The organism is Mycobacterium montefiorense, from assembly GCF_003112775.1.
Classification (GTDB): domain Bacteria; phylum Actinomycetota; class Actinomycetes; order Mycobacteriales; family Mycobacteriaceae; genus Mycobacterium; species Mycobacterium montefiorense.
Map to the genome: position 1 here is coordinate 225709 of NZ_BFCH01000036.1, position 56533 is coordinate 282241.

The following is a 56533-nucleotide window of genomic DNA, read 5'->3' on the forward strand; positions in this document are numbered from 1 at the left end:
CGCGGAATCGCCGTCCGCGGCGACCAGCTGTTCGGTGACATCGGGGCGGGCGACCAGCGTCCACTCCATGCCGGCCCGGCGGCAGTCCTCGTCGAACGTGTACAGCAGCGAGAAGCCCGCCCCGGCGAAGTGGCTCACGTCGCTGATGTCGAGCACCACGGGAGTGTCACCGACGATGAAACGGCGAAGGCAATCGCGGACCCGGTCGACATTGACGGCATCGATCTCCCCGCGGATGGTCACCACCGTCGCGAGGTGGCGGCAGTGGGCCCGAACCTCGGCCCCACCGCAGTCGATGCTGCCATTTCCCTGCCGAGTGGTCATCGCGATCGTCATGACGCCCCAATTCCGGTACTGATGCAAGGCCGACACGACGCCGACCGAAGCTAGCTATAACGTTGCCCGCCAAACCTAAGGAGACCGGAAGCCGCGTCTAACTGTTTGCTAAAAAGCTGATCCGAAGCGCCCTCTGGAGGTAAAGAGGCGGCCACACCGCCGCCGTGGCGCGATCCGGGCTATCGCGCTGTTAGGCTGCTCTGGCTACCGGTTGTGAGTCTGGGGGCTTGTGATAGGGCGATATCGCCCGGTCAGCCGGGTGAGAAGGCAAACGAAACTGCATGAGTCCAGACCGAAAGAGCGTCGTGCGCACCGCAGAGATCAAGGGTGAGATCAAAGCCCTGACGGGACTGCGCATCGTCGCCGCGGTGTGGGTGGTGCTGTTCCACTTCCGGCCGATGCTCAGCGATATCTCGCCTGATTTCCGCGAGAACCTCGCGCCGGTACTCAACTGCGGCGCCCAAGGCGTCGATCTGTTCTTCATCCTCAGCGGATTCGTGCTGGCCTGGAACTATCTCGACCGGATGGGCCGGTCCTGGTCGACGCGCGAGACCCTGCACTTCCTGTGGCTGCGGCTGGCCCGGGTGTGGCCGGTTTACCTGGTCACCTTGCACCTGGCCGCGCTGTTGGTGATCCTGTCGCTGCACGTCGGTCATGTCCCGTTGCCCGAGGCCAATGACCTCACCGCGATCAGCTATGTGCGCCAGGTGCTGCTCGTGCAGCTGTGGTTCGAGCCGTTCTTCGATGGGACAAGCTGGGACGGGCCCGCCTGGTCGATCAGTGCGGAATGGCTCGCCTACCTGCTGTTCGGTCTGCTCGCGCTGGTGGTCTTCCGGATGAAGCTGGCCACCCGGGCCCGGACCCTGATGTTTCTGGCCGTGGCGGCCTCGCTGCCGCCGGTGGTGCTGCTGTTGGCCAGCGGCCATTTCTACATGCCGTGGAGCTGGCTACCGCGGATCGTGACGCAGTTCGCCGCGGGGGCGCTGGCGTGCGCCGCCGTGCGCCGATTGCGGCTGACCGAGCGCGGCCGCCACGTCGCCGGATACCTCTCCCTGCTACTGCTGGCTGCGGTGGTGGGGGTCCTCTACTGGTTCAACGCGCATCCGATCACCGGAGTCGTGGAAAACGACAGTGGTGGGGTGGTCGACGCGCTGTTCATTCCGCTGGTGATCACGCTGGCGGTCGGCCTGGGCAGCCTGCCGAGACTGCTGTCTACCCGGGTGCTGGTGTACGGCGGACAGATCTCGTTCTGCCTGTACATGGTGCACGAGCTGGTGCATACGTCCTGGGGATGGGCGGTCGAGCAATTCAAGCTCACGCCGTGGGAATCCGATTCGCCCTGGAAATGGAACGTCCTTGGCCTATTTGTCATCGCCCTGGCGCTTTCGAGCCTGCTCTATCACTTCGTGGAGGAGCCGGCCCGCCGCTGGATGCGCAGGATGGTCGACGTCCGGCCCGCGGCCCAGCGACCCGAGTTCAGTGAGTCGGGTCCGGCCAAGGTACACCCGATCGACGGCGGGCCGGCATCGGTTACCGCCCGCGCGGTATGACGAGTGCCCGCGAATCATGCTGTGCCCCAAAATCTCTCGGATTCGGATTCGCCCACGATAGGCGCGCCGCACTGGTAGCTTGAACTTTGCCAACCGGCTCGGACATGGATCACATAGGAGTGACAGCGCGTTGACGGTCCGTTCGCGCCGGTTCTTCGTACGATTTCCGTTGAATGGGTGCAGCACACCGCCATGCCGTGCACAGGGGGAGGTAGAAGTGAGTCGCCTGGCCGCGTTCGTCGTTAATCTCGCTCTGCTGGTAGGCCTGATCGTCGAGGTCGTGGGGCTGCCGGCTCCGATGCGGGCCCGCGGCATATCGACGCTGAGCTCCCGGCTCACCCACATCGCGGTGATCGGCGACTCCTATACGACCGGCACCGACGAGGGCGGCCTGGGCCCCAAAGCATGGACCGCTCTTACCTGGCAGACGCTGACCAAGCGAGGTATGCAGATCGCCCCCGACGTGGCGGCTGAGGGCCGAGCCGGGTATGTGGTGCCCGGCGACCACGGCAGCATCTTTCAAGACCTGACGTCCAGGGTGGCCAAGCCGGACGACGTGCTGGTGGTGTTCTACGGCTCTCGCAACGATCAGGGCTCAGATCTGGGTCTGTTGGCCGGACGGGCTCGCGACGCCTTCACTCTCGCGCGCATCCTCGCGCCGTCGGCGAGATTCCTGGTGATCGGGCCGCCCTGGCCGACCGCCGATGTGCCCGGGGACATACTGCAGATTCGCGACGTGCTGAACTCTGAGGCGCGTGCCGCGGGCGCCGCGTTCGTCGACCCGATCGGCGCGCGTTGGTTCGTCGACAGGCCCGACCTGATCGGCCCGGATGGCGTGCACCCCAACGACGCTGGGCATCGATACATGGCCGACAAGATTGCACCGCTGATTCGTACGCAATTGCTCACGTAACGAGGCATCGGTATTTTCAACGGGCTGGCCCCCCGTCAAAATGCCAGCCGCGCAAGGCATTAACGCGCCAACGGTTGGCGCTTAGTCTTCTGCGTGCCGCTCGTAGTCCCACTGCTCCAGGCGTGCCTGCAGCTGCATCAACCCAATCCCGACGACTGGCGTAGCAGCCGCGATGCAGACCAACAACAGCGGGGACATTTCAAACCTCCAAAACCCTTACATTCGTAACACGTTCGGGATTGTGGCGGGGTTCATTTGCAAAGAAAGTCATCGCAACGTCATCCGTCCGTTATGGCACGATCCGCCAGCGCACCCAGCACCGGTGCCAACAGTTGTGCATATTCGGTTGTGACGTGGTTGTCGTCGCGGAAGACCAGGGTGTTACCGACGATCATTGGGCAGCGCTCGGCCGTGCAGAACAAGTCGGTGAGATCGGCATAGTGACCGCCGTTTCCGGTGGTGGCCGCGCGCTCCTTGGAGATGCCATCGTCGTTGACCGCAGCCGACCGGCTCGGCGCGCAGGCGGTGGCGTCGTCCAGATGTCCGGACAGGCAGGTGGGTACCGGGGATTGCGGATCCGGGGCAGGGCCTAGGACCAGGACCGTCGCGCCGGTACGGCGCAGCTGTGCGACGGTGCGGCCCAGGGTCTCGATCCACGCCGGGTCGTAGGACACGAAGCCGAAGTCGCTGCCGTAGCGCCGGCTCATGTCCAGCACCACCAGACGCGGGTGTTCGGCCGCCACGCGGGCGATGACCTGGCCGCGCCACTGTTCGCACTCGGTGTACTCGCGGCCGAGATAGGGGCTGTCGATGGGCAGGTCCTGTACCGGGCAGGTCACTTTGGCCAGCGTCTCCAGCCGCCAGTGTCGCTGCTCGGCAACCTGCTGAAAGGCCGGGTTCCACATCGCCGCGTGCGAGTCGCCGATCAGGGCGACCGTTGTCGGCGAGCCGGTGTCGCCTGTCGCGCACTCGCTTTGGCCGACGTCGCGCCAGGAGCGCACGCAGCCGTTGACGAAGACGGCGGCCTTGTCGGCCGGCGCCTGGGCAAGTGGCGGGTCCAGATTCGACGGGACGGCCCGCAGGCCCGCGGCGGCCGCGATGGCGGCGCGCACCTGTGTGAGGGCCTGCTGGACGGCCGCTTCCCGGGGATCGGTGGCGTTCGGGCCGCCGGGGGTGGCCGTCGGCAGCGCCATGATGTTGGCCTTCGCCGCGGCCGGTCCGTGGCCGACCGGCACCGGTATCACCGTCAGCAACAGCACGCATGCGGACGCGGTGGCCGCGCTGGCGATCCCGGCCACCGCCAGGCTGGCCTTGGCCGACCGGCGCAGGGCCGCGGCGAATCGGCCGGGATTCTCCACCAGGTGGAAGGTGATCACCGCGAGCCCGGCCGAGACAGCGGTGGCGGCCAGCCGGGCCGCCAGGCCGGCGGGCTCACCGAGCACCCGCGGCAACAGCAACAACACCGGCCAGTGCCAGAGGTACCAGGAGTAGGACACCCGCCCGATCGCGCGCATCGCCGGGCGGCACAGCAGGCGACCGACGCCCAGGCTGCGGGTGGCACAGCCGCCGCCGATCACCAGCGCGGTGCCCAGCACGGGCAGCAGCGCCGCGGTGCCGGGGTAAGGCGTGGCGGGCCCCAGCTGTGTGCAGGTCAGCAGGATCAGGGCCAGGCCGCCCCATCCGGCGATCGCCGCGGGCAGCAGCGGCAGCCGGCGCCACTGCTCGATCGACAGTGCGACCAGACCCCCGACGGCCAGTTCCCAGGCGCGGGTGGGCAGCGAGAAGAATGCCCACGGCGGCGAGGCTCGGGTCCACACCACCGCCGCCGTCAACGAGGCCGCGGCGACCAACGCCAGCACCACTGCGTATGGCATGGCCTTGGCCTTGGAATTGGGCTGGGCTTCGCGGCGCACGCGTCCGACCAGCCACGCGGTGCCGATGATCAACACCGGCCACACCACGTAGAACTGTTCCTCGACACCCAGTGACCAGTAGTGCTGAAATGGCGACGGCACGTCGGCGTTCAGGTAGTCGGTGCCTTGGCTGGCGAACCGGTAGTTGCCGACGTAGAGCGCGCTGGCGATGCCGTCGAGGAAGACGTTTCGCGCCTGCAGCGGCGGCAGCACGATGGCCGCTCCGATCGCGGTAACGACGGCGACGGTAGCCGCGGCCGGCAACAGCCGGCGGGCCCGCGCGCCGTAAAAGCGGCCCAGTGCAACGGTATTGGCGCCGCTGACCTCCCGCCAGAGCAGTCCGGTGATCAGGAATCCGGAGATGACGAAGAAGACGTCCACGCCGATGAATCCGCCGGCGGTACCGGGGATGCCCGCGTGGTAGAGCACGACGGCGACGACCGCGACGGCCCGCAGGCCTTCGATGTCCGGTCGGAATCCGCGTCGCTGTATTTGCCGGGTGGGGCTATCGCCCGCTGGTGAGGGCGGGCTGGCGGGGGTTTCCTGCCGGACTGTCATACCTTTTTCGGGTGCCCCCGCTACGTCGCGAGCCAGGAGATTTCGCCGGGTAACTGCAGGCGCCACCAGGTGATGTCGTGGCCGCCGACCGTGAAGCTGACAGCCGGCGGAGTTTGCAGTTGGCCGACGAATTGGCGGGTGGCGGGATAGAAGCGGTCGAAGGTGCCGCAGTCCACCCGCAGCGGGATCTGTGACAACGCCGGCAGGCCCATCACACTGTTCGCCATCCAGTCGTCGTTGCTGTCGAACGCCCCGGGCGCGCAATCGGCGTAGGACGAGTACAGCGCCGGGCTGATCGCGCAGATTCCCGCGGTCCGCGACGGCCCCAGCTTGGCGCCCAGACGCAGCGCCCCGTAGCCGCCCATCGACCAGCCCATGAAGCCGACCCGGGACGTATCGAGGCCCATCGAACCCAGCATCGGCAGCAGCTCGTCGAGGACCATCGCACCCGAGTCGCTGCCGTCGGCCCGTTTGTGCCAGTAGGAATCGGAACCGCCGTCGACTCCCACCACGGCGAACGGCGGCTTGCCCTCCTTGACCAACCGGGCAAGCGCGTCAGGCACACCGCAGTCGAGCATCATGTTCGCGTCGCCGTCCTTGCCGTGCAACGCGATCACCGGGCGCAGCAGGCCGCTCTGCGGAGTCTGCCCGGGCGGCAACGCGATCACCCAATTGGTCTTGACGCCGCCGCGCGCCTTTGAGATGAACGAGCCGGTGAGTTTGGTGGGCAGGTTGCTACTCGCAGTGGAGGGCTCGAACGGGGAGGGTGACATCGGCTGGGGCGCCGCCTGTGGTTCCAGCGGGTCCAGCCAGGCGCTCAAAGCCCACGCGCCCGCGGCCGCAACGCTGGCACTGGCGCCCATTCGCAGCACCGCGCGGCGGTTCAGATCAGGCACGAGCGTCATAATGCCGGGCCCGCTGGGTTTTTCCGACCCTGCCACGCCGTTTGGAAGGGCATTGTGATGCGGCAGTCATCGACCAGTGACGTGCGACACCACCCGGCCCGTCCGGCCCAATTGAATCTGGCAGGTTACAACCCTCGCGTGCCGCGGCCGGCTTGGGGACGCTGGAACTTTCGTGCCGGCTTTGCACCGCCGGCCTAATGCTGATCAAGAGCGGAAGAGGATTGAATGAGCCTGGCATTTCACTGGTTTTTGCCGACGTACGGGGATTCGCGCAACCTAGTCGCCGGCGGGCACGGCACGTCGATGCACGGCGACCGAACCGCGACTTTGCGCTATTTGCACCAGATTTGTGCCGCCGCCGAAGACAACGGCTTTGAAGCGGTGCTGACACCGACCGGATTGTGGTGTGAGGACGCCTGGTTGACGACGGCGATGCTGATCGAACGCACCGAGACGCTGAAGTTCCTGGTGGCATTCCGCCCGGGTCTGCTCAGTCCCACGCTGGCCGCACAGATGGCCGGCACGTTTCAGCGGCACTCGGATGGCCGGCTGCTGCTCAATGTCGTCACCGGCGGCGAAGCGCACGAGCAGCGGGCCTACGGGGACTACCTGGACAAGCAAGCGCGCTACACGCGTACCGCCGAATTCTTGAATGTGGTGCGTCAACTGTGGACTTCGACAGAACCGGTGACGTTCGCCGGCGAGCACCTTGCGATCGAGGGCGCGCAGCTCAACAACCGGCCCGACCCGGTGCCCGCGGTGTTCTTCGGCGGATCGTCGGGATCGGCGGGCCCCGTTGCCGCCAAATACGCCGACGTCTACCTCACCTGGGGCGAACCGCTGGCGGCCGTCGGCGAGAAATTGGACTGGGTGCGCGGGCTGGCCGCCGATGCCGGCCGGACATTGCAATTCGGTTTACGGATCCACGTGATCAGCCGCCCCACCGCCGAGCAAGCGTGGGCTGAAGCCGACCGGCTGCTGTCGGCGATCGATCCTGCAGATATCGAGCGAATGCAGGCCAGCCTGGCACGCAGCGAATCCGAGGGCCAGCGCCGGATGCTGAAGTTGCACGGCGGCAACAACAATCGGCTGCTGATCGCGCCCAACCTGTGGGCAGGTGTCGGCCTGGTGCGCGGCGGTGCGGGCACCGCGCTGGTCGGGTCGCATGAAGAGGTCGCCGAGCGGCTGCTCGAATACGCCGACCTCGGCATCGACCACTTCATCCTGTCGGGCTACCCGCACCTCGAAGAGGCCTACTGGTTCGGCGAGGGCGTGCTGCCATTGCTGGAGCGCCGGGGCGTGTGGAAACACCCCAACCGCAAGACCCAACCGGCCTCCGCGACGCCGTTCGCCGTGGCCTCGGCGCAATAGCGGTGGTGACGACGCTGCCCGCCGCGTCGATAGCGGTGCCGGACATTCCCGGCGAATCCGACGCCGACCGCCGCCGGCGGCTGCGGACCGTCGTCGCCGCGAGCCTGCTCGGCACCACGGTGGAGTGGTACGACTTCTTCCTCTACGCGACCGCGGCCGGACTGGTTTTCAGCCAGGTGTTCTTCCCGAACGCGAGCTCCCTGGTGGGCACGCTGCTGGCATTCGCGACCTTCGCCGTCGGGTTTGTGATGCGGCCCATCGGCGGTCTGGTGTTCGGCCACATCGGAGATCGCATCGGACGCAAGCGCAGCTTGGCGTTGACGATGCTGATCACGGGCGTCGCGACCGCGCTGATCGGGGCGCTGCCGACCGCGGCTCAGATCGGGGCGTGGGCGCCGGTGCTGCTGCTGGTGTTGCGCGTGCTGCAGGGTTTTGCGCTCGGCGGCGAATGGGGCGGCGCGGTGCTGCTGGCCGTCGAACACAGCCCCGGCGACCGGCGCGGCCGCTACGGGGCCATCCCGCAGATCGGCTTGGCGCTGGGACTGGCGCTGGGCACCGGCGTCTTCGCGTTCCTACAGGTTGTGTTGGGCCCCACGCGATTTCTCGCGTACGGCTGGCGCATCGGCTTCCTGCTGAGTGTGGTGCTGGTGGTGATCGGCGTCGTGGTGCGGCTTCGGGTCGAAGAAACCCCGGCGTTCCGGCAGCTACGCGACCTCGAGGCATCGTCCACCGTGCCGATCCGGGAAGTCCTGCGCGAACCTCGGTCCCGGCGAAACACGTTGCTGGGACTGCTGTCTCGTTGGGCCGAAGGCTCGGCCTTCAACACCTGGGGCGTGTTCGCGATCAGCTATGCCACCGGCGCGTTGGGCTTAAACAGGGTGTCGGTGCTGATAGTGGTGACCATCGCCGCGCTGTTGATGGCGGTGCTGCTGCCCGTTTCCGGAGCGTTGACCGATCGGTACGGCGCGCGCCGGGTGTACCTGATCGGCGTGGCGCTCTACGGGCTGGCGGCCTTTCCGGCGTTCGCCTTGTTCGGTACCAGGAACCTGATCTGGTTCGGGTTGGCGATGATCCTGGTGTTCGGTGTCGTGCACGCGTTGTTCTACGGCGCGCAAGGCACGCTGTACTCGTCGCTGTATCCGACCGGCACGCGCTACACCGGTTTGTCGTTCGTCTACCAGTTCTCGGGCGTGTACGCATCCGGGGTGACGCCGATGATCCTCACCGCGCTGATTGCCGCCGTCGGTGGCGCGCCCTGGCTGGCGTGCGGGTATCTGGTTGCGACCGCGGCGATTAGCGTGTTCGCCACGGCGCTGATCCGCGACCAAGACCTGTACCTGTGATCGGTGGTTGCCGTCGACGGTGAAGCCCGCTAGCATTCCCCCGGATGCGGCCGTCTGCGGGTAACGAATTCGATGAGCCCGAAGATGGTACCAATACTCAACTACGCCAAGGGCTTTCGCTGCGACAGCTGAGTATGATCTCGCTCGGCGGCGTGATCGGCGCCGGATTGTTCGTCGGCTCGGGCGTGGTGATCTGCAATACCGGGCCCGCCGCATTCCTGACGTATGCGCTTTGCGGAGTGCTGGTTGTGCTGGTGATGCGGATGCTGGGCGAGATGGCGGCTGCCAACCCGTCAACTGGATCGTTCGCCGATTACGCGGCCAAGGCGCTGGGCGGGTGGGCCGGGTTTTCGGTGGGCTGGCTGTATTGGTACTTCTGGGTGATCGTCGTCGGATTCGAGGCGGTCGCCGGCGGCAAAGTCCTCAACTACTGGTTCCATGCCCCGCTATGGGTGCTGTCGCTGTGCCTGATGGTGCTGATGACCGCGACGAACCTGTTCTCGGTGGCATCGTTCGGCGAATTCGAATTCTGGTTCGCCGGAATCAAAGTCGCTACGATCGTGATCTTTCTGGGGATCGGCGCGGTGTTCGTGCTCGGCCTGTGGCCGGGTCACCACGTCGGCTTGGAGAACCTGACCGCGCACGGTGGGTTCTTCCCGAAAGGCGTCGGCGCGGTGTTCGCCGCGATCGTGGTGGTGATCTTCTCGATGGTGGGCGCCGAAATCGTCACGATCGCCGCCGCCGAAAGTCGCGACCCCGCACTTGCGGTCCAGCGGGCGACGAGATCGGTTGTCGCGCGCATCGCAGTCTTCTTCGTGGGTTCGATCTTTTTGGTCGTCGTCATCCTGCCGTGGAATTCGGTGGAGCTCGAAGCATCGCCCTATGTCGCGGTGTTCAAGCAGATGGGCCTGGCCGGCGCGGATCAGGTGATGAACGCGGTGGTGCTCACCGCGGTGCTGTCCTGCCTGAACTCCGGGCTCTACACGGCGTCGCGCATGCTGTTCGTGCTCGCCGCCCGCAACGAATCGCCGATGCGACTGGTCCAACTCAGCCGGCGCGGCGTCCCGCACTTCGCCATCTTGTTCTCGTCGGCGATCGGTTTCGGGTGTGTCATCGTGTCGTGGCTGGCGCCGCACACGGTATTTCTTTTCCTGCTCAACTCGTCGGGCGCGATCATCCTGTTCGTCTACTGGCTGATCGCGCTCTCGCAGATCGTGCTGCGCCGCCGGACACCCGCGGAGAAACTGCGGGTGAAGATGTGGTTCTTCCCGGTGCTGTCGATCCTCACGCTGGCCGGGATCACCGCCGTGCTGGTGCAGATGGCGTTCGACGGCTCTGCCCGCAGTCAGCTCTTGCTCAGCCTGCTGTCATGGGCGGTGGTGCTGGCGATCTACGCCGTCGCGCGTGCCCGGGGCCGGGTCGGTTAGGACGTCTTGGTGAACAGCACGGCCTGCTCGAACGGCAGCCGGCCGAAAACCCGCCGCGTCCCGCTCTTGACGTGCTCGGCCGCCTCGTCCCTGGTGACGACCTGAGCGTCGGCGATGCCGAACGTTTTGCCGTGGCGGCGCATCTGCCCGCCGCCGGCCGCGTCGAGATTCTTCAACCAGTCGCGATCGGGGCCGTAGGTCAGCAGCACCGCGATGCCGGGTTTGCCGTTGACGGTGGCGCTGAACGCGCTGACCGGCGTGCGATAGGACTTTCCGGAGCGCCGTCCGACGTGCTCGATGATGGCGAATGATGGGGCCCAGCCGGCCCACATCCGTTGAATCGGGTTGGTGACATGCCGGTTGAAGCGGGCCAGGCGCTGGGGAAGTTGCATAACCACCATCCAACTCGCGGTGCCCGAACCCCTCAACCCCGTAGCGGGACTCTTACACCCTGTAGTTGATCGGGCCGCGGAGGCTGGAACACTGGTCGGCATGGGCAGCACTGAGCAGACGACCACGTCTGTGGGCACCTCGGCGAGTTTGTTCGACGCCGCGTGCGCGGTGATCCCCGGCGGGGTGAACTCACCGGTACGCGCCTTCACCGCGGTGGGTGGCACGCCGCGCTTCATCACCGAGGCGCACGGCTGCTGGCTCACCGACGCCGACGGCAACCGCTACGTCGACCTGGTCTGCTCGTGGGGCCCGATGATTCTCGGCCACGCGCACCCGGCCGTGGTCGACGCGGTCGCCAAGGCCGCGGCCTCGGGGCTGTCGTTCGGGGCGCCGACTCCCGCGGAGACCGAGCTCGCCACCGAGATCATCGGCCGGGTGCCGGCGGTCCAGCGGCTGCGGCTGGTGAACTCGGGCACCGAGGCCACCATGAGCGCGGTGCGGCTGGCCCGCGGTTTCACCGGGCGTGCCAAGATCATCAAGTTCTCCGGCTGCTACCACGGCCACGCGGACGCGTTGCTCGCCGACGCGGGCTCCGGGGTGGCGACGCTGGGCCTGCCGTCTTCGCCCGGGGTCACCGGGGCCGCTGCGGCAGACACAATCGTGTTGCCCTACAACGACATTGACGCGGTGCGCGACACATTCGCCCGGTTCGGAGACCAGATCGCCGCGGTGATCACCGAGGCCAGCCCGGGCAACATGGGCGTCGTGCCACCGGGCGCCGGCTACAACGCCGCGCTGCGCGCGATCACCGCCGAGCACGGCGCGCTGCTGATCATCGACGAGGTGATGACGGGCTTCCGGGTCAGCCGAAGCGGTTGGTACGGAATCGATCCGGTCGCCGCCGACCTGTTCACCTTCGGAAAGGTGATGAGCGGCGGGCTGCCGGCCGCCGCGTTCGGCGGGCGGGCCGAGGTGATGGAGCGCCTCGCGCCGCTGGGGCCGGTGTATCAGGCCGGCACCTTGTCGGGTAACCCGGTCGCGATGGCCGCCGGGCTGGCCAGCCTGCGTGCCGCGGACGACGCCGTCTACGCCGCGCTGGACGCCAATGCCGACCGCCTGGCCGGACTGTTCGCCGAGGCCCTCACCAATGCTGGTGTGCCACATCAGATTCCGCGAGCCGGCAATATGCTCAGCGTGTTCTTCGCGGACACGCCGGTCACCGATTTCGCGTCCGCACGCAACAGCCAGACCTGGCGCTATCCGCCGTTCTTCCACGCCCTGTTGGACGCGGGCGTGTATCCGCCGTGCAGCGCCTTCGAGGCGTGGTTCGTCTCGGCGGCACTCGACGACACCGCGTTCGAGCGAATCGCGGCCGCGTTGCCCGGCGCTGCGCGTGCGGCCGCGAGCGCGACCCGGGAGGGGAAGTCCTGATGGCCGAGCAAACCCGAGTGCATGTGATGCGGCACGGCGAGGTGCACAACCCCGACGGCATCCTGTACGGCCGGCTGCCGGGATTTCACTTGTCGGACAAGGGGAGAGCGCAGGCTGCCGCCGTCGCCGACGCGCTGGCCGGCCGCGACATCGTCGCGGTGATCGCCTCCCCGCTGCAGCGGGCCCAGGAGACCGCCGCGCCCATCGCGACGAAGCACGACCTGGTCATCGACACCGACCCCGATCTGATCGAATCGGCCAACTTTTTTCAGGGCAAGCGCATGAGCCCGGGCGACGGCGCCTGGCAGAACCCGCGCTTCTGGTGGCAGCTGCGCAACCCGTTCACGCCGTCGTGGGGTGAGCCCTATCGCGAGATCGCGGACCGGATGTCCACCGCGGTCGACAAAGCGCGGGCCCGCGGCGCGGGCCATGAGGTGCTGTGCGTCAGCCACCAGCTGCCGGTCTGGACGCTGCGGCTGCACCTGACCGGCAAGCGGCTGTGGCACGACCCGCGGCGCCGCGAGTGCGGTCTGGCCTCGCTCACCACCCTGGTCTACGACGGCGACCGGCTGGTCGACGTCGAATACTCCCAACCGGCGGGCGCTTGAGCATGCTTCGGCCGATGATCGCCGTGGCTGTGTTGGCAATCTCCGGATTGCTGACCGGTTGCTCGGCTGGTCATGACGCCGTCGCGCAGGGCGGCACCTTCGAATTCGTTTCTCCCGGAGGCAAAACCGACATCTCCTACGACCCGCCGTCGAGCCGTAGCCGCCCGGGCCCGCTGTCCGGGCCGGACCTGGCCGATCCCGCGCACCCGCTGTCGCTGGACGATCCGATCTTCTCGGGCAACGTCGTCGTCATCAACGTATGGGGCCAGTGGTGCGGGCCGTGCCGAGCCGAAGTAACCCAACTGCAGCAGGTGTATGACGCCACCCGCGAGTCCGGGGCGTCCTTCCTCGGCATCGATGTCCGTGACAACAACCGCCAGGCGGCGTTGGATTTCGTCAACGATCGCGCCGTCACGTTCCCGTCGATCTACGACCCGGCGATGCGCACCCTGATCGCATTCGGCGGCAAGTACCCGACCACCGTCATTCCGTCCACGCTGGTGCTGGATCGCCAGCACCGGGTCGCGGCGGTGTTCCTGCGCGAATTGCTGGCCGCCGACCTGCAGCCCGTGGTGCAGAAGCTGACCCGGGAAGCGCCGCCGGGACTGAGCACGCCGGCACGACCGGGTACGCCTCGGTGACCGGTTTCGCACAAACCGCCGCCGCCGGGCCGTTACTGGTGGCGCTGGGTGCCTGCGTGCTCGCGGGGCTGGTGTCGTTCGCCTCGCCCTGTGTGGTGCCGCTGGTGCCCGGCTACCTGTCATATCTGGCCGCGGTGGTCGGAGTCGACGAGCAGGCCGGGTCCGGCGCGATCAAAGCCCCGCCGGCCGCCCGGTGGAGAGTCGCCGGATCGGCGGCGCTGTTCGTCGCCGGGTTCACTACGGTGTTCGTCCTGGGCACCGTCGCGGTGCTCGGCATGACGACGACCTTGATCGGCAACCAGCTGGTGCTGCAGCGAGCCGGGGGTGTGCTGACCATCGTGATGGGGCTGGTGTTCGTGGGCCTGGTCCCGGCTCTGCAACGCCAGGTCCGGTTCAGCCCGCAGCAGCTGACGACGGTCGCCGGGGCGCCGGTGCTGGGCGCGGTGTTCGCGCTCGGCTGGACACCGTGCCTGGGGCCGACCCTGACCGGCGTGATCACCGTCGCCTCGGCCACCGAAGGCGCGAATGTGGCACGCGGAATCCTGCTGGTGATCGCCTACTGCCTGGGCCTGGGAATCCCGTTCGTGCTGCTGGCCTTCGGCTCGGCGCGCGCGGTGGCCGGCCTGGGCTGGCTGAGACGCCACAGCCGGGGGATCCAGATCTTCGGCGGCGCGCTGCTGATCGCGGTCGGGGTGCTGCTGGTCACCGGTGTGTGGAACGACTTCATCTCCTGGCTGCGCGACGCCTTCGTCAGCGACGTGAGGTTGCCGATTTGACCCCGCTGATCGTCGCGTATGTACGCAACACCTGGCGCGCGCTGACCTCGATGGGCACCGCGCTGGTGCTGTTGTGTCTGCTGGCGCTCGGCGCGATCCCCGGAGCGCTGCTGCCCCAGCGCAGCCTCAACGCCGGCAAGGTCGACGACTACCTGGCCGCCCATCCGACGATCGGCCCGTGGCTGAACCGGTTGCAGGCCTTCGACGTGTTCTCCAGCTTCTGGTTCACCGCCATCTACGTGCTGCTGTTCGTCTCTCTCGTCGGCTGCCTGACCCCGCGAATGATCGAGCATGCCCGCGGCCTGCGCGCCACGCCGGTCGCCGCCCCGCGCAACCTGGCCCGGCTGCCCAAGCACGCCAGCTCGCAGCTCACCCTGGCCGACGACGCCGACCTCAACGCCGTCGCGAACCGGCTTGCCGGCCGGCTGCACGGCTGGCGCACCGCCATCCGCCATGACGGAGACGCCGTGGAGATCTCCGCCGAAAAGGGCTACCTGCGCGAATTCGGCAACATCGTCTTTCACTTCTCGCTGCTGGGCCTGCTGGTCGCGGTCGCCGTCGGCAAGCTGTTCGGCTACGAGGGCAACGTCATTGTGATCGCCGACGGCGGCCCCGGCTTCTGCTCGGCGTCGCCGGCCGCGTTCGACTCGTTCCGCGCCGGCAACACCGTCGACGGCACGTCGCTACATCCAATCTGCGTGCGGGTCAACGACTTTCAGGCACACTACCTGCCGTCCGGACAGGCCACGTCGTTCGCCGCCGACATCGACTACCAGGACTACCCGTCCAGTCATGACCTGACCGCCAATAGCTGGCGGCCTTACCGGCTTGAGGTCAACCATCCGCTGCGCATCGGTGGCGACCGGGTGTACCTGCAGGGACACGGCTACGCGCCGAGCTTCACGGTGAGGTTCCCCGACGGGCAGACCCGCACCTCGACCGGGCAGTGGCGGCCCGACAACCCGCGGACCCTGCTCTCGTCGGGGGTGGCGCGCATCGACCCGCCGGCCGGCAGCTATCCCAACGCCGCCGAGCGTCGTAAACACGAGATCGCGATCCAGGGCCTGCTGGCTCCCACCGAACAACTCGACGGCGTGTTGTTGTCATCGCGGTTCCCGGCGCTGAACGCGCCCGCGGTGGCCGTCGACATCTATCGCGGCGACACCGGCCTGGACACCGGGCGCCCGCAGTCGTTGTTCTCGCTGGATCCCCGGCTGATCGAGCAGGGCCGGCTGACCAAGGAGAAGCGGGTCAATCTGCGCGCCGGTCAGGAGGTGCGGATCGACCAGGGTCCGGCGGCCGGCACCACCATCCGCTTCGACGGCGCCGTGCCATTCGTCAACCTGCAGGTCTCACACGACCCCGGCCAGATCTGGGTGCTGGTCTTCGCGGTCGCAATGATGGGCGGGCTGCTGGTGTCGCTGCTGGTGCGCCGTCGCCGGGTGTGGGTGCGCCTCGTTCCGGTCACAGAACCGGCCGACCAGCCCCCCGGTACGGTGAACGTCGAGCTGGGCGGCTTGGCCCGCACCGACAACTCCGGTTGGGGCGACGAGTTCGAAAGGCTCACCGAGCGATTGTTGACCGGGCTGAGCGAACCCGCTGCCGCCTCGCCCGCCAGGGCTGGAAGGGACGTCACATGAACACCCTGCACGTCAACATCGCCCTGGCGCGCTACTCCGACTGGGCATTCACCTCGGCGGTGGTGGTCCTGGTCCTCGCGCTGCTGCTGCTGGCCTTCGAGCTGGCCTATGCAGGTAGTCGTCGGGCGGACACCCGCGAGCGGGTTCTGGCCGGCTCGGTGGCCGCCGACAGCGCCACCCCCGGTGTCGTCGAAGACGTCGCAAGGCGGCCGGCCGACGAACGCGCCGGGAGAGCCGGGCTCGCGGTTGTCTACCTCGGCATCGGCCTGCTGCTGGCCTGCCTGGTGCTGCGCGGCCTGGCCACCATGCGGGTGCCGTGGGGCAACATGTACGAGTTCATCAACCTCACTTGCATGTGCGGGCTGATCGCCGGCGCCATTGTGCTGCGCCGTCCGCAGTTCCGCCCGCTCTGGGTTTTTCTGCTGCTCCCGGTGCTGATCCTGCTGACGGTTTCCGGCCGCTGGCTCTACACCAATGCCGCACCCGTGATGCCCGCCCTGCAGTCCTACTGGCTGCCCATCCACGTGTCGGTGGTCAGCCTGGGCTCCGGAGTGTTCCTGGTCGCCGGCATCGCCAGCATCCTTTTCCTGCTGCGCACCTCGCGGCTGGGGGAGCCCGCGGCCGAGGGCGCGTTGGCGCGGATCGTGCATCGGCTACCCGACGCGCAGACCCTGGACCGCATTGCCTACCGAACCACGATCTTCGCGTTCCCGGTGTTCGGCTTCGGGGTCATTTTCGGAGCCATCTGGGCCGAGGAAGCCTGGGGCAGGTACTGGGGATGGGATCCCAAGGAGACGGTTTCGTTTGTCGCGTGGGTGGTATACGCGGCCTACCTGCATGCCAGATCGACCGCGGGATGGCGGGACAGAAAGGCCGCCTGGATCAACGTGGTCGGGTTCGTAGCCATGGTCTTCAATTTGTTCTTCGTTAACCTGGTGACAGTGGGCCTGCATTCCTATGCGGGCGTGGGCTGACAGTTAGGAATCGACACCGCAACCAAGGGGGAATGCACGTGTCTGAGCAACCTACGGGAGGCGTGGGGGCGCCTGAACATCCGACGACTGAGTTGTCTGGCCGAGAGTCACCTCAGCAGCCGTCCGGCGACTCATCGGACGGCAACGCGCCGACTCGAGCCTTCGCCGGCTTCCGCACCGAGCGCCGGGTCCCGGCAACGGATAGGCGGGAAGCGCAGCCCGGCGCCTCGGCGCCGCCAGCCGGCATGCCGCCCTGGGATTCCACGCCGGTGACCGGCATCCCGCGGGTCGATCCGACCGCGTACGGCGCCTATTACAACGGCCACGCCGAGGCGCCGTCGCCGCAAGCGGCGGCCCCGTATCGCCCCGAGCACGTGCCACACACGCCCTATCCGGAACTGTCCACGGGCATGCTGTTGCGGCCCATCAAGCCGCCGCCGTCGGAGGGCTGGCGCCGGTTGGTCTACGTGCTGTCCGGCCGGATGATCAACCTGGGGGAGAGCCCGCGTGCGGCCCGGCAGAACAATTTGGTGGCGCAGGTCAACCGGCCGTTGCGTGGCTCCTACCGGGTCGCGGTGATCTCGCTGAAGGGCGGCGTCGGCAAAACCACGGTCGCTGCCACCCTGGGTGCCACCTTCGCCGAGGTTCGCGGCGACCGGGTGGTAGCCATCGACGCCAACCCCGATCGCGGCACGCTGAGTCAAAAGGTGCCACTGGAGACGGCGGGCACGGTGCGTCAGCTGCTGCAGGACGCCGGGACCGTCGAGCGCTACAGCGATGTCCGCCGTTACACCTCGCGGGGCCCCAGCGGATTGGAAGTGCTGGCCTCGGAAAGCGATCCGGCGGTATCGGAGGCATTCAACGCCGACGACTACACCCGCACGCTGGGAATTCTGGAGCGCTACTACGGCTTGGTGGTCACCGACTGCGGGCCCGGCCTGCTGCACTCGGCGATGTCGTCGGTGCTGGAGAACGCCAACGTTCTGATCGTGGTGAGTTCTGGCTCCATCGACGGCGCGCGCAGTGCCTCGGCGACGCTGGACTGGTTGGACGCACACGGCCACGAAGCGCTGGTGCGCAATTCGATCGCGGTCATCAACGCGGTGCGCCCACGCAACGGCAAGGTCGACATGAATAAGGTGGTCGATCACTTCTCCCGGCGTTGCCGGGCGGTGCGGTTGGTGCCCTACGACGCTCATCTCGACGAAGGCGCCGAGGTTCATCTAGATCAGATGCGGCGCGAGACTCGCGAAGCGCTCATCGGCTTGGCCGCTGTTGTCGCAGAAGGGTTTCCGGGAGATCAGCCCAACCTGGGTGTCGGGTAGCCAGCGCCGTCGGAGCGGTCAGCGGAGGGTGTCGTCTCCGTTTCCTAACCGGCGCATGAAGTCTGGATCGTCGTCTGGTCCGATGACGCGCGACTTGGGCCGGTGCATCTGCGACCGGGCCGCTCGCCAGCCAACGTAAATCAGCGTCCCCAGAACCAGGACGACCACCAGGTAAAGCACTCGACACCTCCTTTGAGCGAATATACTACGCGCCGTAGGCTCGACCTGTGTCAGAAGGGCCGAGCGACAACAGCACTGGGGATAAGCCTGCGGACGGCGCGCCGGAGCGCGGTTCAGATCGCGTGGCAGTCGAGGTTTTGCTCTACGCGGTGGCGCGCCTGCTGCTGGCGGCCGTGCTCACCGGCGTGATCTACCTGGCGGCGCGGTTGCTCGGGGTTAGCCAGTTCCCTGTCGTCGTTGCCGCACTGTTCGCGTTGATCATCGCGATGCCGTTGGGTATCTGGGTGTTCAGCCCGCTGCGCCGCCGCGCCACGGCCGCTCTCGCGGTCGCCGGCGAACGCCGTCGCGCCGAACGCGAACAGTTGCAGGCCCGATTGCGCGGCGAGGCGGTATCCGAAGACGAACCCGACGAGAGCTGAGCTCAGCCGTTGGGCATCCGCACGACTTGTGCGGCATAGCTGAGGCCCGCACCGTACCCGATCAGCAGGGCCAGGTCGCCGGGCTTGGACGCCCCGGTGCCCAGCAGCTGGGCCATCGCCAGCGGGATGGACGCCGCGGACGTGTTTCCGGTGTGCTCAATGTCATTGGCGACGATCGCGTCTGGCCGCAAATCCAGATTCTTGGCCAGCACTTCGTTGATCCGGGCGTTGGCCTGATGCGGGATGAAGACGTCGATCTGATCGGATCGCACACCCGCGGCATCCATCGCCTGGCGCCCGACTTTGCCCATTTCGAATGCCGCCCAACGGAACACCGCGCTGCCTTCGAGCCGAAGGAACGGGCGTGGTCCGGTGGGGTTCTCGGTGTAGGCAATCCAATCGATGTCCTGGCGGATGGCCATGGCCTGTTCGCCGTCGCTGCCCCAGACCGTCGGTCCGATGCCCTCTTCGGGCGTCTCGCCCACCACCACCGCGGCTGCGCCGTCGGCGAAGATGAAGCAGTTGCTGCGGTCGAGCATGTCCACGGTGGGGGATAGTTTCTCCGACCCGATGACCAGCATCTTGGCGACGCTGCCGCCGCGGATCATGTCGGCCGCGACGCCGACCGCGTAGCCGAAGCCGGCGCATCCGGCCGAGATGTCGAAGGCGGGCACGCCGGTTGCGCCCAGTCCCGAGGCAACCGCCGGGGCGCTGGCCGGGGTCTGCAAAAACTGGGTGCTGGTGGCGACAATGACGCCGTCGATGTCGGTGGGCTGCAATGAGGCTTTCGCGAGTGCTGCTCGGCTGGCCTCGATCGACATCGAAGCGACCGATTCGTCGCGGGCGGCGAATCGGCGCGTCTTGATTCCGGTCCGGGTGTAGATCCACTCATCGGACGAGTCGATGTTGCGGCACAGCTCCTCGTTTGTGACCACGCGCTCGGGGCGGTATGCCCCGACGCTGAGCAGTCCGATGTTCTTGGGCCCGCGGGTCGCGGCGATCTGCTGCATTGCGCTCCTCGCTCGGTGTTATCCGGCTAGCGATGTAATGGCTGTCACACCTGACGCTAACGCTTGTTATCGGAATCCGGCGAGCTCTTCGAGAAGACAGTCAATGCGCGAGCGCCAGCGCCGCGGCCACCGCGGCCGCCCAGACCAGCATTGCCAGCCCGGTGTCGCGCAGCACTGCGATCAGCTCGGGCCCGCCGCGGCCGGACCGCACCGGCCCGGCGGCGCGCAGCGCGAACGGCGTGGCGACCAGCCCCGCCGCGCACCACGGCGTCGCCAGCATCAGCACCAGGGTCAGCACCCCGGCGATCGCCAGCAGCCCTTGGTAGAACACCCGGGTGCGGGCATCGCCAAGACGTACCGCCAGCGTGATCTTGTGCGCCAGCGCGTCGGTCGGGATATCCCGCAGATTGTTGGCGACCAGCACCGATGACGACAGCGCGCCCGTCGCCACCGCCAGCACCAGCCCGACCCAATCGATCCGCAACGCCTGGGTGTACTGCGTGCCCAGCACGGCGACCAGGCCGAAGAACACGAAAACCGCGACCTCGCCGAAACCCGCATAGCCATAGGGCCGCGACCCGCCGGTGTACAGCCACGCCCCGGCGATGCACGCGACGCCGACCGCAATCAGCCACGGCGCGCTGGTCAGCGCCAGCGCCAGGCCGGCCGCCGCGCCCACCGTGAGCGATGTCACCGCGGCGGTCAGCACCGATCGCGGCGTCGCCAGTCGCGAGCCGACCAGTCGCGCCGGGCCGGTCCGATCGTCGTCGGTGCCCCGGATGCCGTCGGAGTAGTCGTTGGCGTAGTTGACCCCGATGATCAACGCGACTGCGACGGCCAGCGCCAGCAGCGCTTTCCACCACACGGCGCAGTGCAGCCATGCCGCGGCGCCGGTGCCCGCGATGACCGGGGCGACGGCGTTGGGCAGCGTCCGCGGCCGGGCCCCCGAGATCCACTGCGCAAAATTGGCCACCAGGGCATCCTGCCCTATGGACCACAATGGGCGGATGCTCGGAGTGATCGGCGGCAGCGGCTTCTATACGTTCTTCGGCTCCGACGTTGCGCACGTCGAGGTGGACACCCCGTACGGCCGCCCCAGCGCCGCGGTCACGGTCGGCACCGTCGGGGGCCACGATGTCGCCTTCCTGCCCCGACACGGCGCCACGCACGAATTCTCGGCGCACACCGTGCCCTACCGCGCCAACATGTGGGCGCTGCGCACGCTGGGCGTGCGCCGGGTGCTCGCGCCGTGCGCGGTGGGCAGCCTGACGCCCGCCCACGGTCCGGGTGCGGTCGTGGTGCCCGATCAGCTGGTGGATCGCACCAATGCCCGTGCCGACACCTACTTCGACTCCGGGGCGATTCACGTCGACTTCGCCGACCCGTATTGCCCGACGCTGCGCGACGCCGTCACCGGCCTGCCCGGCGTCGTCGACGGCGGCACCATGGTGGTGATCCAGGGGCCGCGATTTTCCACCCGCGCCGAAAGTCAGTGGTTCGCCTCGGCAGGCTTCACTCTGGTCAACATGACGGGATACCCCGAGGCGGTGCTGGCGCGTGAACTCGAAATATGTTATGCAGCAATAGCTTTGGTAACCGACCTGGATGCCGGCGTCAGCGCCGGCGAGGGCGTGAAGACGGTGGACGTCATGGTGGAATTCGACAAGAACATCGAGCTGTTCAAGCAACGGGTGCGCGAAGCGATTGGCCGGGTGGACGCCGAGCGTGACTGCGCGCACTGTCTGGCGCATACCGGCGTGACACTGCCGTTCGAGCTGCCATGAGGGTGCTGTTGACCGGCGCGGCCGGCTTTATCGGGTCGCGGGTGGACTCGGCGCTGCGCGCTGCCGGCCATCAGGTAGTCGCCGTCGACGTGTTGTTGCCTGCCGCGCACGGCCCAAACTCGGTGCTGCCGAATGGATGTCATCGGGTCGACGTCCGTGACGGCACGGCGCTGGCCCCGCTGTTGGACGGTGTCGATCTGGTGTGTCACCAGGCGGCGATGGTGGGCGCCGGCGTGGACGCTGCCGACGCCCCCGCCTACGGCGGCCACAACGACTACGGCACCACGGTGCTGCTGGCGCAGATGTTCGCCGCCGGGGTACGCCGCCTGGTACTGGCGTCGTCGATGGTGGTGTACGGGCAGGGCCACTACGCGTGTCCCGATCACGGGCCCGTCGACCCGCTGCCCCGGCGGCGTGCCGACCTCGACGCCGGCAAGTTCGAGCATCGCTGCCCGGTCTGCGGTGCGCCGGTCAGGTGGCTCCTCGTCAGCGAGGTTGCCGCCCTGCGGCCGCGCAGCCTGTATGCCGCCAGCAAGACTGCCCAGGAGCACTACGCGCTGGCGTGGTCGGAGTCGATGGGCGGCTCGGTGGTGGCGTTGCGCTACCACAACGTCTACGGCCCCGGAATGCCGCGCGACACCCCGTATTCAGGAGTGGCGGCGATCTTTCGCTCCGCGTTGGAAAAGGGTGAGCCGCCAAGGGTTTTCGAGGATGGCGGCCAGATGCGTGACTTCGTCCACGTCGACGACGTGGCGGCCGCCAACCTCGCCGCGGCGGCCCACCTTTGCGCAACGGACGGCGCTGGGTTCACGGCGGCCAATGTCTGCTCGGGACGGCCGATTTCGATCCTGCAGGTGGCCACGGCGATCTGCGAGGCACGCAATGAGCCGGTGTCCCCGGTGATTACCGGGCAGTATCGCAGCGGCGACGTGCGCCACATCGTCGCCGACCCGGCGCGCGCCGCCGAGGTGCTGGGTTTTCGCGCGGCGATCGATCCGCGCGACGGGCTGCGGGAGTTCGCGTTCGCGCCGCTGCGCTAACCCGCGTTACGATGGGTTTTGCGGGGGCCGGTAGATCTGGGGCTTGGCGACGGGTATCTGCCCGGTGGCCGAGTCGTCACCGCGGAAGATCCGCGGTGACCCGGCCAGTAACGGTATTGCGGTAGTAGGCGATTCGCCGGTGTGGATGCGCGTGGTCTCGGCCGCCGAGGGCGGGGCAGCGGCGGTCGGAATTCGTGTCGTCGGTGCGTGCGCGTTCTCCGCGACGGCACGCTTGCGGGCGGCGCGGCGCCGTAGGCGCCGGCGGGTGAAGTGCCCGGTGATGACCGCCGCTACCAGGATGCACAGCGACAGCGCAGCTAGGGCCACGTCGAAGGTGCTGGTGATCTGCTGGGCGAGATCGTTTCCGTAGACCGGATTCGGCGCGCCCGCATTCGGCGCTTCCAGGAATCGCGGCGCCAGCACGACGCCGACGATGACGCGCGAAATGCTTAGCGTGGCAACGAGTCCACACAGTGTCGTGATCAGCCGGGCGGATACTGAACCGTCGCCCAGTTTGATCCGTAGCCAGATCGCCAGTGCCGCGGTGGCCACGTCGAACGCGGCCAGCACCACGCTGTCGTAACGCGAGTACGGGTAGTCCAGGCTCACCGCGACGGCCAGGTCGGTGATCCGCATCGCCACCGATCCCAGGCACCAAACGATGATGAGCAGCAAGCCGGTCCGGGCCGCTGCCCGCCAGGCACCCTCCTCGGACGACAAGGTACGGGCACGGCCGAACAGTGTCCGCGGCACGAAAATCGCGGCGGCCGCTGCCCACGCCAGATAGCCCTCGAAGCCCACGCCCGCCGTCGACGTGTTCTGCGCGATGCCGTGGAACGCGTCGATGTCACGGCCGGCGGGCAGGAACCAGACGACGACCCCGGCGACCAGCGTCGAGGCCCCCAGCGCGATGGTCGCCAGACGCGTTGCCCGGGTACCGCGAAGCAGCCACCGCGAGGCGACGAGTACCGCGATAAACGCCACCAAGCCGTACACGGCCGCAGTCGTGATGACCGCGATGTTCTGCTTACCGAAGCCCGCCGAGTCGCCCAGCGCGTACTTCACTCGCCAGTACAGGGTGAAGCCAAAGCTCAGCGCCGCGGCCAACATCGAGACGTAGCCGATGATCTGAGCGGACCGCTGCCGCCCATCGGACGTGTCGTCGTCCGCGGCGGTGGTGTTGCTGGTCGACTGGGTGCTCAGTAGCGCACCGGCGACTCCTAGCCAGGCCCCCGGTCCGACGCCGCCCGGCACGGTCACGGTCCCACCGAAGCGGACGGTCTCAAACACGTCGAACCCGACGAAGGCGAGCACCAGCAGCAAATAGGGAGCGTTGAGCGCCAGCCGAACCCCGCGAGTCGTGCGCCCGGAGCCGGGCAAAGCAATCGCGATCAGGGACAGCAGCGTCACCGCGATCAGCACGGCGAACACGGTCGTGTTGCTGTCGGGGATCGCGATACCGAAGTACAGATTCCACGGCAGCAGCGGCGCGAGGAGCAGTAACACGGCGGCAGTCAGATCGGCGACGATGTTGCGCTGGCGGGCTGGGGCCCCGGCCGGCGGCGGGCCCGCAGCGGTCTGCTGCGCTGGCCCACCCGTGATGGGGCCGGTGGGCGCCTCTTCGCTGCTCTGACTCACGGTTCCCCCCGGGTATCGAGGACGGCTACTGACGGCCCAAATTCGCTTTGGCGGCCGGGGAACCCCCTGCCGAGGCGACTTCGTTGCTTACTTGGAAACATAATCTCCGTTCGGACGACGCGGGAGTGCGTCCCCCTGGTCTGGGAACGCGGTTACGCTGCGCCTGTAGGCGAACGGGGTCGCCTGGATGATTGTTACTGCCGACGGTACCGAAGTTTAATGATGCCGGGACATGCTGGTTGCGGGGTGGGCCAGCCGAAGGAGAGCAGGGATGGACGTCGTTTTGGGGGTCGCTGTCACAGGCCCCGTCGCCCGCTTGGCGCTTGTCGGAGCGGGTGCGGATGGTAGTGACGTGATCGACCAATCCGTCGTCGACCTGGCTAACAACCCGGTTCAGCAGCTGACCGAAACCGTGGTCGGCACCAACCGGCTGCTGGCGAACGAGAACCACCGGCTGGTCGGGACCCGGCTGTGCTGGACGGACCACCCCAGCGCCGACCAGCTGCGGCAGGCCCTAGAGGATTCCGGTGTCCACAACGTCGCGGTGCTGTCGCAGTCGCAGGCGGTGACCGCTCTGATGCGTGCGGCGGGCCGGTCCGGCGGTGTGCTGGTGCTCGACGAGAACACGGCGACGTTGTCGGTGGTGGGCTCGGCCGAAGGCGACCCGGACGCGCCGCCCACCATGTTGGCCAGCGAGCTGCTGGGCGGCGACGCCACCGGCACGTTGGACACGATGATGGCCCGGCTCGGCGAGTACCCGGACGCCACCAGTGACGTGTACCTGGTGGGCGACTCGTCGGACCTGACCGGGGTCGCCGACCAGCTTCGCGACGCCACGATGCGGGTGCAGATTCCCGAAGACCCCACCTTCGCGCTGGCCCGCGGCGCCGCGATCGCGGCCGCACCACCGACCGGCGATTCCACCGCGATGGCCCCGGCGGTCGGGCTGACCGGCGACGCGACCGCGATGGCTCCCGCGGCCGGGCTGACCGGCGACGAAACCGCGATGGTCCCGGCCGGGTTTGGCGATCCCCTGCCAGCCGATGAGCAGCTGGCGTACTCGATGACCGAAGACGACGCCGACCTGCTTGAAGGCGAGTTTGACGAATTCGACGACTACTACGACGACGATCCGGACGCCGAGACCGGCCCGTTGAAACTGAGCCGACGGTCGTTGCTGGTCGGCAATGCCGTGATCGCGTTCGCGGTCGTCGGAGTGGCGTCGCTGGCTGTCGCGGTGGTCGTCGCTGTCCGGCCGACCGCGAGCCAGGAGCCGGTGGTCGGACACCAGAACGCTGCCCCCGGCAAGTTCATGCCGCTGTTGCCGACGCAGCAGCAGGCGCCGGTGCCCCCGCCGCCGCCCGAAGCGCCCAACGCGGGATACCAGGGCGGGATCATTCCGGCTCCGGCGGTGCAACAGGCGCCGGTGCCTGGCGTCGGCCCGGCACCCGTCGGTCCCGCTCCGGTCGTTCCCGGTCTGGTGCCCAATCCCAATGGGCCGATCCCGATTCCGGTGCCGATCATCATCCCGTACCCGGGCTGGCGGCCACAGCCATGGGTGCCGCCGTACTACCCGCCGTACACGCCGCCGACCGCAACGACGCCGACCACGCCGACGACCGTGACTACGCCGACGACTCCGACCACGACGCTGACGACGCCGACTACCGTGACTACGCCGACGACCCCGACCACGACGCCGACGACGCCGACGACGCCGACGACGCCGACGACGACTCCGTACACACCGCCGACGACATCCACTCCGATTACGCCGACGACGACCGTCGCGCCGACGACAACCCAATACACGCCGCTTACACCGACGACCACCGTCGCTCCCACCACGGTCGCTCCCACGACAGTTGCGCCGACGACGGTCGCGCCGACCCAGCAAACCCAGCAGACCGTGCAGCCGACCCAGCAGACCGTGCAGCCGACGCAACAGACTCAGCAACCGACGCTGCAGACCCAACAGCAGACCCAACAGCAGACGGTGGCCCCGAAGCCGCCCACGCAGCAGCAGACCGCCGCGCCGAAGCCACCGCAGACGGTGGCTCCGAAGCCCCCGTCCAGCGGAGGCGGCAGTCACTCGTCGTCCGGGTTCTGATCCCGAGTTGGCATGACGTCCGGCGATCTGGTCACGGTGGTGCTGCCGTGTCTGAACGAGGAGGAGTCGCTGCCGGCGGTGCTGGCAGCCATTCCCGCCGGCTTCCGGGCGCTGGTGGTGGACAACAACAGCACGGATGACACCGCCGGAGTGGCCGCTCGGCACGGTGCCCAGCTGGTCGCCGAACCCCGGCCCGGATACGGGTCGGCGGTGCACGCCGGCGTGGTCGCCGCGACCACGCCGATCGTGGCCGTGATCGACGCCGACGGGTCGATGGATGCCGGCGAATTGCCGCGGCTGGTCGCCGCGCTCGAACAGGGTGCGGACCTGGCCATCGGCCGGCGCCGGCCGGTCGCTGGGCTGCACTGGCCGTGGGTCGCGCGGGTCGGCACCGTCGTGATGAGTTGGCGGCTGCGCACCCGTCACGGGCTGCTGGTGCACGACATCGCGCCGATGCGGGTCGCCCGCCGGGAGGCGCTGCTGGGTCTGGGCGTCGTCGATCGAAGGTCGGGGTACCCGCTGGAACTGCTGGTGCGCGCCGCGGCCGCCGGCTGGCGCGTGGTCGAACTCGATGTCAGCTACGGCCCCCGCACCGGCGGTAAGTCGAAAGTCAGCGGGTCGCTGCGGGGCAGCATCACCGCGATCCTGGACTTCTGGAAAGTCATTTCGTGACCGACCTGCCGGTGACCCTGCTGGTGGTCGCCAAGGCGCCGGAGCCCGGCTTGGCCAAGACACGGCTCGCCGCGACGGTCGGTGACCGGGTCGCGGCCGATATCGCCGCGGCGGCGTTGCTGGACACGCTTGATGCGGTGGCGGCCGCACCGGTGGCTTCGCGTGTCGTGGCGCTCACCGGCGACCTGGCCGCGGCCGCCGCCGCGACCCAGATCCGGCAGCGGCTTGAGTCGTTCACGGTGATCGAACAACGCGGTGGCGATTTCGCCGACCGGCTCGCCAACGCCCACGCCGATGCCGCAGACGGCTTTCCGGTGCTGCAAATCGGAATGGACACCCCGCAACTGACCGCCGAACTGTTGGCGGACTGCGCGCGCCGGCTGCTGCAGGCGCCGGCCGTGCTCGGGCTGGCCGACGACGGCGGTTGGTGGGTGCTCGGCGTGCAGGACCCGGAGATGGCCGAATGTCTGCGTACGGTGCCGATGTCTCGATCAGACACCGGAGAACTTACCTTAAAAGCGCTGCGCGACAACGGTACTAATGTGGTACCGGTGCAGCGACTGGCCGACGTCGATGTCGCCGACGACGTCGCCGCGGTGCGAGAAGCTTGCGGGCCCGGCAGCCGTTTCGCTCGAGCCACCCGTGCGGCCGGACTGTAGCTGGCAAGCGCGCAACCGCGGCGTTGGCTGTGCACTCAGGGCGGAAAAATCGCCGGATTCACACCATAGCTGCACGCTCAAAGCCGCCGACGCACAGTCGTTGCGCGCCCGGCGATTCCGACGGCGAATACCGCCAGGCCCGCGATCGCCGATTCCCACGGCAGGGTGGCGACCAGTACCAGGCATCCGACCAAGCCGCAGACGCTTATGACGCGGCGCCGACGCATTGTGTACGCGGCGGCGTTGGCGATCGCGTAGTAGACCAACACCCCGAACGACGAAAAGCCGATCACTGCGCGCAGATCGACGGCGCTCACCAGGCCGCAGACCACCACGCCGATCGCGATCTTGGCGTGGTGCGGTACCCGGTGGCGCGGATGAACGGCCGCCAGCCAGCCCGGCAGATCCCGATACCGGGCCATCGCCAGCACGGTGCGACTGAGTCCGGCGATCAGTGCCAGCAGTGCGCCCAGGCTGGCCAGCACCGCCCCGACCGAAATCACCGATTCCAGCGCGGGGGGTGCGCCGCCGGCCCGGACCGCTGCCACCAGTGGCGCCGCGGCATTCGCGAGCCGGTCGGGCCCCGCGGCCAGCAGTGCCGCCACCCCGACAACCAGATAGATCGCCACCGCGATCGCCAAGGCGACGGTGATCGCCCGGGGGATGGTGCGCGCCGGGTCGCGGACCTCCTCGCCCATCGTCGCGATCCGGGCATAACCGGCGAACGCGAAGAACAGCAGCCCCGCCGACTGCAACACCACGTAGATCGTGCCGGTGAAGCCACTAATGTGGGATGTCTTCGGTGCGCTGGCCGAGATGCCGACGACCACAGCGGCCAATGCAATCAGGCTGCACGCCAACAGAATTCGGGCCAGAACCGCGGTCTTGGTAACGCCGCGGTAGTTCAGAATTGTCAGCAGTACCACGGCGGCGACCCCGACGGTGCGCTGCACCCACACGGCTGCTCCGGGCGCCGCGTAACCGGCCACGGTCAGTGCCATCGCCGCGCAAGAGGCGGTCTTGCCGATCACGAATCCCCACCCGGCGATGAAGCCCCACCACGGGCCCAGGCGCTCGCGCCCGTAGATATACGTTCCGCCCGACGTCGGATACACCGCTGCCAGTTGCGCGGACGATGAGGCGTTGCAGTAGGCGATCGCGGCGGCCAATGCCAGCCCGATCAGCAGGCCGGTACCGGCGGCGCGGGCGGCCGGGCCGAACGCGGCGAACACTCCGGCACCGATCATCGAACCCAGCCCGATGACGACGGCGTCGGTCGTATTGAGCCGACGCGCCAGCGCGGGCTGATCCGCCATGTCCGCCTACCAGTTCGTGACCAGGACGGTGTTCACCACCAGCGCGCCGGCGGCGTTGACCGCCAGCCACATCCGGTGTGACCGCACCGGCAGCAGCGCGGGTGCGGCGGTGAGCCAGATGGTGAAGGGCAGCCAGATCCGTTCCACCTCAGCCTTACTCAGCATGCTCAGGTCGGCGCAGACGATCGCGGCCAGCATGGCCAGCAACACCAGGTGAAAGCCGCAGCGGCGGCGGATGGCGGCAACGTCGAACACCCGAGTGATGCCCGCGACGCCGCCCAGGCCGATCGCGCACACCACGCACGCTAGATTGGCCCACCACCAGTACTTCAACGGCCGGTCGTGGGCAATTCCTTGCCAATATCGTTGCTGCACAAGGTTGTAGCCGTCGAACCAGTAGAACCCGGCGACGGCGAAGGTCACCGCCACCGCCAGCGCGGCCAAAGTGGCGGGGCCCAGGGCCCGCAGCGCCGCTCGGAAGTTGCTGGCCGACGCCAGCACCGCCGCGGCGGGCAAGCCCATCAACATCAGGCCGTAACTCAGGAAGACGCCCCAGCCGAGCAGCAGGCCCGCGGCGGCCGCGACCAGCGCGGGGTACCGAACTTGGCGGTGCACGGCCACCGCCAACAATGCGATGCCCCAAGCGGTGACACCGGCGAAGTAGCCGTCGGCCGAGACCGCCACCCAGATCGCCGTTGGGGCTATCGCGACGAATGGGGCGGCGCGGCGCGCGGTCTGCTCGCCGGCCAATGCGCGGAGCGCGATCACCACGGCCGCCGTCGCGCTGGAGCCCACCAGCAGGCACAGCAGGCCCGCCCAGGCGCCGCCGTGCAGGCCGATCCGGTCCAACCAGACGAACGTCAACAGCGCGCCGGGTGGATGCCCGGAAACATGGGTGATCCACGAGTTGGGCTGGTAGTCGAGAATCCGGCTGGAAAACGTGCGTACCGCCGCGGGGATGTCGGTGATACCGGATACCTCGGACACGTACTCGTCCCTGGTCGTCAGCCGGCCCGCGAAGCCGCGCTGCCAGCCGTCGATCATCGCCAGGGCGAACGCCCATCCGCAGGCCAGCGCCCAACTGCCCAACGTCAACGTCCGCCACGAAAGTCGTTGCGCTACACCGGGCCCCCACAGCACGGCGGCGATGGCGAGCAGAATCGCCGGCGCGGTTCCCCAGCTGGCGTGGATCTCCCAGGCGCCGAACAGTGGGGCCGATTGGTCGTGCGTGGCGAAGCGCTCCGGGCCGATGTCGAGGCGCGGCCTGACCCCCCAGGGCAGCGACGGCAGCACAACCGCGGCCGCCACCAGGGCGGCACCGATCACGGCGGCCAGCATTTCCCGGCGAGCAACCCTCACGATCGATCAGCCTATTGATCGGCGGCGAACCGGCGCATCAACGCAGCTCGGTCCAGCTTGCCGATGCCGCGGCGCGGTAATGCGTCGATGATGCGCAAGTCGCGCGGTGCGGCGGTGCTGTCCAGGGTGCGCGCCACGTGTGCCCGCAGCGCGTCCAGCGTCGGCGGCGCAAAACCGTCCCGCACCACGATCGCGGCGACCACCCGCTGTCCCAGCCGATCGTCGGCGAGACCGAACACCGCACAGTCGCCGACGGCGGGGTGGGTGCCCAGCGCCGCCTCGACCGGTTGCGGCAGCACCGTGAGGCCGCCGGTGCTGATCGCGTCGTCGGCGCGGCCCAACACGGTCAGCACACCGGACTCGTCGACGGCGCCGAGGTCGTCGGTGCGGAACCAGCCGGCCTGCCCGAACGGGTCGGGATCAATCGGGTTGCGATAGCCCTTGGCCACTGTCGCGCCGCCGATCACGATGCGGCCGTCGGCTTGCACGCGCACCTGCACACCGTCCAGCGCGACACCGTCGTAGACGCAGCCCCCGGCCGTCTCGCTCATGCCGTAGCTGCGGACCACCGCAATTCCCGCAGCCGCCGCGGCGTCGAGCACCGGCCGGGGAGCCGGTCCGCCGCCGAGCAGTACGGCGTCCAATTCGGCCAGCGCCGCCGCGGCCGCCGGATCGTCGAGCGCCTTGGCCAGTTGGGCGGCAACCAGCGACGTGTATCGGCGGCCCGGCCCCAGTTTGCTTACCGCGCACGCTAATTCGCCGGGATCGAAGCCGGAGGAAACGTCCAGCTCGACGGGCGTCGAACCGCCGAGCATGCTGCGCACCAGCACCTGGATTCCGGCGATGTGATGCGGCGGCAATGCCAACAGCCAGCTGCCCGGTCCGCCTAGACGGTCATGGGTGGCGGCCGCGCTGGCGGTCAGAGCCGCGGCAGTGAGCAAGGCACCCTTGGGTGTGCCCGTGGTTCCCGAAGTCGTTGCCACCAAGGCGATGTCGTCGTCGACAGCTTCGCCTACCCGCAAGGCCAGGGGCTCGACGTCGGAATCCGGTGACACCGCAACGAAACCCGAGTCACGACCGGCCAACACCCGCTCCAACGCGGGCAACAGCACTGCGGCAGCGGAGCCGGGTGAAACACGCAGCGCACGCAGGACAGCTATGCGTGCGCTCCGCCATTGAGTTCGTCGTGCTCCTCGTCGCGCGGGTCGTCCAGTGGCCAGCCCTTGTCTTCCAACCGGGCCCGCACTCGTTCGATGTCCGCTGGCGAGGGCAGCTCGTCGGTGAGCTTGCTGATCAGCACGCCGATATCGATGTTGTCGAAATCGCCGCGCGCCATCAGCTCATTGGCCACCAGCTTGACCTCGTCGTTCGACAATCGGTTGGCCAGCAGGGCCAGTAAGGCGAAGGTATCCGTCGGTGGGATGCCTTCTGGATATCCTGCCCGCAGCCACGAGACGACTGAGGTAAGGAATCGGTTCATTCGATCAACTCCGCCCGGGGGCTCGGTAGTTCGGTGGACGACGATTCGATGTTACTTAATCTTGGCGCCCAGGAACGGGTAGCCCGTGTGGTGCGCAATGAAATCGCGGGCGATGTAGAGCACCCCGATGACAATGACCGTGACAACCAGCGCGTAGATCACCCAGGCCAACCCGGACAACACCGGGTTGCGCTGCGCCGTGCTGCCGGCGCCTCCGGCACCGAGGGCCTGCAGCCTGATGCCGAGGGCGAACAGCCCCGGCAGCGCCGCTCCAGCCAGCATGCTGAGAAGAGAAGAATCTTCAACGTGGCTTCGTAGTTGAACCAATCGCCGAAGTGACTCATGAAGCGCTCCCCGCACTCACCGTGTCGTCTCCCACCCTAGGGCCCTGATGATTGCTCGGAGGCTTGTCACTGTCCGAGTCCAGTCCGGCGGTCAGGTCGCCTTTCCACTCGTCGTTGACATTGTTTTGGTCGACCTTGTTCTTGCGCGACCGCAGGTAGATGGTGGTCGAGACCGCGACCAGCAGCGCGAAGCCGACGACGGCGCCGGGGTAGCCGCCGATGTAGTGGACGATCCAGTAGGTGACGGCCCCGACCAGGCCGGCCAGCGGAAGCGTCACCAGCCATGCAACAGCCATCCGGCCGGCCACGCCCCAGCGGACCTCACCGCCGGGCTTGCCCAGCCCGCTGCCCATCACCGAGCCGGTGCAGACCTGGGTGGTGGACAGCGCGTAGCCGAAGTGCGCGGACAGCAGAATGACTGCGGCCGAAGATGATTCGGCGGCCATGCCCTGGGGCGACGAGATTTCGACGAGTCCCTTGCCCAGGGTGCGGATGATCCGCCAGCCACCCAGGTAGGTGCCGGTGGCCATCGCCACGGCGCAGGCCACGATGACCCACAGTGGCGGGACCGCGGCGCTTTTGCTGACCGACCCATAGGACATCAGCGCCAGGAAGATGATGCCCATCGTCTTCTGGGCGTCGTTGGTGCCGTGCGCCAGTGAAACCAGCGACGCCGAGCCGATCTGGCCGCGCCGGAACCCAGCCTCGGTGCGCTCCTTCTGCAGGCCCCGGGTGATCCGGAAGACCGCCCAGGTTGCGATCGCGCCGACGAAGAGGGCCACGAACACCGACACGACGGCCGGGATGATCGCCTTGGACATCACGCCCTGCCAGATCACCCCGTGGGCGCCCACGGCGGCAATCGTGGCGCCGACGATGCCGCCGATCAATGCGTGTGAGGAGCTCGAGGGGATGCCGAGCAGCCAGGTCAGCAGATTCCAGACGACGCCGCCGACCAGGCCGGCAAAGACCAACTCCAGTGTGACGACGCTCGAATCGATCAGGCCCTTGGCGATCGTCGCCGCGACTGTGGTGGACAGAAACGCCCCGATTAGGTTGAGCACTGCGGACAGCGCGACGGCCGTCTTGGGCTTCAGCGCGCCGCTGGCGATCGACGTCGCCATCGCGTTTGCGGTGTCATGGAAACCGTTGGTGAAATCGAAAGCCAATGCCGTAACGACGACAATGATCAAGAGGAACAGTTGTATGTCCACAGGCCCTGATTCTGGTGGTAGGAGGATTAAATTGTCGAATGCTGGGACCGGTGAAACTCAGGTTAAGCACGACTCGTCGCCAGATGTTACCTGTCAGTTAACCGGACTTTCCCTGCCGTTCACCTCGGCTGTCGCGGCGCAGCGGGTGCTCCGGCGGCACCTCGACGAAGATCAGCGTAATGCCGTCCGGATCGGTCACCTGCATCTCGAGCAAACCCCACGATTCGCGGCGCGCCTCGCGGGTAATCGGCACCCTGCGGCCCACCAGTTCGGCTTGGGTGGCCTCGATGTCGCGGACCTGTAGCCACAGCGCCCCGGGAAAGGGTACCGGGGTGTGGTCGGGGGAGCCGAAACCGGCCAGCTCCAGCAGCGACTGGCCGGCGAAAAAGACTGTGCCCGCACCGTAGTCGCGCCAGATCGCCAGGCCGATCTCGTCGCGGTAGAACGTCAACGACCGCTGATAGTCCACCGGCCGAAGCAGCATCCGACTGGCCAGGATCTCCATAGCGTCGTGTCTATCACAGCGCCTGTTTTGAAGGCCCTGCTCAGCTATCGCTCGTGCGGTTCGGCTGCAGGTTCTGGCGCGCCATGATGGTGTTCACCCAGCGGGGCCCGACGGTGTCGAGGGCGCGGGCCGCGATCGCCATCCGCGGAGCGATCCGCACCGGCCGGGTGCGGGCGGCGGTGACCATCCACTCGGCGGCTTCCTCGGATGTCAACGCCGGCAGCCCGTCGTAGGCCTTCGTCGGCTCGATCATCGGGGTGGCCACGAGCGGGTAGTACAGGGTCGTCGAGTGCACGCCGCGCTTACCCCACTCGGTTTCGGCGACGCGGCTGACCGCCGACAGCGCCGCCTTGGATGCGTTGTAGGGCGCGAACAACGGCGAGGCCTCCGACAGCACCCCCCAGGTCGAGACGTTGATGATGTGGCCGTCGCCGCGATCGAGCATTCCCGGCGCGAGCCCGCGGATCAGCCGCAACGGCGCGTAGTAGTTGAGCACCATGGTCCGCTCGACGTCGTGCCAGCGCTCCAGCGACTCGGCCAGCGGGCGGCGGATGGACCGGCCCGCGTTGTTGATCAGGATGTCCACCCCGCCGAGACGCTTTTCGACGTCGGCCACCAAAGCGTCCACGGCGTCCATGTCCGAGACGTCACACGGAATCGCCAGCGCCGTACCACCCGCGGAGGTGATCCGGTCCGCGAGCTCGTCGAGGCGGTCCTGGCGGCGGGCGACGACTACCACGGTGGCACCGCGCTCGGCCAACCGTTCGGCGCCGGCTTCGCCGATACCCGACGATGCCCCGGTCAGCAGGATCCGCTTCCCGTCCAGGTCGATCGGCTTGATTGCGGGGCGATTGACCAGCACTTGCGGCGAAATGGGCGGGCGCATGCTGGCCAGCACAATCTGGTCGGCGAACCGGCGAAGCGGACTCTTACTCACAGGCCCGAAGTCTAGGCGGCGCGGTTCACCGGCTGAGCGGTCCGGCGCGCGGGCAGCTCAGAAATAGCGCGGGAACGGGCTCCAGTCCGGGTCGCGTTTCTGCAGGAACGCGTCGCGGCCCTCGACGGCCTCGTCGGTCATGTAGGCCAGCCGGGTGGCCTCTCCCGCGAACAGCTGCTGACCGACCAGACCATCGTCGAGCAGGTTGAACGCGAACTTGAGCATCCGCTGCGCCTGAGGGGATTTGGCGTTGATCTCGGCGGCCCAGCCGATGCCGACCTTTTCCAGCTCGGCGTGCTCGACGACCTCGTTGACCGCGCCCATGTGGTGCATCTGCTCGGCGGTGTAGGGGCGCCCGAGGAAGAAGACCTCGCGGGCGAACTTCTGGCCTACCTGGCGGGCCAGGTAGGCGCTGCCGTAACCGCCGTCGAAGCTGCCGACGTCGGCGTCGGTCTGCTTGAAGCGGGCGTGCTCGCGGCTGGCCAGGGTGAGGTCGCAGACCACGTGCAGGCTGTGCCCGCCGCCGGCTGCCCAACCGTTGACCAGGCAGATGACCACCTTGGGCATGAACCGGATTAGCCGCTGCACCTCGAGGATGTGCAGTCGTCCCGCGCGTGCCACGTCGACGGTGTCGGCGGTCTCGCCGGCGGCGTATTGATAGCCCGAACGCCCGCGGATGCGCTGATCGCCGCCGGAGCAGAACGCCCAGCCACCGTCCTTCGGCGACGGCCCATTGCCGGTCAGCAGCACCACGCCCACGTCGGGAGACATCCGGGCGTGGTCGAGCACCCGGTACAACTCGTCGACGGTGTGCGGCCGAAACGCGTTGCGCACCTCGGGCCGGTCGAACGCCACCCGAACCGTGGCGTCGTCGACGTGGCGGTGATAGGTGATGTCGGTCAGATCGCCGAAGCCGTCAACAGGCCGCCACGCTTCTACATCAAATGGGTTACCGCTCAAGGCTATTCAACTCCTATGCCGGGTCGAGGCGGAATACCGTGCAGCGGCCCGCCAGGCCCTCGAACTCGTCGGGACTGCCCTCGGTGACGAGTCCGGCCCGCTTCATGAAGCCCACACCCGTGGACACCTGTTTGGGAAACACCCGCAGAATCGGTCGCGCCTCGGGGGCGGGCAACTCGACCATCCGCACCTGCTGGGTGTGGCGGCCGCGTGCCACGGTCGCGAGCCCTGCAGCCCGCGCGTTGGCCACCCAGTCGGCGCCCGGAAACCCGGCCACGACGTACTGTTTGCCGTCGACGGTCATCGGTGTCACCGGTGTCGAGCGCTCGCGTCCGGATTTGCGTCCCGACACCGTCAGCACGACGGGGCTCTCGCCGCCGAAACTCATTCCCAGCCGCGACATCTGGATGAAGACTTTGTTCGCCGGTTTCAGCCACCAGGGCGGCGTTATCCGTTCAGCCATGCGACCACACTAATCATCGCCGCCGAATCAGCCGACGGAGCGCGCGGCGCCTTCCCAGAACTGCGCCCGGACGGCCTTCTTGTCCGGTTTGCCCAGCGCGGTCAACGGCAGCGCGTCGACGACGACCACCCGCTTGGGCGATTGCACCGAACCCTTGCGGTCCTTGACCGCGGCCTGAACCTCGGCGGTCATCGCCTCGATCGCGGCGTCGTCGCGGGCGGCGTCGGCGCGCAACACCACCACCGCGGTGACGGCCTCGCCCCACTTCTCGTCGGGCGTGCCGACCACGCATACCTGGGCGATCGACGAGTGCTCGGCGATCACGTCCTCGACCTCGCGCGGAAACACGTTGAAGCCGCCGGTGACGATCATGTCCTTGACCCGGTCGACGATGAAATAGAAGCCGTCTTCGTCCTCGCGGGCCATGTCGCCGGTGTGCAGCCAGCCGTCCTTGAAGGTTTCCGCCGTCGCTTCCGGCAGGTTCCAATAGCCGCCGGCCAGCAGCGGTCCGCTAACGCAGATCTCGCCCGGCTCGCCCTGCGGCACCGGCTTTGCGTCCTCATCCAGCAACGCCACCCGCGCGAACAGCGTCGGGCGCCCGCAGGACGTCAGCCGCTGCTCGTCGTGATCGGCCTTGGCCAGGTAAGTGATGACCATCGGCGCTTCGGATTGCCCGTAGTACTGGGCGAAGATCGGGCCGAACCGCCGGATCGCCTCGGCCAGCCGCACCGGGTTCATCGCCGAGGCGCCGTAGTAGACGGTCTCCAGCGACGACAGGTCGCGGGTGTGCGAATCCGGGTGGTCCATCAGCGCGTAGAGCATCGACGGCACCAGCATTGTGGCCGTAATCTTTTGCTCCTCAATGGTTTTCAGCACCTCGGCCGGGTCGAACTTGGCCAGCACCACCATCTCGCCGCCCTTGACCACCGTGGGCGTGAAGAACGCCGCGCCGGCGTGCGACAGCGGCGTGCACATCAGGAACCGCGGATGCTCCGGCCACTCCCATTCGGAGAGTTGGATTTGGGTCATGGTGGCGATGTTTCCGGTGGTGCCCAGCACGCCCTTGGGCTTGCCGGTGGTGCCGCCGGTGTATGCCATGCCGCCGATATGGTTCGGCGGCAGGTCGGCGACCACCAACGGCTTCGGCTGGTGTTTGGCCGCCTCAGCCGACAGGTCCACCGCCACCCCGGCCAGCGCTTCGGGAACCGGGCCGATGGTGAGGATCTGTCTGAGCGAGACCACCTTCTCCAGCAGCCCCAGCGCACGCTCAACGAACATCGGGTTGGGGTCGATGATCAGCGAGCTGGCGCCGCAGTCGGAGAGCACGTAGGCGTGATCGTCCAGCGAACCCAGCGGATGCAGCGCCGTGCGTCGATAGCCCTGGGTCTGGCTGGCGCCGAGGATCATCAGCACCTCGGGGCGATTCAGCGCCAGCAGTCCCACGGTGACACCGGTTCCGGCGCCCAGCGCCTCGAACGCCTGGGTGTACTGGCTGATCCGCTCCGCCAGCTGGCCACCGGTCAGCGTGGTGTCGCCGAGAAACAGCACCGGCCGGTTCTTGTGGCGCTTGAGCGCCCCAACCAGCAGATGGCCGTTATGGGTCGGGTTGCGCAACAGATCGACACTCATGTGGCAAGACTAGAACGTGTTGCAAGTCGGGTCAGCTGCACCCTCGATCGGGGCGTCGATCACTAGGATTTCTGCACATGGCGTACGCAGATCTCGTCGTTACCGGAACCATCCTGACCGTCGACGACGCGCGGCCCACCGCCGAAGCGCTCGCCATCGCCGACGGCCGGATCGTCGCCGTCGGCAGCCGGTCCGAAGTCGCCGGTTTCATCGGCGCCGACACCCAAACCGTCGACGTCGGCAACGGCTGCGTGATGCCGGGATTCATCGAGGCACACGGTCATCCGCTGATGGAGGCTGTCGCACTGTCGGACCGCATCGTCGACATCCGCCCGGTCACCATCCCCGGCGCCGACGACGTCGTCGCGGCGATCCGCCGCGAGGTCGCCCGGCGCGGATCGGCGGGTGCCTACCTGAACGGCTGGGACGCGCTGCTGCAATCGAACCTGCCGGACCCGGCGCTGACCTGGCTCGACGACATCGCGCCGGACAGCCCATTGGTGATCATCCACAACTCCGGGCACAAGGCCTTCTTCAACTCACACGCCGCGCAACTCAACGGCCTTACCCGCGACACCACGGACCCCAAGGGCGCCAAATACGGCCGGGACGCCGAGGGAAACCTGGACGGCACCGCCGAGGAGATCGCCGCGGTGTTCCCACTGCTGGGCGCGGCCATCGAGGCCGATAGCTACCCGGCAATGCTGCTCGCAGAGTGCGCCCGGCTCAACCGGGCCGGGCTGACCACCTGTTCGGAGATGGCGTTCGACCCGAAGTTCGGGCCGCTGGTCGAGGCCCTGCACGACGAGCTCACGGTCCGGCTGCGCACCTATGAGGTCTCCAACCCGCAGATGGCCACCGACGCCACCCCCGGCCAGGGTGACGACATGCTGCGCCAGGTCGGCATCAAGATCTGGGTCGACGGGTCGCCATGGATCGGCAACATCGCGCTGTCCTTTCCTTACCTGGACACCGACGCCACTCGGACGATCGGCGTCAAGCCCGGGTCGTGCGGATGCGCAAACTACACCGCCGAGCAACTACGCGAGATCGTCGGCGCGTACTACCCGCGGGGCTGGCAGATGGCCTGCCATGTGCAGGGCGACGCCGGCGTCGACACCATCCTCGACGTCTACGAAGAGGCGCTGCGCCGTGATCCGCGCGACGACCATCGGCTGCGGCTCGAACACGTCGGCGCCATCCGGGCAGAACAGCTGCAGCGCGCCGCCGACCTCGGGGTCACCTGCAGCATCTTCGTCGATCAGATCCACTACTGGGGCGACGTCATCGTCGACGGTCTGTTCGGCGAAGAGCGCGGATCCCGTTGGATGCCGGCAGGATCCGCGGTGGCCACCGGGATGCGTATCTCGTTGCACAACGACCCGCCCGTCACGCCGGAGGAGCCGCTGCGCAACATCAGCGTGGCCGTGACCCGGACGGCGCCGAGCGGCCGGGTGCTGGCGCCCGAAGAGCGGCTGACGGTCGAGCAGGCGATCCGCGCGCAGACCATCGACGCGGCCTGGCAGCTGTTCGCCGACGACGTGGTCGGCTCGCTCGAGGTCGGCAAGTACGCGGACCTGGTGGTGCTGTCGGCAGATCCCCGCACGGTGCCGCCCGAGCAGATCGCCGATCTCGACGTACGCGCGACGTATCTGGCGGGCCGCCAGGTCTACGGCCAGTGAGGCCCGCTTTAGCCGAGCTGTTGGAGCGCCTGCATGTGGTGGCGCTGCCGATGCGGGTGCGCTTCCGCGGCATCACCACCCGTGAGCTCGCGCTGATCGAGGGCCCGGCGGGGTGGGGCGAGTTCGGGGCCTTCCTGGAATACGGGCCCGCCGAAGCGTCGGCGTGGCTGGCCTCGGGCATCGAGGGTGCCTACCGGCAGCCGCCGCCGCTGCGCCGCGATCGCATCCCGATCAACGCCACTGTGCCGGCCGTGCCCGCCGCCCAGGTGAGCCAGGTGCTGGCCCGTTTTCCCGGTGCCGGGACGGCCAAGGTGAAGGTCGCCGAGCCAGGTCAGACGCTGGCCGACGACGTCGAGCGGGTCAACGCGGTGCGCGAACTGGTCGCAACGGTGCGAGTGGACGCCAACGGCGGCTGGACCGTCGAGCAGGCGGTGGCGGCCGCGGCCGCCCTGACCGCCGACGGACCGCTGGAATACCTCGAACAACCCTGCGCGGGCGTCGACGAGCTCGCCGAGCTGCGCCGGCGGATCTCCGTGCCGATCGCGGCCGACGAAAGCATCCGCAAGGCGCAGGACCCGTTGGCCGTCGTCCGCGCCGGCGCCGCCGACCTCGCGGTGCTGAAAGTGGCCCCGCTGGGCGGGATTTCGGCCCTGCTCGACATCGCCGCGCAGATCGACATCCCGGTCGTGGTCTCCAGCGCGCTCGACTCGGCGGTGGGTATCGCCGCCGGGCTGACCGCCGCCGCGGCGCTACCGCGCCTGCAGCACGCATGCGGGCTGGGCACCGGCGGGCTGTTCGTCGACGATGTCGTCGACGCCGATAGGCCCAGCGACGGGGCCCTGGCCGTCGGGCCGGTCGCGCCGGATCCGGCGCGGCTGAGCGCGCTGGCGGCACCGCCCGAACGGCGGCAGTGGTGGATCGACCGGGTCAAGGCCTGCCATAGGTTCCTTGTACCGTCGTGCGAGTGATCAACCTGGCATACGACGACCGCGGCAGCGGCGAGCCCGTGGTCTTCATCGCGGGCAGCGGCGGGCCCGGGCGCACCTGGCTACCGCATCAGGTTCCGGCATTTGTGGCTGCGGGATACCGCGTGATCACCTTCGACAATCGCGGGATCGGTGCCACCGAAAGCGCCGACGCGTTCACCACCGAGACCATGGTCGCCGACACCGCGGCTTTGATCGAATCCCTGGACGCCGCCCCGGCGCGCATCGTCGGGGTGTCGATGGGTGCATTCATCGCCCAGGAGCTCATGGTGGCCCGTCCCGAGCTGGTCCGCGCCGCGGTACTGATGGCCACCCGCGGCCGCCTGGACCGTGCCCGGCAGGGATTTCACGACGGCGAGATCCAGCTTTATGCGTCGAGCACCGAGTTGCCGCCCGCCTACGAGGCGAAAGTCCGTGTACTGGAAAGCTTTTCGCGTAAGACGATCAACGACGACGTGCTGGTCGCGGACTGGATGACCATGTTCCGGACCTGGCCGGTCAAGCGCACCGCCGGGCTGCGCACGCAGCTGAGCGTGTCTCCGCAGACCAACCGGCTCGCGGCGTACCGCGGCATCGCCAACCCGGTGCTGGTGATGGGTTTCTCCGACGACGTGATCACGCCGCCGCATTTGGGGCGTGAGGTCGCCGACGCGTTGCCCAATGGCCGCTACGTGCAGATCCCCGACGCCGGGCATCTCGGGTTCCTGGAGCGGCCGGACGCCGTCAACAGCGTGGCGCTGAAGTTCTTCTCCGACGTCAAGGCCTGAAGCCACCGCAACCACCCTGGTCTGATTGCCCGCTTGCTCAGCGCGTCGGGCATCGTCAGCGCGCTGTGACACCCTGTAGGAGTGAACCCCTCGACGACACAGGCTCGCGTCGTCGTTGACGAGCTGATCCGCGGTGGCGTCCGCGACGTGGTGTTATGCCCCGGCTCGCGCAACGCCCCGCTGGCGTTCGCGTTGCAGGACGCCGATCGCCGCGGTCGGATCCGGTTGCACGTGCGCATCGACGAGCGCACCGCCGGCTATCTGGCCATCGGTCTGGCGATCGCTGCCGGAGCGCCGGTATGCGTGGCGATGACCTCCGGCACCGCCGTCGCCAACCTGGGGCCGGCCGTCGTCGAGGCGAATTATGCGCGGGTTCCGCTAATCGTGCTGTCGGCCAATCGGCCCTACGAACTGCTGGGCACCGGGGCCAACCAGACGATGGAGCAGCTGGGCTACTTCGGCACCCAGGTTCGCGCCACCATCAGTTTGGGGCTGGCCGAGGATGCGCCGGAACGGCTGGATTCGCTGAACGCGACCTGGCGCTCGGCCACCTGCCGGGTGTTGGCGGCTGCCACCGGTTCTCGCACCGCCAACGCCGGGCCCGTGCAGTTCGACATCCCGCTGCGCGAGCCGTTGGTTCCGGATCCGGAACCGCACGGTGCCGTCACGCCGCAGGGCCGGCCTGACGGTCAGCCCTGGACCTACGCGCCGCCCGTCACCTTCGACCAGCCGCTTGAGATCGATCTGTCGCCCGACACCGTCGTGATCGCCGGGCACGGTGCGGGCGTGCAGCCCAGTCTGGCGCAGCTGCCGACGGTGGCTGAGCCGACCGCGCCGCCGGCGGCAAACCCGCTGCACCCGCTGGCGCTGACTCTGTTGCGCCCCAAGCAGGTGATCATGCTCGGCCGCCCGACCCTGCATCGCCCGGTCTCGGCGCTGCTGGCCGACCCTGAGGTGCCGGTATACGCGCTGACCACCGGACCGCGTTGGCCCGACGTCTCGGGAAACTCACAGGCCACCGGCACTCGGGCGGTGTCTACCGGGACGCCCAACCCGGTCTGGCTGCAGCGCTGTGCCGAGATGAACCAGCATGCGGTCGACGCGGTCCGCAGCCAGCTCGCGGCACACCCGTTGACCACCGGCCTGCACGTCGCGGCCGCCGTGGCGGACGCGCTGCGACCCGGTGACCAGCTCGTGCTGGGGGCGTCCAACCCGGTTCGCGACGCCGCCCTGGTCGGCCTGAACACCGGGGGCATCCGGGTCCGGTCCAATCGCGGGGTCGCCGGCATCGACGGCACGGTGTCCACCGCGATCGGGGCGGCGCTGGCCCACGAACGCAGCGGTAGCGCCGACAATCCGGCCCGCACCCTGGCGCTTATCGGCGACCTGACGTTCGTCCACGACAGCTCCGGGCTGCTGATCGGCCCCACCGAACCGACACCGCGGCATCTGACCATCGTGGTCTCCAACGACAACGGCGGCGGCATCTTCGAGTTGCTCGAGCAGGGCGACCCGCGGTTCTCCGATGTGTCCTCGCGGATCTTCGGCACCCCGCACGATGTGGACGTCGGCGCGCTGTGCCGCGCGTACCACGTCGAAAGTCGTCAGATCGAGGTCGGCGAGCTGAATGCGGCGCTGGGCGAACCTGGTGCGGGCATGCGGGTGCTGGAGGTCAAGGCGGACCGTTCCTCCCTGCGACAGCTCCATGCCGCCATCAAGGCCGCCCTGTGAAGTCCCCAAAAGCATTGCTGCGCATTCTGATCCACGGCCGCAGCGATGAACGGCCGAGGACCCCGGTGCGGATTGCGTTGCGAATCAGCCGGATTGCGGTGCTGATCATCGCCGGTCTGGTCGCGCTGCAGTCGGTGCTCTTGGTAGCCGGCGCCTGGCGCGATGACCTCGCGATTCAACACAACATGGGTGTAGCGCAGGCTGAGGTGCTCAGTGCCGGGCCGCGCCGGTCCACCATCGAATTCGTCACACCCGAGCGAGTCACTTACCGGCCCGAGCTCGGCGTCCTATATCCGTCCGAATTAGCTACGGGTATGCGGATATACGTCGAATACAACAAGAATGATCCGAACTTGGTTCGGGTGCAGCACCGCAACGCAGGGCTGGCGATAATCCCGGCGGGGTCGATCGCGGTGGTCAGCTGGCTGATTGCAATGGTTGTGCTGGTAGGCCTGGCGCTGCTAGACAGGCGACTGGATCGGCGTGATGCGGCCGAAAATGTGATCAGCAAAGACGGATCGAGCGTTTAGCAGCAAATTTTGCGCCCCGTATGCCCGTCGGCAACCTTATCGACAGGCAGTTCTGACATTGTGGTCTTGTGCGCGTTGCGATCGTCGCAGAGTCTTTCCTGCCACATGTCAACGGTGTCAGTAACTCGGTAGTTCGAGTGCTGGAGCATCTGCGCCGAACCGGCCACGAAGCTCTGGTCATCGCTCCCGACACCCCGGCCGGCGAACCTCCCGCCGAGCGCATTCACGACGGCATCCGGGTGCACCGGGTGCCGTCGCGGATGTTTCCGAAGGTGACCACGCTGCCGCTCGGTGTGCCCAGGCCGCGACTGCTCAAGGTGCTGCGCGGGTTTGCGCCCGACGTGCTGCATCTGGCTTCGCCGGCACTGCTGGGCTACGGCGGCGTGCGCGCCGCGCGCTACCTTGGGGTGCCGACTGTCGCCGTCTACCAAACCGACGTGCCGGGATTCGCGGAGAGCTACGGGATCGGGATCGCGACGCGGACGGCGTGGGCGTGGTTCCGCCACCTGCACCGCCTCGCCGATCGCACCCTGGCGCCCTCCACGGCCACCATGGAATCCCTTGTCGCCCATGGAATTCCCCGAGTCCATCACTGGGCGCGCGGAGTCGACATCATGGGGTACGCGCCGTCGGCGCGCGACGAGGCGCTGCGGCGGCACTGGTCGCCGGACGGCAAGCCGATCGTCGGATTCGTGGGCCGGCTGGTGCCGGAGAAGCATGTGGAGCGGCTCGCCGGGCTAGCGGCGGCCGGCGACGTGCGGGTCGTCATCGTCGGAGACGGTGTCGACGAACGTAAGCTCCAATCAGCCATGCCCACAGCGGTTTTCACCGGTGCCATGTACGGGCCGGACCTCGCCGCGGCGTACGCCAGCATGGACGTCTTCGTGCATACCGGCGAGCACGAGACATTCTGCCAAGTCGTGCAAGAAGCGCTGGCCTCGGGATTGCCGGTGATCGCCCCGGACGCCGGTGGGCCGCGTGACCTCGTCACTCCGTGGCGCACCGGATTGCTGTTGGGTGTCCAGGAATTCGAGCAGCGGCTGCCCGATGCGGTCGGACATCTGCTGCAAGAACGTCCGCGCTATTCGCAGGCTGCGCGCAAAAGCGTGCTGGCGCGCACTTGGCCCGCCATCTGTGAAGAGTTGCTCGGCCACTACACGGCCGTGCAGTCGCCGATCGCTAGGGCGCGGGCTCGCATCTCGCAACGGCGCTACGCGCAAGGAGAGTGACGCTGCGCCGCTAGCCCTGCGCCAGCTCGGCCACCGGCTGCCACTGCTCCCAGGTCCGTAACCGGTTCTCGTAGTCGGCCTTTGCGGTCTGCAGCGGCGAAGCGCCGAAGAACACTCGCAGCGGCGGCTCCTCGGCGTCCACCACCTTCAACAGCGCGGCCGCTGACGCCGCCGGACTGCCGGGAGAAGCCCAGCGCCGACTGCGCTCGGCCTGGATGGCGGCGCGCACTTCGTCATAGGCGGACAGCGGCTGCGAGTGCCTCGCCGACGGGCCGGACCAGTCGGTGTCGAAGCTAGCCGGCTCGATCAGTGTGACGTGCACACCGAAGGGCGCGACCTCCTGGGCCAGTGCCTGCGAGAAGCCCTCCAGCGCCCACTTGGACGAGTGATACATGCCGACGAGGGGAAACGCGGTGATGCCGCCGATCGACGACACCTGGACGATGTGGCCGCTGCGCTGCTCGCGCAGATAGGGCAATGCGGCCTGGGTGATCCACAGCGCGCCGAACACGTTCGTCTCGAACTGGTCGCGTGCGTCTTGTTCGGACAGTTCTTCGACGAACCCGAAGTGGCCGTACCCAGCGTTGTTCACCACGATGTCGAGGCGACCGAAATGGTCGTGAGCCTGCTTGACCGCCGCGAAATCCGCGTCACGATCGGTGACGTCGAGCCCGATGGGCAGCAGCGCGTCGCCGTACTTCGCCACCAAGTCGTCCAGCGATGCGGTGTTGCGCGCGGTGGCGGCGACCCGATCGCCTCGCTCCAGCGCGGCGATCGCCCACTCTCGACCGAACCCACGTGATGTACCGGTGATAAACCAAACTTTTTCGCTCACGCCGTAGGGTAACGCTTTTGTCGGCGCACCATTCCCGAGCCAGCCGGATGGGCCGGGTAGCGTCGTCGTCGTGAATCGCGCGGCCTTGGACAAGGATCCCCGGGAGGTCGCGTCGATGTTCGACGGCGTCGCCCGTCGTTACGACCTGACCAACACCGTGCTGTCGCTGGGCCAGGACCGGTATTGGCGGCGAGCCACCCGCGCGGCGCTGCGGATCCGGCCCGGCCACAAGGTGCTCGATCTGGCCGCGGGCACCGCGGTGTCCACGGTCGAGCTGGAGAAATCCGGGGCGTGGTGCGTGGCGGCCGACTTTTCGGTCGGCATGCTCGCGGCCGGCGGTGCGCGCAAGGTGCCCAAGGTCGCCGGCGACGCCACCAAACTGCCGTTCGCCGACGGTGTATTCGATGCCGTCACAATCAGTTTCGGATTGCGCAACGTAGCCGACACGCAGGCGGGACTGCGCGAGATGGCCCGCGTCACTCGGCCCGGCGGACGCCTGGTGGTGTGTGAATTCTCGACGCCCACCAATGCGCTGTTCGCCACCGTCTACAAGGAATATCTGATGCGTGCGTTACCACGGGTGGCGCAGGCGGTGTCGAGCAATCCCGATGCCTACGTGTATCTCGCGGAGTCGATCAGGGCCTGGCCCGATCAGGCCGCTCTGGCCGAGCAGATGGCACAGGCGGGTTGGTCGGGCGTGCGGTGGCGCAACCTGACCGGCGGAATCGTGGCCCTGCATGCGGGGCATAAGCCCCTGCGCTGACTAGTTCGGGTGGCTCCCGGCGGCCTGCACCACGCCCACCTGGTCCGGGCAGTAGTGGTCGACGGCCGCGCCGAGGAACTGGAACGCCTGCCCCTGGCTGGTGCCGCGCGGCAGGTTGTGCTGGATGAAGTTCGCCGACTGATACGCGTCGTGGTCGACGCCCCTGCCCAACCGGTCGCAAGTGATTTTGCCCAGCCACGCCAGCTGGTCTTGCGGCTGGTAGATGCCGAAGCCGTTGACGGTTTGCTTGAACGGGGCGTCGTTGTCGGTGGGTGGCGACGGCGTCCGGGGCGGCGTCGGAGCCGGAGGCGGAGGCGGCGGCGTCGTTGGGTCGGCCAGTCCGGGCGCGGCCAGCGAAATGGCGGCCGCCGCCACGGCGATGCTGGTAAGCAGCTTGGTACCCCTCATTAGCCGGACTATACACCGCGACAACGACTCGGTCTCACGGACGATCAGTCCCGATGCGCCGTCAATAGCCACGCGCTGACTGACTTCAGACCATTGGATTCGTTGCGAACTCCGACGAACCCCACCCCGGGAGAGCTGTCCGGCAGGTTGGCGTAGATGCGGGCCGGCCGGATCTCGTCGACCACCCAGTAATTGGACACCGCGTCGCGCAGTTCGTCGGCGGTCACCGCATTGATCGGACCTTCCGGTACGGCGGCTTTGTCGAAGACCAGGGCGAAGTAGGAGGCGCCGGGAGCGGCGGCGCGACTGATCGCCTGCTGGTAGCCCTCGCGTGCCTCGACTGGGATGGAGTGGAACAAGGTGCTGTCGACGATGGTGCCGAACCGGCCGTCGTGTCCGGTGAACGAACTGATGTCGGCGACCTCGAAGGTGGCCTTGGGCAGGCCCAGATTCGCGGCCTCGCGGCGGGCCAATTCGATCGCGGTGGGCGAGAGGTCCAGTCCCAAGGTGTGGTGGCCGAGCTCGGCCAGCGTTAGCGAGATGGCGGCTTCCCCGCAACCCACGTCGAGTACGTCACCGTGGAACTTGCCCTGGTCGATCAGCGCAGACAGCTCCGGTTGGGGGGTGCCAATGCTCCATGGCGGGCGCGCTCCCTGGCCAAACTGCGCGGATTCACCGCGGTAGGCCGATTCGAACTCGAAATCAGTTGGCTGAGCCATGCCTCCAGATATATCAATCAGCCTGATGTATGTCAATGAAGTTGATATAGCGCGCATGGTTGAGTTCGCGGTGTAGGAGGTTGTTTCAGCTGAAGGGTGTTCGGCGATCGATGAGCCGCGAGAATCGGCCGCCCCCGCGCCACGCTCGCGCCACCCAGTCGGCGTCGTCATCGGTGACCAGGTTGGCCATCACCCGCACGGCGATGGTCATCAGCGTGGTGGACCGCATCGCGATGGGGCCCGTCGTGGGCAGGAACCGCTGAAAGGTCAGCAGCAGCGCCAGCCGGCGCGCGACCGAGAAACCGCGGCCGTAGTGGTCGGACAGCAGCGCCGGCCACACTTTCGAGACGTCGCCGGAGTCCAGCAGCTCGGCGGCCAGCCGTCCGGTCTCGAGCCCGTAGTCGATGCCTTCGCCGTTGAGCGGGTTCACGCAGGCCGCGGCGTCGCCGATCAGCATCCAGTTCGGCCCAGCCACCCCGGAAACCGCGCCTCCCATCGGCAGTAGCGCCGACGAGATCGCCCGCGGCTCACCGGTAAAGCCCCACTCGTCGCGGCGCAGGTCGGTGTAATAGGAGATCAGCGGGCGCAGCGCCAGGTCGGCCGGCCGCTTCGACGTCGATAGCGCTCCGACGCCGATATTCACCTCGCCGTTGCCCAGCGGGAAGATCCAGCCGTACCCGGGCAGCACGGCACCGTCGGGTGAGCGAAGCTCCAGATGCGACGTCAGCCAGGGGTCTTCGCTGCGATCGGTGGTCAGATACCCACGGGCCGCGACGCCATACACCGTCTCTTGATGCCAGCGCCGGCCCAGCTTGCGGCCCAGCGGCGAGCGGGCTCCGTCGGCGACGATCAACTGCCGGCAGCCCACCTCGGTGCCGTCGGCCAACAGCAGCGAGGTCACCCGCCTCGACGAGTCGTGGTGCACACCAGCGGCTTTGGTGCCGAGCAGCATGCGCGCCCCGGATTCCTCGGCGACCTTGCGGATCCGGTCGTCGAGTTCGAGGCGGGCCACCGCGCTACCGGTCGACGGGAACGACGGGCCGGGCCAATCCACTTCGATCTCGCCGCCGAACCCGCTCATCCGCAGGCCCCGATGCCGGATACGGGTGTCCAGCCAGTCGCCAAGCCCCAGCCGTTCCAGTTCGGCGACCGCGCGCGGCGTCAGCCCGTCGCCACAGGGCTTGTCGCGGGGAAAGCTGGCGGAGTCGACGACGAGAACGTCGCGGCCCGCGCGAGCCGCCCAGGCAGCGGCCGCCGAACCGGCCGGTCCGGCGCCCACGACCACCACGTCTGCCTTGGTCTGCACGCCCACCAGTATGTTGGTCGCGTGAGTACTCCGGCGAATATGGTCGGTCGGGTGAAGACTCCCGCGACGGTGGTGGCGGGCATCGATTTTGGCGACGCCGCGTTCGCCGCGACGGTGCGAGACGGCGTCGGAAAGATTGAGCAGCTGATGGATGTCGAGCTGCGCAGCGCCGATGAGATCATGACCGACTCGCTGATGCATCTGTTCAAGGCCGGCGGCAAGCGGTTCCGGCTGTTGTTCACCGTGCTCTCCGCGCAGATCGGGCCCAACCCGGATGCGGTGGACGTCACAATTGCCGGCGCGGTCATCGAACTGGTCCACCTGGCCACGCTCTACCACGACGACGTGATGGACGAGGCCGAAGTTCGCCGGGGCGCCCAGACCGCCAATGTGCGCTGGAGCAACAACGTCGCGATCCTGGCCGGCGACTACCTTTTCGCCACGGCGTCGCGACTGGTATCGCGGCTGGGGCCGGACGCGGTGCGGCTGATCGCTGAGACGTTCGCTCAGCTGGTGACCGGGCAGATGCGTGAAACCCGTGGCATTGACAAAGGGGCCGAGGGGGCGGATCCGATCGAGCACTACCTGAAGGTGGTGTACGAGAAGACAGCCTGCCTGATCGCGGCGGCCGGCCAGTTCGGCGCGATGTTCTCTGGTGCCGACGAGGAGCAGGTCGCTCGGCTGAGTCGGCTCGGCGGCATTGTGGGCACCGCGTTTCAGATCTCGGACGACATCATCGACATCGACAGCGATTCGCATGAGTCGGGCAAACTGCCCGGAACCGATATCCGCGAAGGCGTGCACACCCTGCCGATGGTGTACGCGCTGCAACAGCCCGGGCCCGACGGGGATCGGCTGCGCGAGCTGCTGGCCGGACCCGTCGAAGACGACGACGCGGTGGCCGAGGCATTGGGGCTGCTGCGCGCATCGCCCGGCATGGCGCAGGCCAAGGAGTTTCTGGCGCAGTACGCTGCCAAAGCCCACGATGAGCTGGGACTTTTGCCCGACGTTGCGGGTCGTCGTGCGCTGCAGACGTTGATCGACTACACGATCAGCCGGCACGGCTAGCGGGTCGTGGAACCCGGACGGTTGTTTCAGGCGTTCAATTGACAGCAGTCAAGCAATGAACGAGTTCGCCCATGTCTTCTCAAGGAGGACACCGATGACCTGGCATCCGCACGCCAACAAGCTGAAGACCTTCCTGTTGTTGGCCGGCATGTCCGCGATGATCGTGTTCGTGGGCTCGTTGTTCGGCAGAACGGCGATGTTCCTGGCGTTGATGTTCGCCATCGGCATGAACGTTTACACGTACTACAACAGCGACAAGCTGGCGTTGCGGGCGATGCATGCCCAGCCGGTCTCCGAACTGCAGGCGCCGATGATCTATCGGATCGTGCGCGAGCTGGCCACCGCCGCGCACCAGCCGATGCCCCGGCTCTACATCAGCGACACCAACGCCCCCAATGCCTTCGCTACCGGGCGCAACCCGCGCAATGCCGCCGTCTGTTGCACCACCGGCATCCTGGACATTCTCAACGAGCGCGAGCTGCGCGCCGTGCTGGGCCACGAGCTGTCGCACGTCTACAACCGCGACATCCTGATCTCGTGCGTGGCCGGCGCGCTGGCGGGCGTGATCACGGCGCTGGCCAACATGGCCATCTGGGCCGGCATGTTCGGCGGCAACCGTGATAGCGGGAATCCCTTTGCGCTGCTGCTGGTTTCGCTCCTCGGACCCATCGCGGCAACCGTAGTGAAGCTGGCCGTATCGCGATCCCGGGAGTACCAGGCCGACGAGTCCGGCGCGTTGCTGACCGGCGACCCGCTGTCGTTGGCATCGGCCCTGCGCAAGATTTCCGGCGGCGTGCAGGCGGCCCCGCTGCCGCCCGAGCCGCAGCTGGCCAGCCAGGCACACCTGATGATCGCCAACCCGTTCCGTGCGGGTGAGCGCATAGGCTCGATGTTCTCGACGCATCCGCCGATCGAGGACCGCATCCGCCGGTTGGAAGCGATGGCGCGCGGCTAGCGCCTGGGCCGCGAATTGCCCGGCGGCTTAGGGTTATTCGGGCTCGACTAGAAGCCCGAGCCGTGCACTTCGTGGCCCGGGACCTCGGCGATAAGGCCGCTGTAGGCCTGCTCGACCGACGAGCCGTGGTTGATCACCGCGTCGACTTCGCGGGCGATCGGCATGCTCAGCCCGAACTCGTTCGCGAACTCCATGATCACGCTGGCGGCCTTAACGCCCTCCGCTACCTGATTCATCGCGGCGATGATCTCGTCGATCGGCTTGCCCGAACCGAGTTGCTCACCGACGTGCCGGTTTCGGCTGCGCTGGCTGGTACACGTGACGATCAGATCGCCCAGACCGGCCAGCCCGGGGAAGGTGTCCGGATTCCCGCCCAACGCGACGCCCAACTTCGTCATCTCGCGCAGCGCGCGGGCGATGACGAGGGCCCGGGTGTTTTCACCGATGCCCAGGGAGTAACCCATCCCCACCGAGATGGCGTAGACGTTCTTCAGAGCGCCGGCCATCTCGACGCCGATCACGTCGTCGGTGGTGTACACGCGGAATCGCCTGGTGCGGAACAACGCCGACAACCGGGTTGCCAGATGCTGGTCGGGCATGGCTAGCACGGCAGCGGCCGCATAACCCTCGCCCACCTCGCGCGCGATGTTCGGCCCGGCCAGGATGCCGGCCGGGTGGCCCGGCAGGACTTCCTCGATGATCTGTGACATCCGCATATTGGTGCCCTGCTCGAGTCCCTTGACCAGCGACACCACCGGCACCCACGGCCGCAGCTCTTTTCCCAATTCGGTGAGTACACCGCGGAATCCGTGCGAGGGCACGCCCATCACGACGATATCGGCACAGTTGGCGGCCTCGGCGAAGTCGGTGGTGGCGCTCAGTGTGTCGCTGAGCACGACGTCATTGCCGAGGTAGCGCGTGTTGCGGTGCTTCTCGTTGATGTCGTTGGCGGTCTCTTCCGAGCGCACCCACTGCAGCGTCGGCCCGCGGCGTGCACAAATGGACGCCACGGTGGTTCCCCAGGAACCACCGCCAAGGACAACGACTTTGGGTTCGCGCTTCTCGGCTGCCATGGCGTTCAGCGTATTGCCGAAACCTCACATTTAGTAGCGATTCACGTCGTAGCGGTTCACCGGCGAGTGTGGGCGCGGGTCGGTGGCCGCAGAATCCACACACCGCGGGCGGCCGGCCACTGCGTTGCGGCCATTCCATACGAAATTCATATCTATCCACGAAAAATTTTGCGTTCGATCAGAACCCGGGGCGGCAAATGCATCCCGCGCACCGACAGTTCATAACTTCCCGGCGAGGTTAATTACTTTTGGAAGGCAAATTGCCGCGGCCATATCGAAATCATAAGGCAGGCATTGTCCCGATTTCGTTCAAATGCGAAGCCACTCAAAGCTACTGGCCAGACACCTCCACAGGGGCTGACGCATTCATCGGTGCAGAAACTCGTGTCACTAAAAATCAGTATGAGTGTTGGCGAAAGCGCAAGTTCAGCGTCAATTCCAAGCAATCGAGCCCCTTCAATTTCCTGGGCCCTCGTTTAGCGTTTCGCGGCAACCGGACACATGAATCGCTGAAGGGAAACGGTATGTCCTTCGTAACTGTCTATCCAGAGACGCTGTCGTCGTCGGCGAGCAATCTCGCGTCGATCACCGCGGAGTTGGGCGTCGGCAATGCGGCCGCCGCCGGCCCGACCACCGGGGTCGTTCCCGCGGCCGCCGACGAGGTATCCGCGCTGACGGCGGCGCAGTTCGCCGCCCATGCGGCGCGGTACCAGGCGCTGGCGGCCAGGGCTGTCGCAATTCATCAGGTGTTGGCGGCCACGCTAGCGGAGAGCGCGGGCTCCTACGCGGCCACCGAAGCGGCCAGCGCCGTGGCGTCGGCGCTCTGAGCGGGCGGGGATAGCGACATGGACTACGCGCTGTTGCCGCCTGAGATCAACTCGGGGCGTCTGTACGCCGGCCTGGGGTCGGGTTCGTTGTTGGCCGCCGCGGCGGGCTGGGATGGGCTGGCCGCCGAGTTGCACCTCAATGCGTCTTCTTTTCAGTCGATCATTTCCGCGCTGACCAATGGTCCGTGGTCGGGTCCGTCGGCGTTGGCGCTGGCAGCGGCGACGGCTCCGTGTGTGGCGTGGCTACAAAGCAGCGCCGTGAGCGCCGAGCTGGCGGGCAGCCAGGCGGCGTCGGCCGCGGCCGCGTTCGAGGCGGCGTTTGCCGCGGCGGTGCCCCCACCGGAGATCGCGACCAACCGCCTGCTGCTGGCGGAGCTGATTGCGAAGAATTTGTTAGGGCAGAACACCGCTGCTATGGCGGCCGTAGAGGCGGAGTACTACGAGATGTGGGCGCAAGATGCCGCGGCGATGTATGGATATGTGGCGTCCTCGGTGACCGCGACACAGTTCAGCGACTTCGAGGAGCCAACCGAAGCGGTCGACCCGGCCGCGGCGGGCCAACAGGAAGCCGCCGTCGCGCAAGCCGCCGCCGTCGCGCAAACCGTTGCCAACTCGTCCCAGAACGGTGCGCAGGAACTGGCGGCAAGCGCGGACACGCCAAACAGTCCGCCTCAAGCCACCTTCGGCAGCCTCAAGCCGATCGATGATTGGATCTCGGCCAACACGCCGTTCGACGACCTCGCCGCGATGTACTCGAAATACTTTGTCCCCTATATCTCTTCGGGCCAGGTGGGCGTGCAGACCGCACAATCCTTCGGCCAGATCAGCAATAGCATCACGGCGATGAGCTCGTTCGCTAAGGCTGCGGTGCCGGCTGCGGTGAAGGCGATTGAGGGCGGTGCCAATGCGTTGGGTGCGGCCGGTGCCGGCCTGGGGAACGCCGGGGCGGCGGCAGCCGGTGTGGGGCGCGCGATTCCAATAGGCGCGCTGTCGGTCCCGCCCAGCTGGGCCCCGGTGACCGCGGTGACCAACCCGGGGATGCCGACTCTGGTCAGCGCGGCGACAGGGGCTCCGGTCGCCGCGAACGGGATGAACGCACTGCCGATGGCGCCGTTCGGGTCGATGGGCCAACAAAGTGTCTGGCGCAACGCTCCGACCTACGGGTTCAAGCCGTCGGTCATGGCCAGACCGCCGGCGGGAGGATAGCGGGCTAGCCCGTGACCGGCGCCCGGTCGGCGACGCGGCCGAATTCCATTGCCTCCGCAATCCGGTCGAACCGGTAATCGAGGGCGTCGGCGAGGTAGTTCTGCCGCACGTTCCACGGCCGCTTGGTGCCCGACTTGGGCAACTGATGCGCCGAGCGCTTGACGTATCCAGCGTTGATGTCCCAAGACGGCTTCAGGCTCATCGGCTCGTTGCCCAGGTGCGGATAGGCATGGGTGTAGCCGTGAGAAGCCATGTGCGCCATCAGTTTTGCCGTGGCACGGGCCGTGATGTCGGCCCGCAGTGTCCAGGAGGCGTTCGTGTAGCCCACGCACCAGAACAGGTTGGGCACGTCTTCGAGCATGTGTGCCTTGTAGACGAAACGTTCTCGATGGTCTACCTTTTCGCCGTCGATGCTGATCGCTGCCCCGCCGAGAGCCTGCAGTTGCAGGCCGGTGGCGGTGACGATGATGTCGGCGTCGAGGTGTGTGCCGGATGTCAGCGCGATACCGCTCGCGTCGAAATGGTCGATGTGATCAGTGACAACCTCGGCGCAGCCCTGCGCGATCGAGTTGTACAAGTCGGCGTCGGGGATCAGGCACATCCGCTGGTCCCACGGGTTGTATCGCGGTTTGAAGTGGACGTCGACCTCGTACCCGTCGGGCAGGCTATCGACTGCCTTGCGCCGCAGCAGCGACTTGATCAAGCCAGGCAGCTTGCGGGAGATAAAGAAGAACACCGCTTCGGTCAACGCGTTGTATACCCGGATAGCCAGATGAGAAGCTTTGCAGGGCAACAGGACACGCGCGACAGTCGTGACCCTGCTGTACTTCGGTGCCGAGATCAGATAGGTCGGCGAGCGCTGCAGCATAGTCACTTTCGCGGCCCGCTGCGACAGCGAGGGGAGCAGGGTGACCGCGGTGGCGCCGCTGCCGATCACCACGATCTTCTTGCCGGCGTAGTCCAGATCTTCGGGCCAGTGCTGGGGATGGACGACGGTGCCGCCGAACCGCTCGATGCCGGAAAACTCCGGGGTGTAACCCTCGTCGTAGTTGTAGTAGCCGGAGGCGAAGAATACGAACCTGCTGCGGTAGATCGTGGGGACGCCGGCTTGCTCGACGGTGATCGTCCAGGTGTCGGTCGACGAATCCCAGTCGGCAGAACGGACATAGCTGTTGCACTTGATGTGGCGGTCGATGCCGTGCTTGTGCGCGCTGGCCGCCAGGTACTCGCGGATGTGCTCGCCGTCGGCGACGCCTTCCTTCCGGGTCCAGGGCTCGAAGGGAAACGACAGTGTGAAGATGCTGCTGTCCGAGCGCACACCGGGATACCGGAACAGATCCCAGGTCCCGCCGATCTGCGAGCGGCGCTCCAGGACCGCGTACGTCAAATACGGGTTGCGCTCGGCGATTCGGTAGGCCGCGCCGATGCCGGAGATGCCGGCGCCGATGATGACTACGTCGTAGTAGCCGGCTTCGGCCGGCGCGCGGCCGGCGGCCTGCTGGGGAGTCACGGTCATCGTGAACCTCGCTTGGGGTGTGGGACTCGCCACTACATTAGGCACCGACCGGTTAGTGGGGCTAGCAGCCCTGACTCGTGCGTGTTACGACGGCTCCATCAGCACGTCGACGTGCCAGGGCGCGCACCGGTCGATCAGCCAGATCTGGTCGGCTGGGCTGGCGAAGATGCGTGCGTGCGACGGGTCCTGGGTGAATGCCTGAGCGCACCTGTCGCCGAAGAAGACATACGCCAAGGTGTCGTTGCATTGCCGGGACATCCACACCAGCCCGTCGAACCCGGCGTCATGCGCGGCCTGCGCCCAGCGCACGGTGCCGGCATAGCTGGAGGCAGGGCTCGCGGTGAGCTCGGCGGCGGTGACCTTGAGGCGCCGCAGCGCGGTGCCGTGCAGGACGGCGACGCGCAGCTGCTGCTCGACCTTCAGCCGGACCAATACCTTGGTGGCGTACTGGTCGTAGGGGAGTAGGCCGCCCTCGGCCGGGATGTCGTGCAGCAGCGTCTCGGCGATGGCCGCGTCTTCGGTGTCTGCCGCGTACATGATCGGCACCACCGGCTTGCCGAAGAAGCCGAACCGGGTCCGCGCGCCATAGCCCGGGTTGAAGTCGGTGGCGGTTCGGGTGGCCGACAGGACCCGGTAGAGCAGACGCCCCTGCGCCACGGTGGCGGTGGCCGGGTCGAACGGGTCCGGGGGCCGCCTCACTGATCCTGTTACCAAGACACGGCCAGGGCCTCCCCGGCGACGGCGACGACGCGGTCCGGATCGGTGACGAGATGGTCGACGGGCCGATCCCCGTCCAGGTAGGTGGTGGGCGAGCAGAGCCACTGAACCAGACCCGCATCCGACCAGCCGCTGTCGTCGGCAATCGCGAGCAGGCGGGCGATCACGGCAAGCGGCTTTCCGTCCGGGCCGAACTGGAAACCGGGGTAGGAGAGGTAGTTGCCCTGGCGAACCGCGACGAGCGTCTTGTTGCGGCGCGCGGTGGTGGCCAGGTTGCGTGGCGCGCTGGATCGCGACCCCATCCGCTTGCCCGCTTCGGTGCTGGTCAGCATCCCGAACTCGGTCTCGATCCGGGCATAGAGGTTCAGCTCGGCCTGCACGGCGCGCGCGAC

Annotated in this window: 55 protein-coding genes and 1 pseudogene (2 of these 56 running past the window's edge); 29 read left to right on the forward strand and 27 right to left on the reverse strand. The window is 67.7% G+C overall.

Annotation, left to right across the window (positions count from 1 at the left end; genetic code table 11):
• Positions 1-336, reverse strand: partial view of an STAS domain-containing protein gene (locus DB708_RS24870; RefSeq protein ID WP_108926288.1) — the 5' portion only. It extends 102 nt beyond the left edge of the window; 336 of the gene's 438 nt are visible here — the first part of the coding sequence; it begins with the start codon at positions 334-336; its stop codon lies beyond the left edge, outside the window.
• Positions 337-641: 305 nt separating this feature from the next.
• Here DB708_RS24870 and DB708_RS24875 point away from each other — a divergent pair, with 305 nt between their 5' ends.
• A complete protein-coding gene (locus DB708_RS24875; RefSeq protein WP_201263625.1) occupies positions 642-1886 on the forward strand; it encodes an acyltransferase family protein in 1245 nt (414 codons plus the stop codon).
• Between the two features lie 217 nt (positions 1887-2103).
• Positions 2104-2799, forward strand: a complete 696-nt coding sequence (locus DB708_RS24880) for an Rv0518 family GDSL lipase (RefSeq protein ID WP_108926123.1) — start codon at positions 2104-2106, stop codon at positions 2797-2799.
• A gap of 278 nt (positions 2800-3077) precedes the next feature.
• Here DB708_RS24880 and DB708_RS24885 read toward each other — a convergent pair whose 3' ends face one another.
• Both DB708_RS24885 and DB708_RS24890 read right to left on the reverse strand, forming a co-directional pair.
• A complete protein-coding gene (locus tag DB708_RS24885; RefSeq protein WP_108926124.1) occupies positions 3078-5270 on the reverse strand; it encodes an acyltransferase family protein in 2193 nt (730 codons plus the stop codon).
• 20 nt (positions 5271-5290) lie between these two features.
• Entirely contained in the window at positions 5291-6175 is an 885-nt protein-coding gene (locus DB708_RS24890) for an alpha/beta hydrolase (RefSeq protein WP_108926125.1), read from the reverse strand.
• 225 nt (positions 6176-6400) lie between these two features.
• Here DB708_RS24890 and DB708_RS24895 point away from each other — a divergent pair, with 225 nt between their 5' ends.
• The 3 genes from DB708_RS24895 to DB708_RS24905 are packed head-to-tail and all read left to right on the forward strand — an operon-like array spanning position 6401 to position 10316.
• Positions 6401-7546, forward strand: a complete 1146-nt coding sequence (locus DB708_RS24895; RefSeq protein WP_108926126.1) for an LLM class flavin-dependent oxidoreductase — start codon at positions 6401-6403, stop codon at positions 7544-7546.
• A 2-nt stretch (positions 7547-7548) separates the two neighbouring features.
• Positions 7549-8889, forward strand: coding sequence for an MFS transporter (locus DB708_RS24900; protein WP_201263626.1), 1341 nt, complete (start codon positions 7549-7551; stop codon positions 8887-8889).
• Between the two features lie 44 nt (positions 8890-8933).
• Positions 8934-10316, forward strand: coding sequence for an amino acid permease (locus DB708_RS24905; protein ID WP_108926127.1), 1383 nt, complete (start codon positions 8934-8936; stop codon positions 10314-10316).
• Here the strand turns inward: DB708_RS24905 and DB708_RS24910 are convergent.
• Complete coding sequence (locus DB708_RS24910) at positions 10313-10708, reverse strand: nitroreductase family deazaflavin-dependent oxidoreductase (RefSeq protein WP_108926290.1); 396 nt, start codon at positions 10706-10708, stop codon at positions 10313-10315. The genes DB708_RS24905 and DB708_RS24910 overlap by 4 nt on opposite strands.
• A gap of 100 nt (positions 10709-10808) precedes the next feature.
• Between DB708_RS24910 and hemL the strand changes: the two genes are divergently transcribed.
• The 7 genes from hemL to DB708_RS24945 are packed head-to-tail and all read left to right on the forward strand — an operon-like array spanning position 10809 to position 18104.
• Positions 10809-12140 (forward strand): glutamate-1-semialdehyde 2,1-aminomutase, encoded by a 1332-nt coding sequence (gene hemL / locus DB708_RS24915; RefSeq protein ID WP_108926128.1) that lies wholly within the window; start codon positions 10809-10811, stop codon positions 12138-12140.
• Positions 12140-12748, forward strand: a complete 609-nt coding sequence (locus tag DB708_RS24920) for a histidine phosphatase family protein (RefSeq protein ID WP_108926129.1) — start codon at positions 12140-12142, stop codon at positions 12746-12748. Before hemL ends, DB708_RS24920 begins: the two co-directional genes overlap by 1 nt.
• Positions 12749-12750: 2 nt before the next feature.
• Positions 12751-13389 carry a TlpA disulfide reductase family protein gene (locus DB708_RS24925; RefSeq protein WP_108926130.1) on the forward strand — a complete coding sequence of 213 codons (639 nt, stop codon included), beginning with the start codon at positions 12751-12753 and terminating at the stop codon, positions 13387-13389.
• Complete coding sequence (locus tag DB708_RS24930) at positions 13386-14165, forward strand: cytochrome c biogenesis CcdA family protein (protein ID WP_108926131.1); 780 nt, start codon at positions 13386-13388, stop codon at positions 14163-14165. The genes DB708_RS24925 and DB708_RS24930 overlap by 4 nt, the downstream gene beginning before the upstream one ends.
• Positions 14166-14215: 50 nt before the next feature.
• Positions 14216-15805 (forward strand): cytochrome c biogenesis protein ResB, encoded by a 1590-nt coding sequence (locus DB708_RS24935; RefSeq protein WP_108926291.1) that lies wholly within the window; start codon positions 14216-14218, stop codon positions 15803-15805.
• Entirely contained in the window at positions 15802-16779 is a 978-nt protein-coding gene (gene ccsB, locus DB708_RS24940) for a c-type cytochrome biogenesis protein CcsB (RefSeq protein WP_108926132.1), read from the forward strand. The genes DB708_RS24935 and ccsB overlap by 4 nt, the downstream gene beginning before the upstream one ends.
• Before the next feature lie 32 nt (positions 16780-16811).
• Complete coding sequence (locus DB708_RS24945; RefSeq protein ID WP_108926133.1) at positions 16812-18104, forward strand: MinD/ParA family ATP-binding protein; 1293 nt, start codon at positions 16812-16814, stop codon at positions 18102-18104.
• 18 nt (positions 18105-18122) lie between these two features.
• Here the strand turns inward: DB708_RS24945 and DB708_RS24950 are convergent, their stop codons facing one another.
• Positions 18123-18284 (reverse strand): hypothetical protein, encoded by a 162-nt coding sequence (locus DB708_RS24950; protein ID WP_108926134.1) that lies wholly within the window; start codon positions 18282-18284, stop codon positions 18123-18125.
• 47 nt (positions 18285-18331) lie between these two features.
• Between DB708_RS24950 and DB708_RS24955 the strand changes: the two genes are divergently transcribed.
• Positions 18332-18703: a DUF4229 domain-containing protein gene (locus DB708_RS24955; RefSeq protein ID WP_108926135.1), complete on the forward strand. Its 372-nt coding sequence runs from the start codon at positions 18332-18334 to the stop codon at positions 18701-18703.
• A gap of 2 nt (positions 18704-18705) precedes the next feature.
• On the opposite strand, the gene DB708_RS24960 is transcribed toward DB708_RS24955, so the two are convergent.
• A complete protein-coding gene (locus tag DB708_RS24960) occupies positions 18706-19713 on the reverse strand; it encodes a beta-ketoacyl-ACP synthase III (protein ID WP_108926136.1) in 1008 nt (335 codons plus the stop codon).
• Positions 19714-19813: 100 nt separating this feature from the next.
• Positions 19814-20686, reverse strand: coding sequence for a 1,4-dihydroxy-2-naphthoate polyprenyltransferase (locus DB708_RS24965; protein WP_108926137.1), 873 nt, complete (start codon positions 20684-20686; stop codon positions 19814-19816).
• A 34-nt stretch (positions 20687-20720) separates the two neighbouring features.
• Between DB708_RS24965 and DB708_RS24970 the strand changes: the two genes are divergently transcribed.
• Positions 20721-21497 (forward strand): S-methyl-5'-thioadenosine phosphorylase, encoded by a 777-nt coding sequence (locus DB708_RS24970; protein WP_201263614.1) that lies wholly within the window; start codon positions 20721-20723, stop codon positions 21495-21497.
• Positions 21494-22537 carry an NAD-dependent epimerase/dehydratase family protein gene (locus DB708_RS24975; protein ID WP_108926139.1) on the forward strand — a complete coding sequence of 348 codons (1044 nt, stop codon included), beginning with the start codon at positions 21494-21496 and terminating at the stop codon, positions 22535-22537. The genes DB708_RS24970 and DB708_RS24975 overlap by 4 nt, the downstream gene beginning before the upstream one ends.
• Positions 22538-22543: 6 nt before the next feature.
• On the opposite strand, the gene DB708_RS24980 is transcribed toward DB708_RS24975, so the two are convergent.
• Positions 22544-24139, reverse strand: coding sequence for a DUF7937 domain-containing protein (locus DB708_RS24980; protein WP_235616952.1), 1596 nt, complete (start codon positions 24137-24139; stop codon positions 22544-22546).
• Between the two features lie 307 nt (positions 24140-24446).
• On the opposite strand from DB708_RS24980, the gene DB708_RS24985 reads away from it, so the two are divergent.
• From DB708_RS24985 to DB708_RS24995, 3 genes are read left to right on the forward strand one after another with little or no spacing between them, the layout of a single operon-like run.
• Complete coding sequence (locus DB708_RS24985; protein WP_235616934.1) at positions 24447-26285, forward strand: hypothetical protein; 1839 nt, start codon at positions 24447-24449, stop codon at positions 26283-26285.
• A gap of 12 nt (positions 26286-26297) precedes the next feature.
• On the forward strand, positions 26298-26957 hold the full coding sequence (locus DB708_RS24990) for a glycosyltransferase family 2 protein (RefSeq protein ID WP_201263615.1): 660 nt from the start codon (positions 26298-26300) through the stop codon (positions 26955-26957).
• Positions 26954-27616 carry a TIGR04282 family arsenosugar biosynthesis glycosyltransferase gene (locus DB708_RS24995; protein ID WP_108926141.1) on the forward strand — a complete coding sequence of 221 codons (663 nt, stop codon included), beginning with the start codon at positions 26954-26956 and terminating at the stop codon, positions 27614-27616. Before DB708_RS24990 ends, DB708_RS24995 begins: the two co-directional genes overlap by 4 nt.
• 77 nt (positions 27617-27693) lie before the next feature.
• Here the strand turns inward: DB708_RS24995 and DB708_RS25000 are convergent, their stop codons facing one another.
• The 11 genes and pseudogenes from DB708_RS25000 to fadD8 all read right to left on the reverse strand — a co-directional run bounded on the left by DB708_RS25000 (position 27694) and on the right by fadD8 (position 37823).
• Entirely contained in the window at positions 27694-28932 is a 1239-nt protein-coding gene (locus DB708_RS25000; RefSeq protein WP_108926142.1) for an APC family permease, read from the reverse strand.
• A gap of 6 nt (positions 28933-28938) precedes the next feature.
• Complete coding sequence (locus tag DB708_RS25005; protein WP_108926143.1) at positions 28939-30291, reverse strand: hypothetical protein; 1353 nt, start codon at positions 30289-30291, stop codon at positions 28939-28941.
• 11 nt (positions 30292-30302) lie between these two features.
• Positions 30303-31379, reverse strand: a complete 1077-nt coding sequence (menE, locus tag DB708_RS25010; protein ID WP_409347635.1) for an o-succinylbenzoate--CoA ligase — start codon at positions 31377-31379, stop codon at positions 30303-30305.
• A 68-nt stretch (positions 31380-31447) separates the two neighbouring features.
• Positions 31448-31771, reverse strand: coding sequence for a DUF3349 domain-containing protein (locus tag DB708_RS25015; RefSeq protein WP_108926145.1), 324 nt, complete (start codon positions 31769-31771; stop codon positions 31448-31450).
• A gap of 51 nt (positions 31772-31822) precedes the next feature.
• Positions 31823-32115: pseudogene (locus DB708_RS25020) on the reverse strand (hypothetical protein).
• The gene (locus tag DB708_RS25025; RefSeq protein ID WP_108926146.1) at positions 32112-33329 is read right to left on the reverse strand and encodes an inorganic phosphate transporter; all 1218 of its coding nucleotides are present in this window, start codon (positions 33327-33329) and stop codon (positions 32112-32114) included. The pseudogene DB708_RS25020 and the gene DB708_RS25025 overlap by 4 nt, the downstream one beginning before the upstream one ends.
• Before the next feature lie 97 nt (positions 33330-33426).
• Positions 33427-33834 (reverse strand): VOC family protein, encoded by a 408-nt coding sequence (locus DB708_RS25030; protein ID WP_108926147.1) that lies wholly within the window; start codon positions 33832-33834, stop codon positions 33427-33429.
• Positions 33835-33874: 40 nt separating this feature from the next.
• Entirely contained in the window at positions 33875-34771 is an 897-nt protein-coding gene (locus DB708_RS25035) for an SDR family oxidoreductase (RefSeq protein ID WP_108926148.1), read from the reverse strand.
• A 57-nt stretch (positions 34772-34828) separates the two neighbouring features.
• Entirely contained in the window at positions 34829-35731 is a 903-nt protein-coding gene (locus DB708_RS25040) for a 1,4-dihydroxy-2-naphthoyl-CoA synthase (RefSeq protein ID WP_108926149.1), read from the reverse strand.
• A 13-nt stretch (positions 35732-35744) separates the two neighbouring features.
• On the reverse strand, positions 35745-36194 hold the full coding sequence (locus tag DB708_RS25045; RefSeq protein WP_108926150.1) for a nitroreductase family deazaflavin-dependent oxidoreductase: 450 nt from the start codon (positions 36192-36194) through the stop codon (positions 35745-35747).
• Positions 36195-36221: 27 nt separating this feature from the next.
• Positions 36222-37823, reverse strand: coding sequence for a fatty-acid--CoA ligase FadD8 (fadD8, locus tag DB708_RS25050; RefSeq protein ID WP_108926151.1), 1602 nt, complete (start codon positions 37821-37823; stop codon positions 36222-36224).
• Positions 37824-37900: 77 nt separating this feature from the next.
• Here fadD8 and DB708_RS25055 point away from each other — a divergent pair, with 77 nt between their 5' ends.
• From DB708_RS25055 to DB708_RS25080, 6 genes are all read left to right on the forward strand, one after another.
• Complete coding sequence (locus DB708_RS25055) at positions 37901-39505, forward strand: amidohydrolase (RefSeq protein WP_108926152.1); 1605 nt, start codon at positions 37901-37903, stop codon at positions 39503-39505.
• Between the two features lie 50 nt (positions 39506-39555).
• Entirely contained in the window at positions 39556-40473 is a 918-nt protein-coding gene (locus tag DB708_RS25060; protein WP_409347636.1) for an o-succinylbenzoate synthase, read from the forward strand.
• Positions 40470-41258, forward strand: coding sequence for an alpha/beta fold hydrolase (locus tag DB708_RS25065; RefSeq protein WP_108926154.1), 789 nt, complete (start codon positions 40470-40472; stop codon positions 41256-41258). The genes DB708_RS25060 and DB708_RS25065 overlap by 4 nt, the downstream gene beginning before the upstream one ends.
• A gap of 81 nt (positions 41259-41339) precedes the next feature.
• Positions 41340-42989: a 2-succinyl-5-enolpyruvyl-6-hydroxy-3-cyclohexene-1-carboxylic-acid synthase gene (gene menD, locus DB708_RS25070; RefSeq protein ID WP_108926155.1), complete on the forward strand. Its 1650-nt coding sequence runs from the start codon at positions 41340-41342 to the stop codon at positions 42987-42989.
• A complete protein-coding gene (locus DB708_RS25075) occupies positions 42986-43519 on the forward strand; it encodes a DUF3592 domain-containing protein (protein ID WP_108926156.1) in 534 nt (177 codons plus the stop codon). Before menD ends, DB708_RS25075 begins: the two co-directional genes overlap by 4 nt.
• 68 nt (positions 43520-43587) lie before the next feature.
• Positions 43588-44748, forward strand: a complete 1161-nt coding sequence (locus DB708_RS25080; protein ID WP_108926157.1) for a glycosyltransferase family 4 protein — start codon at positions 43588-43590, stop codon at positions 44746-44748.
• Between the two features lie 10 nt (positions 44749-44758).
• Here DB708_RS25080 and DB708_RS25085 read toward each other — a convergent pair whose 3' ends face one another.
• The gene (locus DB708_RS25085) at positions 44759-45583 is read right to left on the reverse strand and encodes an SDR family oxidoreductase (RefSeq protein WP_108926293.1); all 825 of its coding nucleotides are present in this window, start codon (positions 45581-45583) and stop codon (positions 44759-44761) included.
• A 70-nt stretch (positions 45584-45653) separates the two neighbouring features.
• Between DB708_RS25085 and DB708_RS25090 the strand changes: the two genes are divergently transcribed.
• Positions 45654-46346 (forward strand): demethylmenaquinone methyltransferase, encoded by a 693-nt coding sequence (locus tag DB708_RS25090; RefSeq protein WP_108926158.1) that lies wholly within the window; start codon positions 45654-45656, stop codon positions 46344-46346.
• Here the strand turns inward: DB708_RS25090 and DB708_RS25095 are convergent, their stop codons facing one another.
• From DB708_RS25095 to menJ, 3 genes are all read right to left on the reverse strand, one after another.
• The gene (locus DB708_RS25095; protein WP_108926159.1) at positions 46347-46754 is read right to left on the reverse strand and encodes a DUF732 domain-containing protein; all 408 of its coding nucleotides are present in this window, start codon (positions 46752-46754) and stop codon (positions 46347-46349) included. It lies immediately after the preceding gene.
• A 44-nt stretch (positions 46755-46798) separates the two neighbouring features.
• On the reverse strand, positions 46799-47473 hold the full coding sequence (locus tag DB708_RS25100; protein ID WP_108926160.1) for a class I SAM-dependent methyltransferase: 675 nt from the start codon (positions 47471-47473) through the stop codon (positions 46799-46801).
• Between the two features lie 85 nt (positions 47474-47558).
• Complete coding sequence (menJ, locus tag DB708_RS25105) at positions 47559-48779, reverse strand: menaquinone reductase (RefSeq protein ID WP_108926294.1); 1221 nt, start codon at positions 48777-48779, stop codon at positions 47559-47561.
• A 51-nt stretch (positions 48780-48830) separates the two neighbouring features.
• Between menJ and grcC1 the strand changes: the two genes are divergently transcribed.
• Complete coding sequence (gene grcC1 / locus DB708_RS25110; RefSeq protein ID WP_108926295.1) at positions 48831-49847, forward strand: nonaprenyl/(2E,6E)-farnesyl/geranylgeranyl diphosphat synthase; 1017 nt, start codon at positions 48831-48833, stop codon at positions 49845-49847.
• 94 nt (positions 49848-49941) lie between these two features.
• Positions 49942-50802, forward strand: a complete 861-nt coding sequence (htpX, locus tag DB708_RS25115) for a zinc metalloprotease HtpX (RefSeq protein ID WP_108926161.1) — start codon at positions 49942-49944, stop codon at positions 50800-50802.
• 47 nt (positions 50803-50849) lie between these two features.
• Here the strand turns inward: htpX and DB708_RS25120 are convergent, their stop codons facing one another.
• The gene (locus tag DB708_RS25120) at positions 50850-51875 is read right to left on the reverse strand and encodes an NAD(P)H-dependent glycerol-3-phosphate dehydrogenase (protein ID WP_108926162.1); all 1026 of its coding nucleotides are present in this window, start codon (positions 51873-51875) and stop codon (positions 50850-50852) included.
• A gap of 524 nt (positions 51876-52399) precedes the next feature.
• On the opposite strand from DB708_RS25120, the gene DB708_RS25125 reads away from it, so the two are divergent.
• Positions 52400-52702 carry a PE family protein gene (locus DB708_RS25125; protein WP_108926163.1) on the forward strand — a complete coding sequence of 101 codons (303 nt, stop codon included), beginning with the start codon at positions 52400-52402 and terminating at the stop codon, positions 52700-52702.
• A gap of 18 nt (positions 52703-52720) precedes the next feature.
• Complete coding sequence (locus DB708_RS25130) at positions 52721-53908, forward strand: PPE family protein (protein ID WP_108926164.1); 1188 nt, start codon at positions 52721-52723, stop codon at positions 53906-53908.
• Between the two features lie 4 nt (positions 53909-53912).
• Here the strand turns inward: DB708_RS25130 and DB708_RS25135 are convergent, their stop codons facing one another.
• The 3 genes from DB708_RS25135 to DB708_RS27365 form a co-directional block, all read right to left on the reverse strand.
• A complete protein-coding gene (locus DB708_RS25135) occupies positions 53913-55424 on the reverse strand; it encodes a flavin-containing monooxygenase (RefSeq protein WP_108926165.1) in 1512 nt (503 codons plus the stop codon).
• An 84-nt stretch (positions 55425-55508) separates the two neighbouring features.
• On the reverse strand, positions 55509-56123 hold the full coding sequence (locus DB708_RS27360) for an RES family NAD+ phosphorylase (RefSeq protein ID WP_165839919.1): 615 nt from the start codon (positions 56121-56123) through the stop codon (positions 55509-55511).
• A gap of 8 nt (positions 56124-56131) precedes the next feature.
• Positions 56132-56533: the 3' portion of a hypothetical protein gene (locus DB708_RS27365; RefSeq protein ID WP_165839920.1), read on the reverse strand. 108 nt of this gene lie beyond the right edge of the window; the window shows 402 of its 510 coding nt (coding positions 109-510); its start codon lies off the right edge, out of view — the gene reads right to left on this strand; it ends in the stop codon at positions 56132-56134.

Excerpts from the sequence above, each read along its gene's own strand:
- ccsB (WP_108926132.1), top strand. The coding sequence starts at position 15,802 with ATGAACACCCTGCACGTCAACATCGCCCTGGCGCGCTACTCCGACTGG.
- DB708_RS24960 (WP_108926136.1), bottom strand. The coding sequence starts at position 19,713 with ATGCAGCAGATCGCCGCGACCCGCGGGCCCAAGAACATCGGACTGCTC.
- DB708_RS24975 (WP_108926139.1), top strand. The coding sequence starts at position 21,494 with ATGAGGGTGCTGTTGACCGGCGCGGCCGGCTTTATCGGGTCGCGGGTG.
- DB708_RS24935 (WP_108926291.1), top strand. The coding sequence starts at position 14,216 with ATGGGCACCGCGCTGGTGCTGTTGTGTCTGCTGGCGCTCGGCGCGATC.
- DB708_RS25095 (WP_108926159.1), bottom strand. The coding sequence starts at position 46,754 with ATGAGGGGTACCAAGCTGCTTACCAGCATCGCCGTGGCGGCGGCCGCC.
- DB708_RS25125 (WP_108926163.1), top strand. The coding sequence starts at position 52,400 with ATGTCCTTCGTAACTGTCTATCCAGAGACGCTGTCGTCGTCGGCGAGC.
- DB708_RS24885 (WP_108926124.1), bottom strand. The coding sequence starts at position 5,270 with ATGACAGTCCGGCAGGAAACCCCCGCCAGCCCGCCCTCACCAGCGGGC.
- DB708_RS24890 (WP_108926125.1), bottom strand. The coding sequence starts at position 6,175 with ATGACGCTCGTGCCTGATCTGAACCGCCGCGCGGTGCTGCGAATGGGC.
- DB708_RS25000 (WP_108926142.1), bottom strand. The coding sequence starts at position 28,932 with ATGGCGGATCAGCCCGCGCTGGCGCGTCGGCTCAATACGACCGACGCC.
- DB708_RS25100 (WP_108926160.1), bottom strand. The coding sequence starts at position 47,473 with ATGGCTCAGCCAACTGATTTCGAGTTCGAATCGGCCTACCGCGGTGAA.
- DB708_RS25135 (WP_108926165.1), bottom strand. The coding sequence starts at position 55,424 with ATGACCGTGACTCCCCAGCAGGCCGCCGGCCGCGCGCCGGCCGAAGCC.
- DB708_RS25045 (WP_108926150.1), bottom strand. The coding sequence starts at position 36,194 with ATGGCTGAACGGATAACGCCGCCCTGGTGGCTGAAACCGGCGAACAAA.
- DB708_RS24970 (WP_201263614.1), top strand. The coding sequence starts at position 20,721 with ATGCTCGGAGTGATCGGCGGCAGCGGCTTCTATACGTTCTTCGGCTCC.
- hemL (WP_108926128.1), top strand. The coding sequence starts at position 10,809 with ATGGGCAGCACTGAGCAGACGACCACGTCTGTGGGCACCTCGGCGAGT.
- DB708_RS24925 (WP_108926130.1), top strand. The coding sequence starts at position 12,751 with ATGCTTCGGCCGATGATCGCCGTGGCTGTGTTGGCAATCTCCGGATTG.
- DB708_RS24985 (WP_235616934.1), top strand. The coding sequence starts at position 24,447 with ATGGACGTCGTTTTGGGGGTCGCTGTCACAGGCCCCGTCGCCCGCTTG.
- DB708_RS25055 (WP_108926152.1), top strand. The coding sequence starts at position 37,901 with ATGGCGTACGCAGATCTCGTCGTTACCGGAACCATCCTGACCGTCGAC.
- DB708_RS24910 (WP_108926290.1), bottom strand. The coding sequence starts at position 10,708 with ATGCAACTTCCCCAGCGCCTGGCCCGCTTCAACCGGCATGTCACCAAC.
- DB708_RS25120 (WP_108926162.1), bottom strand. The coding sequence starts at position 51,875 with ATGGCAGCCGAGAAGCGCGAACCCAAAGTCGTTGTCCTTGGCGGTGGT.
- DB708_RS24895 (WP_108926126.1), top strand. The coding sequence starts at position 6,401 with ATGAGCCTGGCATTTCACTGGTTTTTGCCGACGTACGGGGATTCGCGC.
- fadD8 (WP_108926151.1), bottom strand. The coding sequence starts at position 37,823 with ATGAGTGTCGATCTGTTGCGCAACCCGACCCATAACGGCCATCTGCTG.
- DB708_RS25060 (WP_409347636.1), top strand. The coding sequence starts at position 39,556 with ATGCGGGTGCGCTTCCGCGGCATCACCACCCGTGAGCTCGCGCTGATC.
- DB708_RS24945 (WP_108926133.1), top strand. The coding sequence starts at position 16,812 with ATGCACGTGTCTGAGCAACCTACGGGAGGCGTGGGGGCGCCTGAACAT.
- htpX (WP_108926161.1), top strand. The coding sequence starts at position 49,942 with ATGACCTGGCATCCGCACGCCAACAAGCTGAAGACCTTCCTGTTGTTG.
- DB708_RS24905 (WP_108926127.1), top strand. The coding sequence starts at position 8,934 with ATGCGGCCGTCTGCGGGTAACGAATTCGATGAGCCCGAAGATGGTACC.
- DB708_RS25030 (WP_108926147.1), bottom strand. The coding sequence starts at position 33,834 with ATGGAGATCCTGGCCAGTCGGATGCTGCTTCGGCCGGTGGACTATCAG.
- DB708_RS24920 (WP_108926129.1), top strand. The coding sequence starts at position 12,140 with ATGGCCGAGCAAACCCGAGTGCATGTGATGCGGCACGGCGAGGTGCAC.
- DB708_RS24990 (WP_201263615.1), top strand. The coding sequence starts at position 26,298 with ATGACGTCCGGCGATCTGGTCACGGTGGTGCTGCCGTGTCTGAACGAG.
- DB708_RS25130 (WP_108926164.1), top strand. The coding sequence starts at position 52,721 with ATGGACTACGCGCTGTTGCCGCCTGAGATCAACTCGGGGCGTCTGTAC.
- DB708_RS25015 (WP_108926145.1), bottom strand. The coding sequence starts at position 31,771 with ATGAACCGATTCCTTACCTCAGTCGTCTCGTGGCTGCGGGCAGGATAT.